The sequence below is a fragment of the Thermotoga maritima MSB8 genome (assembly GCF_000008545.1).
GTDB lineage: Bacteria > Thermotogota > Thermotogae > Thermotogales > Thermotogaceae > Thermotoga > Thermotoga maritima.
Window position 1 is genome coordinate 1,384,117 of sequence record NC_000853.1, and the last position, 56,153, is coordinate 1,440,269.

Annotated in this window: 61 protein-coding genes, 5 tRNA genes and 1 pseudogene (2 of these 67 only partly in view); 44 read left to right on the forward strand and 23 right to left on the reverse strand. The window is 45.8% G+C overall.

From position 1 onward, the window contains the following. The 4 genes in view from prfA to fliE are tightly spaced (at most 16 nt apart) and all read left to right on the forward strand, a layout consistent with a single transcriptional unit that may run on beyond the window. Positions 1-3, forward strand: partial view of a peptide chain release factor 1 gene (gene prfA / locus TM_RS06905; protein WP_004081559.1) — the final stretch only. It extends 1,026 nt beyond the left edge of the window; only the last 3 of its 1,029 coding nucleotides appear in the window; its start codon lies beyond the left edge, outside the window; the stop codon is at positions 1-3. 16 nt (positions 4-19) lie between these two features. Further along, positions 20-403, forward strand: coding sequence for a flagellar basal body rod protein FlgB (flgB, locus tag TM_RS06910; RefSeq protein WP_004081560.1), 384 nt, complete (start codon positions 20-22; stop codon positions 401-403). Continuing rightward, a complete protein-coding gene (gene flgC, locus TM_RS06915) occupies positions 400-822 on the forward strand; it encodes a flagellar basal body rod protein FlgC (protein WP_004081561.1) in 423 nt (140 codons plus the stop codon). Before flgB ends, flgC begins: the two co-directional genes overlap by 4 nt. A gap of 6 nt (positions 823-828) precedes the next feature. Next, positions 829-1,113, forward strand: a complete 285-nt coding sequence (gene fliE, locus TM_RS06920) for a flagellar hook-basal body complex protein FliE (protein ID WP_004081562.1) — start codon at positions 829-831, stop codon at positions 1,111-1,113. Here the strand turns inward: fliE and TM_RS06925 are convergent. Both TM_RS06925 and TM_RS06930 read right to left on the reverse strand, forming a co-directional pair. Then, positions 1,094-1,468, reverse strand: coding sequence for a cyclophilin-like fold protein (locus TM_RS06925; protein WP_004081563.1), 375 nt, complete (start codon positions 1,466-1,468; stop codon positions 1,094-1,096). The genes fliE and TM_RS06925 overlap by 20 nt on opposite strands. A 49-nt stretch (positions 1,469-1,517) precedes the next feature. After that, a tRNA-Leu gene (locus tag TM_RS06930) sits at positions 1,518-1,607 on the reverse strand. 122 nt (positions 1,608-1,729) lie between these two features. Here TM_RS06930 and sufC point away from each other — a divergent pair. From sufC to sufU, 5 genes are read left to right on the forward strand one after another with little or no spacing between them, the layout of a single operon-like run. Continuing rightward, positions 1,730-2,470, forward strand: coding sequence for a Fe-S cluster assembly ATPase SufC (gene sufC / locus TM_RS06935; RefSeq protein WP_004081564.1), 741 nt, complete (start codon positions 1,730-1,732; stop codon positions 2,468-2,470). Beyond that, the gene (gene sufB / locus TM_RS06940; RefSeq protein ID WP_004081565.1) at positions 2,467-3,861 is read left to right on the forward strand and encodes a Fe-S cluster assembly protein SufB; all 1,395 of its coding nucleotides are present in this window, start codon (positions 2,467-2,469) and stop codon (positions 3,859-3,861) included. The genes sufC and sufB overlap by 4 nt, the downstream gene beginning before the upstream one ends. A 10-nt stretch (positions 3,862-3,871) precedes the next feature. Next, entirely contained in the window at positions 3,872-4,978 is a 1,107-nt protein-coding gene (locus TM_RS06945) for a SufD family Fe-S cluster assembly protein (protein WP_004081566.1), read from the forward strand. After that, positions 4,956-6,197: a cysteine desulfurase gene (locus tag TM_RS06950; protein WP_004081567.1), complete on the forward strand. Its 1,242-nt coding sequence runs from the start codon at positions 4,956-4,958 to the stop codon at positions 6,195-6,197. Before TM_RS06945 ends, TM_RS06950 begins: the two co-directional genes overlap by 23 nt. Continuing rightward, a complete protein-coding gene (sufU, locus tag TM_RS06955; protein ID WP_004081568.1) occupies positions 6,194-6,610 on the forward strand; it encodes a Fe-S cluster assembly sulfur transfer protein SufU in 417 nt (138 codons plus the stop codon). The genes TM_RS06950 and sufU overlap by 4 nt, the downstream gene beginning before the upstream one ends. Here the strand turns inward: sufU and TM_RS06960 are convergent. Beyond that, complete coding sequence (locus TM_RS06960) at positions 6,588-7,574, reverse strand: hypothetical protein (RefSeq protein WP_004081570.1); 987 nt, start codon at positions 7,572-7,574, stop codon at positions 6,588-6,590. The genes sufU and TM_RS06960 overlap by 23 nt on opposite strands. A gap of 47 nt (positions 7,575-7,621) precedes the next feature. Here TM_RS06960 and TM_RS06965 point away from each other — a divergent pair, with 47 nt between their 5' ends. The 17 genes from TM_RS06965 (at position 7,622) to TM_RS07045 (ending at position 19,704) form a co-directional block, all read left to right on the forward strand. Beyond that, complete coding sequence (locus TM_RS06965) at positions 7,622-8,227, forward strand: histidine phosphatase family protein (RefSeq protein WP_004081572.1); 606 nt, start codon at positions 7,622-7,624, stop codon at positions 8,225-8,227. A gap of 37 nt (positions 8,228-8,264) precedes the next feature. Next, positions 8,265-8,341: transfer RNA gene (locus TM_RS06970), tRNA-Cys, on the forward strand. 52 nt (positions 8,342-8,393) lie between these two features. Then, positions 8,394-9,404 carry an extracellular solute-binding protein gene (locus TM_RS06975; RefSeq protein WP_004081573.1) on the forward strand — a complete coding sequence of 337 codons (1,011 nt, stop codon included), beginning with the start codon at positions 8,394-8,396 and terminating at the stop codon, positions 9,402-9,404. 14 nt (positions 9,405-9,418) lie between these two features. After that, positions 9,419-10,525, forward strand: coding sequence for an ABC transporter ATP-binding protein (locus TM_RS06980; protein WP_004081574.1), 1,107 nt, complete (start codon positions 9,419-9,421; stop codon positions 10,523-10,525). Beyond that, positions 10,522-11,310, forward strand: a complete 789-nt coding sequence (locus TM_RS06985) for an ABC transporter permease (protein ID WP_004081575.1) — start codon at positions 10,522-10,524, stop codon at positions 11,308-11,310. Before TM_RS06980 ends, TM_RS06985 begins: the two co-directional genes overlap by 4 nt. Continuing rightward, the gene (locus tag TM_RS06990) at positions 11,307-12,077 is read left to right on the forward strand and encodes an ABC transporter permease (protein WP_004081576.1); all 771 of its coding nucleotides are present in this window, start codon (positions 11,307-11,309) and stop codon (positions 12,075-12,077) included. The genes TM_RS06985 and TM_RS06990 overlap by 4 nt, the downstream gene beginning before the upstream one ends. 27 nt (positions 12,078-12,104) lie before the next feature. After that, entirely contained in the window at positions 12,105-13,382 is a 1,278-nt protein-coding gene (gene serS / locus TM_RS06995; protein WP_004081577.1) for a serine--tRNA ligase, read from the forward strand. Next, positions 13,382-14,050 carry a 16S rRNA (uracil(1498)-N(3))-methyltransferase gene (locus TM_RS07000; protein WP_004081578.1) on the forward strand — a complete coding sequence of 223 codons (669 nt, stop codon included), beginning with the start codon at positions 13,382-13,384 and terminating at the stop codon, positions 14,048-14,050. Before serS ends, TM_RS07000 begins: the two co-directional genes overlap by 1 nt. A 16-nt stretch (positions 14,051-14,066) precedes the next feature. After that, the gene (locus tag TM_RS07005) at positions 14,067-14,456 is read left to right on the forward strand and encodes a hypothetical protein (RefSeq protein ID WP_004081579.1); all 390 of its coding nucleotides are present in this window, start codon (positions 14,067-14,069) and stop codon (positions 14,454-14,456) included. Next, a complete protein-coding gene (locus tag TM_RS07010; RefSeq protein ID WP_004081580.1) occupies positions 14,457-15,056 on the forward strand; it encodes an NUDIX domain-containing protein in 600 nt (199 codons plus the stop codon). After that, complete coding sequence (gene ispE / locus TM_RS07015; protein WP_004081581.1) at positions 15,002-15,817, forward strand: 4-(cytidine 5'-diphospho)-2-C-methyl-D-erythritol kinase; 816 nt, start codon at positions 15,002-15,004, stop codon at positions 15,815-15,817. The genes TM_RS07010 and ispE overlap by 55 nt, the downstream gene beginning before the upstream one ends. A gap of 1 nt (position 15,818) precedes the next feature. Continuing rightward, positions 15,819-16,331 (forward strand): adenine phosphoribosyltransferase, encoded by a 513-nt coding sequence (gene apt / locus TM_RS07020; protein WP_004081583.1) that lies wholly within the window; start codon positions 15,819-15,821, stop codon positions 16,329-16,331. An 11-nt stretch (positions 16,332-16,342) separates the two neighbouring features. Continuing rightward, positions 16,343-17,689: a glucose-6-phosphate isomerase gene (locus TM_RS07025; protein ID WP_004081585.1), complete on the forward strand. Its 1,347-nt coding sequence runs from the start codon at positions 16,343-16,345 to the stop codon at positions 17,687-17,689. Then, the gene (locus TM_RS07030; RefSeq protein ID WP_004081587.1) at positions 17,686-17,916 is read left to right on the forward strand and encodes a hypothetical protein; all 231 of its coding nucleotides are present in this window, start codon (positions 17,686-17,688) and stop codon (positions 17,914-17,916) included. The genes TM_RS07025 and TM_RS07030 overlap by 4 nt, the downstream gene beginning before the upstream one ends. After that, complete coding sequence (gene coaE, locus TM_RS07035) at positions 17,910-18,452, forward strand: dephospho-CoA kinase (RefSeq protein ID WP_004081589.1); 543 nt, start codon at positions 17,910-17,912, stop codon at positions 18,450-18,452. Before TM_RS07030 ends, coaE begins: the two co-directional genes overlap by 7 nt. After that, positions 18,434-18,961, forward strand: a complete 528-nt coding sequence (rsmD, locus tag TM_RS07040) for a 16S rRNA (guanine(966)-N(2))-methyltransferase RsmD (protein WP_004081591.1) — start codon at positions 18,434-18,436, stop codon at positions 18,959-18,961. The genes coaE and rsmD overlap by 19 nt, the downstream gene beginning before the upstream one ends. Continuing rightward, positions 18,958-19,704 carry a class I SAM-dependent methyltransferase gene (locus tag TM_RS07045; RefSeq protein ID WP_004081594.1) on the forward strand — a complete coding sequence of 249 codons (747 nt, stop codon included), beginning with the start codon at positions 18,958-18,960 and terminating at the stop codon, positions 19,702-19,704. Before rsmD ends, TM_RS07045 begins: the two co-directional genes overlap by 4 nt. 11 nt (positions 19,705-19,715) lie before the next feature. Here TM_RS07045 and TM_RS07050 read toward each other — a convergent pair. Beyond that, a tRNA-Val gene (locus TM_RS07050) sits at positions 19,716-19,790 on the reverse strand. A gap of 138 nt (positions 19,791-19,928) precedes the next feature. On the opposite strand from TM_RS07050, the gene TM_RS07055 reads away from it, so the two are divergent. Next, positions 19,929-20,015 (forward strand) — tRNA-Leu (locus TM_RS07055). A gap of 5 nt (positions 20,016-20,020) precedes the next feature. On the opposite strand, the gene TM_RS07060 is transcribed toward TM_RS07055, so the two are convergent. After that, the gene (locus TM_RS07060) at positions 20,021-21,028 is read right to left on the reverse strand and encodes a lysylphosphatidylglycerol synthase transmembrane domain-containing protein (RefSeq protein WP_004081596.1); all 1,008 of its coding nucleotides are present in this window, start codon (positions 21,026-21,028) and stop codon (positions 20,021-20,023) included. Between the two features lie 76 nt (positions 21,029-21,104). Between TM_RS07060 and TM_RS07065 the strand changes: the two genes are divergently transcribed. The 4 genes from TM_RS07065 to hslO are packed head-to-tail and all read left to right on the forward strand — an operon-like array spanning position 21,105 to position 25,317. After that, the gene (locus tag TM_RS07065) at positions 21,105-23,480 is read left to right on the forward strand and encodes an ATP-dependent Clp protease ATP-binding subunit (RefSeq protein WP_004081598.1); all 2,376 of its coding nucleotides are present in this window, start codon (positions 21,105-21,107) and stop codon (positions 23,478-23,480) included. A gap of 6 nt (positions 23,481-23,486) precedes the next feature. Further along, positions 23,487-23,783 (forward strand): DUF1844 domain-containing protein, encoded by a 297-nt coding sequence (locus TM_RS07070; RefSeq protein ID WP_004081600.1) that lies wholly within the window; start codon positions 23,487-23,489, stop codon positions 23,781-23,783. Next, positions 23,780-24,448, forward strand: coding sequence for a 2-C-methyl-D-erythritol 4-phosphate cytidylyltransferase (gene ispD / locus TM_RS07075; protein ID WP_004081602.1), 669 nt, complete (start codon positions 23,780-23,782; stop codon positions 24,446-24,448). Before TM_RS07070 ends, ispD begins: the two co-directional genes overlap by 4 nt. Further along, positions 24,445-25,317 carry an Hsp33 family molecular chaperone HslO gene (hslO, locus tag TM_RS07080; protein ID WP_004081604.1) on the forward strand — a complete coding sequence of 291 codons (873 nt, stop codon included), beginning with the start codon at positions 24,445-24,447 and terminating at the stop codon, positions 25,315-25,317. The genes ispD and hslO overlap by 4 nt, the downstream gene beginning before the upstream one ends. On the opposite strand, the gene TM_RS07085 is transcribed toward hslO, so the two are convergent. Genes TM_RS07085 through frr form a run of 5 tightly spaced genes read right to left on the reverse strand, consistent with a single transcriptional unit; the run spans position 25,273 to position 30,980 of the window. Further along, a complete protein-coding gene (locus tag TM_RS07085; protein ID WP_004081606.1) occupies positions 25,273-26,325 on the reverse strand; it encodes a hypothetical protein in 1,053 nt (350 codons plus the stop codon). The two genes, hslO and TM_RS07085, sit on opposite strands and share 45 nt — an antisense overlap. 6 nt (positions 26,326-26,331) lie before the next feature. Beyond that, positions 26,332-28,923 (reverse strand): alanine--tRNA ligase, encoded by a 2,592-nt coding sequence (gene alaS, locus TM_RS07090; protein WP_004081612.1) that lies wholly within the window; start codon positions 28,921-28,923, stop codon positions 26,332-26,334. Continuing rightward, complete coding sequence (gene cdsA / locus TM_RS07095) at positions 28,920-29,732, reverse strand: phosphatidate cytidylyltransferase (RefSeq protein ID WP_004081613.1); 813 nt, start codon at positions 29,730-29,732, stop codon at positions 28,920-28,922. Before cdsA ends, alaS begins: the two co-directional genes overlap by 4 nt. Beyond that, positions 29,725-30,426 carry an isoprenyl transferase gene (locus TM_RS07100; RefSeq protein WP_004081614.1) on the reverse strand — a complete coding sequence of 234 codons (702 nt, stop codon included), beginning with the start codon at positions 30,424-30,426 and terminating at the stop codon, positions 29,725-29,727. The genes cdsA and TM_RS07100 overlap by 8 nt, the downstream gene beginning before the upstream one ends. Then, positions 30,423-30,980: a ribosome recycling factor gene (gene frr / locus TM_RS07105; protein WP_004081616.1), complete on the reverse strand. Its 558-nt coding sequence runs from the start codon at positions 30,978-30,980 to the stop codon at positions 30,423-30,425. The genes TM_RS07100 and frr overlap by 4 nt, the downstream gene beginning before the upstream one ends. Positions 30,981-31,184: 204 nt before the next feature. On the opposite strand from frr, the gene TM_RS07110 reads away from it, so the two are divergent. Together TM_RS07110 and TM_RS07115 are read left to right on the forward strand one after the other, a co-directional pair. Beyond that, positions 31,185-32,339, forward strand: a complete 1,155-nt coding sequence (locus tag TM_RS07110) for a serine-pyruvate aminotransferase (RefSeq protein WP_004081619.1) — start codon at positions 31,185-31,187, stop codon at positions 32,337-32,339. Positions 32,340-32,344: 5 nt separating this feature from the next. Beyond that, positions 32,345-33,265, forward strand: coding sequence for a hydroxypyruvate reductase (locus TM_RS07115; protein ID WP_004081620.1), 921 nt, complete (start codon positions 32,345-32,347; stop codon positions 33,263-33,265). On the opposite strand, the gene TM_RS09570 is transcribed toward TM_RS07115, so the two are convergent. Beyond that, entirely contained in the window at positions 33,246-33,398 is a 153-nt protein-coding gene (locus TM_RS09570) for a hypothetical protein (RefSeq protein WP_004081631.1), read from the reverse strand. The two genes, TM_RS07115 and TM_RS09570, sit on opposite strands and share 20 nt — an antisense overlap. A 135-nt stretch (positions 33,399-33,533) precedes the next feature. Here TM_RS09570 and TM_RS07120 point away from each other — a divergent pair, with 135 nt between their 5' ends. The 3 genes from TM_RS07120 to pelF all read left to right on the forward strand — a co-directional run bounded on the left by TM_RS07120 (position 33,534) and on the right by pelF (position 36,787). Further along, positions 33,534-34,517 (forward strand): ATP-binding cassette domain-containing protein, encoded by a 984-nt coding sequence (locus tag TM_RS07120; RefSeq protein WP_004081632.1) that lies wholly within the window; start codon positions 33,534-33,536, stop codon positions 34,515-34,517. A 4-nt stretch (positions 34,518-34,521) separates the two neighbouring features. Beyond that, positions 34,522-35,292, forward strand: a complete 771-nt coding sequence (locus TM_RS07125; RefSeq protein WP_004081633.1) for an ABC transporter permease — start codon at positions 34,522-34,524, stop codon at positions 35,290-35,292. Positions 35,293-35,380: 88 nt separating this feature from the next. Then, a complete protein-coding gene (gene pelF / locus TM_RS07130; RefSeq protein ID WP_004081634.1) occupies positions 35,381-36,787 on the forward strand; it encodes a GT4 family glycosyltransferase PelF in 1,407 nt (468 codons plus the stop codon). On the opposite strand, the gene TM_RS07135 is transcribed toward pelF, so the two are convergent. Genes TM_RS07135 through TM_RS07150 form a run of 4 tightly spaced genes read right to left on the reverse strand, consistent with a single transcriptional unit; the run spans position 36,720 to position 42,231 of the window. Then, positions 36,720-37,556 (reverse strand): hypothetical protein, encoded by an 837-nt coding sequence (locus TM_RS07135; protein WP_004081635.1) that lies wholly within the window; start codon positions 37,554-37,556, stop codon positions 36,720-36,722. The genes pelF and TM_RS07135 overlap by 68 nt on opposite strands. Further along, complete coding sequence (locus TM_RS07140; protein ID WP_004081637.1) at positions 37,522-38,718, reverse strand: histidine kinase; 1,197 nt, start codon at positions 38,716-38,718, stop codon at positions 37,522-37,524. Before TM_RS07140 ends, TM_RS07135 begins: the two co-directional genes overlap by 35 nt. Further along, positions 38,715-40,091 carry an exopolysaccharide Pel transporter PelG gene (gene pelG / locus TM_RS07145; RefSeq protein WP_004081639.1) on the reverse strand — a complete coding sequence of 459 codons (1,377 nt, stop codon included), beginning with the start codon at positions 40,089-40,091 and terminating at the stop codon, positions 38,715-38,717. The genes TM_RS07140 and pelG overlap by 4 nt, the downstream gene beginning before the upstream one ends. After that, complete coding sequence (locus tag TM_RS07150) at positions 40,081-42,231, reverse strand: DUF2194 domain-containing protein (RefSeq protein ID WP_004081642.1); 2,151 nt, start codon at positions 42,229-42,231, stop codon at positions 40,081-40,083. Before TM_RS07150 ends, pelG begins: the two co-directional genes overlap by 11 nt. Here TM_RS07150 and TM_RS07155 point away from each other — a divergent pair, their 5' ends adjacent. Both TM_RS07155 and TM_RS07160 read left to right on the forward strand, forming a co-directional pair. Then, positions 42,232-43,203 carry an MJ1477/TM1410 family putative glycoside hydrolase gene (locus tag TM_RS07155; protein WP_004081643.1) on the forward strand — a complete coding sequence of 324 codons (972 nt, stop codon included), beginning with the start codon at positions 42,232-42,234 and terminating at the stop codon, positions 43,201-43,203. After that, the gene (locus tag TM_RS07160) at positions 43,181-43,918 is read left to right on the forward strand and encodes an AAA domain-containing protein (RefSeq protein ID WP_004081644.1); all 738 of its coding nucleotides are present in this window, start codon (positions 43,181-43,183) and stop codon (positions 43,916-43,918) included. Before TM_RS07155 ends, TM_RS07160 begins: the two co-directional genes overlap by 23 nt. Positions 43,919-44,697: 779 nt before the next feature. Here the strand turns inward: TM_RS07160 and bfrA are convergent. From bfrA to TM_RS07200, 8 genes and pseudogenes are all read right to left on the reverse strand, one after another. After that, the gene (gene bfrA / locus TM_RS07165; protein ID WP_004081649.1) at positions 44,698-45,996 is read right to left on the reverse strand and encodes a beta-fructosidase; all 1,299 of its coding nucleotides are present in this window, start codon (positions 45,994-45,996) and stop codon (positions 44,698-44,700) included. 1 nt (position 45,997) lies between these two features. Then, positions 45,998-46,769, reverse strand: a pseudogene (gene suhB, locus TM_RS07170) (bifunctional fructose-1,6-bisphosphatase/inositol-1-monophosphatase). Between the two features lie 49 nt (positions 46,770-46,818). Further along, positions 46,819-46,893 (reverse strand) — tRNA-Val (locus TM_RS07175). A 32-nt stretch (positions 46,894-46,925) separates the two neighbouring features. Next, complete coding sequence (locus TM_RS07180; protein ID WP_004081655.1) at positions 46,926-47,882, reverse strand: SufB/SufD family protein; 957 nt, start codon at positions 47,880-47,882, stop codon at positions 46,926-46,928. After that, the gene (locus tag TM_RS07185) at positions 47,879-48,610 is read right to left on the reverse strand and encodes an ABC transporter ATP-binding protein (protein WP_004081657.1); all 732 of its coding nucleotides are present in this window, start codon (positions 48,608-48,610) and stop codon (positions 47,879-47,881) included. Before TM_RS07185 ends, TM_RS07180 begins: the two co-directional genes overlap by 4 nt. Positions 48,611-48,642: 32 nt before the next feature. After that, complete coding sequence (locus TM_RS07190) at positions 48,643-49,260, reverse strand: CDP-alcohol phosphatidyltransferase family protein (protein WP_004081659.1); 618 nt, start codon at positions 49,258-49,260, stop codon at positions 48,643-48,645. Beyond that, positions 49,254-49,979 (reverse strand): sugar phosphate nucleotidyltransferase, encoded by a 726-nt coding sequence (locus TM_RS07195; protein WP_004081661.1) that lies wholly within the window; start codon positions 49,977-49,979, stop codon positions 49,254-49,256. The genes TM_RS07190 and TM_RS07195 overlap by 7 nt, the downstream gene beginning before the upstream one ends. Before the next feature lie 40 nt (positions 49,980-50,019). Further along, complete coding sequence (locus TM_RS07200; protein WP_004081662.1) at positions 50,020-51,168, reverse strand: inositol-3-phosphate synthase; 1,149 nt, start codon at positions 51,166-51,168, stop codon at positions 50,020-50,022. 261 nt (positions 51,169-51,429) lie between these two features. Between TM_RS07200 and TM_RS07205 the strand changes: the two genes are divergently transcribed. The 6 genes in view from TM_RS07205 to TM_RS07225 are tightly spaced (at most 12 nt apart) and all read left to right on the forward strand, a layout consistent with a single transcriptional unit that may run on beyond the window. Further along, positions 51,430-51,657 carry an NAD(P)H-dependent oxidoreductase subunit E gene (locus TM_RS07205; protein ID WP_012311059.1) on the forward strand — a complete coding sequence of 76 codons (228 nt, stop codon included), beginning with the start codon at positions 51,430-51,432 and terminating at the stop codon, positions 51,655-51,657. Then, complete coding sequence (locus TM_RS09705; protein WP_010865337.1) at positions 51,650-52,555, forward strand: [Fe-Fe] hydrogenase large subunit C-terminal domain-containing protein; 906 nt, start codon at positions 51,650-51,652, stop codon at positions 52,553-52,555. Before TM_RS07205 ends, TM_RS09705 begins: the two co-directional genes overlap by 8 nt. Then, the gene (locus TM_RS09710) at positions 52,522-53,214 is read left to right on the forward strand and encodes a (Fe-S)-binding protein (protein ID WP_010865338.1); all 693 of its coding nucleotides are present in this window, start codon (positions 52,522-52,524) and stop codon (positions 53,212-53,214) included. The genes TM_RS09705 and TM_RS09710 overlap by 34 nt, the downstream gene beginning before the upstream one ends. Next, positions 53,201-54,340, forward strand: a complete 1,140-nt coding sequence (locus tag TM_RS07215; RefSeq protein ID WP_004081668.1) for a SpoIIE family protein phosphatase — start codon at positions 53,201-53,203, stop codon at positions 54,338-54,340. Before TM_RS09710 ends, TM_RS07215 begins: the two co-directional genes overlap by 14 nt. Positions 54,341-54,352: 12 nt before the next feature. Next, positions 54,353-54,838 (forward strand): NADH-quinone oxidoreductase subunit NuoE, encoded by a 486-nt coding sequence (gene nuoE / locus TM_RS07220; RefSeq protein ID WP_004081672.1) that lies wholly within the window; start codon positions 54,353-54,355, stop codon positions 54,836-54,838. Beyond that, positions 54,831-56,153 carry the 5' portion of an NADH-ubiquinone oxidoreductase-F iron-sulfur binding region domain-containing protein gene (locus tag TM_RS07225; RefSeq protein ID WP_004081675.1) on the forward strand. The gene runs 558 nt beyond the window's last position, so 1,323 of the gene's 1,881 nt are visible here — the first part of the coding sequence; it begins with the start codon at positions 54,831-54,833; the stop codon falls past the right edge of the window. Before nuoE ends, TM_RS07225 begins: the two co-directional genes overlap by 8 nt.

Genomic DNA, 56,153 nt, shown 5'->3' on the forward strand with positions numbered 1-56,153 from the left:
TAATAGTGGAGGTGTGAAGATGTTCAACACGAACTTCTACACGCTAAAACAGGCGATGGACGTTGCTCTTTTGAGACAGAACGTTCACTCACTGAACATAGCAAATGTGAGCACACCCGGTTACAAAAGAAAATACGTGGCATTCGAGGAACTTTTGAAGGAATCAGAAATGAAACTGAAGCTTTCGAAGACAAACGAAAAGCACCTCATCGGTTCAAAGAATGTCGTAGAACCACGTGTTCTTGTGGACAACACAACCACCATGAGAAACGATGGAAACAATGTTGATATCGATTACGAGATGGTCCAGCTTGTGAAGAATGGACTCAGGTATCAGGTGCTCACCAGACTCATGTCGCTGAACATAGATAGGTACAATGCCGTGCTGAGGGGTGTCAGATGATGAGCGAATTCGAGATCATGAACATCAGCGCAACTGGAATGTCCGCTCAGAGACTCAGAGTCGAGATCGTCTCAACAAACATAGCGAACGCTGAAACCACCAGAACTGAAACAGGAGAACCTTACAGGAGGAAGGTACCTGTGTTCGCCGAGTATCTGAGAAGAACACCAAATGGTAAAATAGAAAGCGCTGGGGTGAAAGTTGTAAAAATAGAGGAAGACCCTTCACCGTTCAGACTCGTATACGATCCTACACACCCTGACGCGGATGAGAACGGATACGTGAGGATGCCCAACGTGAATATCGTCAGAGAAATGGTGGATCTGATAAACGCGCAGAGAGCATACGATGCGAACGTGGCGGCTTTCAATGTGACAAAGGCTATGGTGAACAGCGCCCTTCAGATAGGAAGGGGGTAATGAGCGATGGTTGACAGGATAGAGGGACTCGGCCCTTTGAGCCAGAGTGGAAAGACTCAAAAGAAAAGTGAAAACAACTTTTCAGAAGCGCTGAAAGAAGCACTGGAAAAGGTAAACGACATACAGAAGAAAGCCGAGAAGGCAGCGGATGATTTCGCCCAGGGCAGGATAAGCAACATACACGAGGTTATAATAGAAGCCGAGAAGGCTTCCATAGCGTTGAGGCTCACCGTCGAAGTAAGAAACAGAATCGTGGAAGCTTACAGAGACATCATGAGGATGCAAATCTGACGGCGACCTTCTCGCCGTCTTTTATTTTTTTCAGATCTTCCAGCCCTTCCACGATCTTTCCTATCACGTTTACAGCACTCGCTGGTTGAATTTTGTCATCGCTCATGGGAGTTTTCCCAAAGAACAGACACAGCGCTTTTCCCGGAGGCCAGTATCCAACGTCTCCTATTTCAACTACTTCCCTTGGGTTTTCCATCTTCTGAACGTTCACAGGAGTTGAGAAGTATATCTCCTCGCCCCAAGTGTTCACGACACTTTCGAATGGAATTTTTTCCTTCAACAATTTGACGACCTCGTATTCCTCATTGAGATCTATCACACATTTTCCACTTTCAAAGAGGAGTTCAACTCTCATGTTCGCTCCCTCCTCAAAGAAGAAGGGCACCTTTTTGGAGGTGCCCGGGTGGTGCCGGGGATCGGACTCGAACCGACACGGGGTTGTGAACCCCAGCGGATTTTAAGTCCGCTGCGTCTGCCAATTCCGCCACCCCGGCTCCTTTTTTTATTATACCACATCGTCAGAAAGATTATTTCAACCTTACAAAAATCAAAACTTATTCATAACAACCGCACGTGTGTTATAATCAATTAGGAAAACATAAGAGGAGGGAACGAAATGCTCAGAATAGTGAATCTGCACGCGAAGCTGAGAGACGAAGACAAGGAAATATTGAAGGGCGTGAATCTGGAGATAGAAAAGGGAGAAGTCCACGTTCTCATGGGTCCAAACGGTAGCGGAAAATCGACCCTCGCGAACGTCATCATGGGAAATCCCAGATACATTGTGACGGAAGGAGACATCGTTTTTGAAGGAAATTCCATAAAGGATCTGCCCCCAAATGAGAGAGCAAAACTCGGTATAATGATGACTTTTCAGAATCCATACGAAGTTGAGGGAGTGAAGCTTTCTCAGTTTCTCATCACAGCTCATCGGAGGATTCATGGAGAGGATAAAAACTACCTGGAGTTGAGGAAAGAACTCGAGGAAACCGCTGAAAAACTCGGTTTAGACAAGGATTTCCTAGAAAGGTACCTGAACGTCGGATTTTCCGGTGGAGAAAAGAAAAGGTCTGAGATCCTTCAGAGTCTCTTCCTTCGACCGAAACTGCTCATCCTCGATGAGATAGACTCGGGTCTCGATGTCGATGCGTTGAGATTGATCGCAAATCTGATAGCTAGACTGAACGAAGAGGGAGTGACACTTCTCATCATCACGCACTACAAAAGACTCCTCGATCACTTGAAGAGAATAGATAAGGTTCACGTTTACGTAGATGGACGTATAGTCACAAGCGGCGGTCCGGAACTGGCAGACGAAATAGAAGAGAAGGGCTACTCCCTGGAGGGTGTGAGATGATGGAAAGACTGATAATTGACGATTCACGATTCAATTTCGTGCCGAAGGTGAAGACCGCCTACAAAGCACCTCCCGGTCTTGACGAGAAGCTGATAATGGAAATATCACGCGCAAAAGATGAACCGGAGTGGATGTTAAAGCACAGGTTAGAATCACTGAAAGTGTTCAACGAGTGGCACAATCCCAGATTCGGTGTGGACATATCCGGCCTCGACCTCGGAAAGATAGTCTCCTACATAAAACCCGACGCGAAGAAGAGCACCTCCTGGGAAGAAGTTCCAGAAGAGGTGAAAGAGGCTTTCGATAAACTCGGGATACCGGAAGCGGAAAGAAAGTACCTCGCGGGTGTGGGAGCTCAGCTCGACTCGGAGATTGTCTATCAGAACATGAAGAAAGAGCTTGAAAAGATGGGCGTTATCTTCCTCGATATGGAAAGCGCTGTGAGGGAGTACCCCGATCTTGTGAAGAAATACTTCATGAAACTCGTCCCCATCACCGATCACAAGTTCGCTGCTCTTCATGGAGCCATATGGAGCGGTGGAACCTTCTTGTACGTCCCGGCGGGTGTGAAAATTCCCATGCCGCTTCAGGCGTATTTTCTGATGAGCAATCCCGGTATGGGGCAGTTCGAGCACACCATCATAGTCGCTGAAGAAGGCAGTGAAGTTACCTTCATAGAGGGTTGTTCTGCTCCAAGGTACAACATCATCAATCTTCACGCTGGAATGGTCGAAATATACGTCAAAAAAGGCGCAAAGGTCAAGTACCTCACCATTCAGAACTGGAGCAAGAACACGTACAACCTCAACACAAAGAGATCGATAGTCGACGAAGAAGGGTCGATGACCTGGGTCTCGGGCTCACTGGGAAGTCAGAAGACAATGTTGTATCCAATGACCATACTCAAGGGAAAAGGAGCAAGGGCAGAGAGCATGTCCATCACTTACGCGGGACCGGGACAGCACATGGACACCGGTTCCAAGGTTGTTCACCTCGCTCCATACACGAGTTCGATCGTCAGCGCAAAGAGCATTTCTCTCGGTGGAGGCTGGGCTTTCTACAGAGGCCTTTTGAAAATCACAAAGGAAGCCGTGAAGAGCAAGGCCTCCGTTGAGTGCGCGGCTTTGATGCTCGACAACCGATCGAAGAGTGATACCGTTCCGATCATAGAAGTGGAAACAGACAGGGCAGACGTCGGGCACGAGGCGAGGATTGGAAGGATAGGGGAAGACCAGATTTTCTACCTCATGAGCAGGGGGCTCTCTGAACAGGAAGCAAAGGCGATGATAGTGAAAGGATTCGTTGAACCCGTGGTGAAAGAGCTTCCATTCGAGTACGCCGTTGAGCTGAACAAGTTACTCGAACTGGAAATAGAGAAGAGCATAGGGTGAGGTGTTCATTATGGAAAAGACTCTGGTGATAGAACATGACGGTGAAAAAGCGGTCGTTTGGGAAACTCCTCAGATTTTTTCCGAAAACGATTACGACTACGAAGTGCTTGAAAAGGCCCTGGAGAACACCGGTGGCCCTCTGAAAGAGTGGAGAAAGAAGAAGTACCAGGAGTACAAAGAATGGGGATTCCCGAGATGGAAAAGGTGTAATCTCGATGGCATGTCTCTTCCAGAATTGTCTTTCAAGCGGATAGACCTCGATGTTGATATTTCGCTCCTTGAAAAGCTGGACTTTGAAGGTGCTCACAGGAAATTCGTTCTTCTTGGAGATACGTTCTTTACGGATTTCAGAGTATACGGCGATGGAAAACACATGATGAGATTCGACGGAGACGGGATCGAAAACGTACTCGTGGTCGTCGAAAAAGAGGCGGAGATCTACAAACTCTCCAGCACGGATCGATTCAGAAATACGGTGATGAGGATCCTGGTGAAAAAGAACGCATCGCTGAAGTTCTTCAATCTGGACTTTTTTGGGAATTTTTCTTTCGACAACGTGTTCATCGTTCTCGAAGAAGGTGCAAGACTCGTGTTGAGGGATTTCAAAGCGTTCGGCTACAGAAAAACCGGGCATATCCTTGTGAAATTGAACAAATCGAGCAAAGCCGATATGAAATCGTTCTTCTACCAGAATGGATCAGGAATAACCGATTTGCTCTACCTCATGAGATTTGAGGGAGAAGACGCCGAAGGAAAGCTGAAGGGAAACGGTGTGGTGGATGGCGCTGGAAAGATCGTTTTCCGTGGAATCCTGGATGTGAAAAGAGGTTCTAAGAACATCGTCGCAGAAGAAACAGAACACACACTCGTTCTCTCTCCAGACGCCCGAATGGATGCCATTCCGAGTCTCTGGGTGGACGAGAACGATGTCACCGCTTCACACTCTGCGAGTTCTTCCTCTCTCGATGAAGACGAACTCTTCTATCTGATGACCAGAGGCGTTGATGAGATAGAATCCAAGAAATTGATCGTGCGAGGGGTGTTCAACGAGCTGCTCGACGAACTGGACGAGTCGGTGAAGGGAGAGGTAGAAAATGTTGTCAACAGGATTGTATGAGGACTTTCCCACCCTGAAGATGAAGATTAACGGAAAAAGGATCGTTTATCTGGACAGCGCAGCCACTACACTGAAGCCAAAACAGGTCGTGAAAAAGCTGGAAGAATTCTACTACAACAGCTACGCGAACGTTCACAGAGCGGTTCACACTCTCGCTGTGCGTGCCACCACCGAATTCGAGGAAACCAGGGAGGAGTTCGCAGAGTTTTTAGGTGCTTCTCCAGAGGAGATAATCTTCACCTCGGGCACCACCATGGCCATAAATCTCGCTGTGGTGTCCCTTCTGAGGAGTGGCATATTGAAAGAGGACGATCTGGTTCTGGTTTCCCTTCTGGAACACCACGCGAACTTTGTCCCCTGGCTCAGACTTTCGAAATTCCATGGGTACAGGATCGACTTCATCAGACCCTCGGGAAGATTCGGAACACTCGAGATGGATGACCTGTTGAAACACAGAGACAAAAACCCGAAAGTCGTTGCCATAACAGGCCTTTCCAACGTGACCGGCCAGAGAATACCCGTTGAAGAGCTGAGAAACGTCTTTCCTAATTCCATCATTCTCCTGGATGGTGCTCAACTGATACCTCATGAACCAGTGAAACCGAAGGAGATAGGAGTAGATTTTCTTGCCTTTTCACTCCATAAGATGCTCGGTCCCACCGGTGTAGGTGTGCTTTACGGAAAGAGAGAAGTGCTGGAACAGATGGAACCGTTTCTCTACGGCGGAGAGATGATCGACAGAGTGTCCCTCGAAGATGTCACATTCAACGAATTACCTTACAAGTTCGAAGCGGGAACTCCGAACATAGCGGATATAGTCGCATCCAGGGAAGCCCTGAGGTATCTGAAGGAAACAGGTTTCGATTCAGTTCATGAAAAGATAGAACAGCTCACTCAGATGGCCTTGAAAGAGATGATGAAAATCGGCGGAGTGGAAATCTACGGCCCACTCGACGAAAGACAGCATGGGATAGTCTCGTTCAATGTAAAGGGAATACACCCGCACGATGTGGCCCACATTCTCGATCAGGAGTTTGGAATAGCCGTAAGGAGTGGGCACCACTGCGCACAGCCTCTGATGAGTATTTTGAAAGAACAGTCGCAAATCGATTTTCCAAACTCCACCTGCAGAGCCAGTTTTTACATCTACAACACGGAAGAAGATGTTAAAATTCTCGTTGAAGGTGTGAAAAAAGTAAAGGAGTGGTTTTCAAGATGATGTACTCGGAAGCCATCCTGGACTACGCGAATTCCAAAAAATTCAGAGGAAAACTGGACGATGCCACCGTTATCGAAGAGGGAAAGAACATCTCTTGTGGCGACGAAATCACACTCTACTTGAAGGTGGAAGACGGTGTTGTGAAAGATGCTAAGTTCGAGGGAATGGGATGTGTCATCAGTCAGGCTTCGGCTTCTCTGATGCTGGAGAGGATCATCGGAGAAAGGGTAGAAGAAATATTCTCCCTCATCGAAGAGGCAGAAAAAATGAGCCGGGGTGAAAACTTCGATGAGGGAAAGTTGAAGAACGTAACACTCATGTCAGACATAAAGAACTACCCCGCGAGGGTGAAGTGTTTCATTCTTGCCTGGAAAACCCTGAAAGAGGCGCTCAAAAAGATTTCACGGCCTTGAGAAAATCTATGAGGTATCCCTTCAGATACGAAGATACTTTCCCTATGAGTTCAAGGGTGTAACGTTTCAAAAGAACGAGGTCTCCTCTCTGATCCGCCTCTCTGAATTCTTCAACAGAGATAACGGTGAAGCTTTCCAGATCACTCGTTCTTTCTTTCAGTTTTTCTCCAAAGACCTTCTTTATCTCTCTGTGGACCTTTGGAAAGTACGATAAAGCGAGTTTTCTCACTTCCTGAACGAGGTGCCACTCGGACTTCAAAAATACAGGTGTAGCTTCTTCGATCGTCTTTATCGTTTCTTCATCTCCGGAGTAGATGAGATACGCTAAATAATCATCGTACACGTAATGGGCGTTCATCAACATCTTCATGATGGATCTGTCGAAGAGTGCCTGAAAGATTTCTCCCACCTCACCAGGAGTGTTGTGATAGGGCTGCGATAGATCTTCGATGTAGTGAAGAGCCCTGGCGAGGAACCTGTATCCCCAATATCTGTCTCCTTTTCTGAAGGCTTCTTTTGCCATATCGTGGAAGTAGTAAAAACTCTTGTCCGCTTCGAAGAACTCGAGGCCAAGGATTCGATACTTCATGTGACGCACACCCTGACTGTTTCCTATGAGGAACTGATACGGTGACAGATCAAGACCCTGGTCCATTCCCCAATCCGGCTCCGAAGAGTACACGGTCAGGATCTGCCAGGCAGGAACCTTTCCGTCTTCAGGAGAGGGATTTGGAGGTAAAATCGCTCCTTCCCAGGCGGATATCGTGTCTTGACCACACACGTCTTCAAGAACGAGTTTTGAGAGATTGTAAACTCTGTTTTCCTGGTAGTTGTACGGTGTGATGGTGACCATCTCATCTGGTACAATATCTTTCACGATGTAGTAGGTCAAACCTTCGTGACCGCTCCAGGAGAAAACAAGGGCGGAAACGACTATCAGAAAGACGATTGAAAGTTTTCTCAACCCGATCACCTCCAATCAAAGTCTAACACAAAGAGGTGCATAGAAGTATGAAACTCTATCTCATAAGACACGGCGAAACCATCTGGAACGAAAAGGGTCTGTGGCAGGGAGTCACAGATGTTCCTCTCAACGAAAGAGGAAGAGAACAGGCAAGAAAGCTGGCAAACAGCCTGAAAAGAGTCGATGCCATTTACTCGAGTCCCCTCAAAAGAAGCCTCGAGACAGCAGAAGAGATCGCCAGGCGCTTTGAAAAAGAAATCATCGTCGAAGAAGATCTGAGAGAATGTGAAATATCACTCTGGAACGGTCTCACAGTGGAAGAGGCTATCAGGGAGTATCCTGTGGAGTTCAAGAAGTGGTCATCGGATCCAAATTTTGGAATGGAAGGTTTAGAATCCATGAGAAATGTACAGAATCGCGTAGTGAAGGCGATCATGAAGATCGTCTCACAGGAGAAGTTGAACGGTTCAGAGAACGTGGTCATCGTATCACACTCTCTGTCTTTGAGAGCTTTCATCTGCTGGATCCTCGGGCTTCCTCTTTACCTTCACAGAAATTTCAAGCTGGACAACGCGTCCCTCAGTGTGGTGGAAATAGAGAGCAAACCGAGGCTTGTTTTGTTGAACGATACGTGTCACCTTAAGGAATCTTGAACACCCTTGCATATGTGGTATTATATTCTATGTGGATGGCGGCGTAGCCAAGCGGTCAAAGGCGGGGGTCTGCAAAATCCCTATTCGTGGGTTCGAATCCCACCGCCGCCTCCAGAGAGCCAGGCTACACGGCCTGGCTTTTTATATTGGAAGAAGGGAGGTATTGATGATGAAAAAGGTGTTTCTTGTCCTGCTGGTAGTCCTGGCAATCCCGATCTTCGCGAAGGCCACCCTCTACATCTACAACTGGGCCGATTACATTCCTGAAGACGTGATCAGAGCATTCGAAGAGAAGTACGATTGCCGTGTGGTGTATGACACCTACGCTTCAAACGAAGAAATGTACGCCAAGTTCAAAGCCGGTGGTGGAAAAGGCTACGATCTGATATTCCCTTCCGGTGACTATGTCTCGATAATGAAAAAAGAAGGAATGCTCCAGAAACTCGATCTTTCTAAGATACCGAACTTCAAATATCTCGATAAAGACATCCTCGCGAAGACCACTTACGATCCCAACCATGAGTACAGCGTTCCTTACATGATGGGGTCTACTGTCGTCATCGTGAACAAAAAATACGTGAAAGAGTACGAGAAATCCTGGTCCATCTTCGATAGAGAAGACCTCAGGGGAAGAATGACTCTCCTCGACGACATGAGAGAAGTCCTCGGCGCTGCTTTGAAGTATCTCGGATACTCCGTTAACACGAAGAACCCGAAAGAACTGGAAGAAGCGAAACAGGTTGTTCTCAGATGGAAGAAGAACATAGCCAAATTCGACGCCTCCTCGTACGCCGATGGTATCGTTTCTGGTGAGTACTGGGTGGTGCACGGATACGCGGAAGACGTCTATCAGAGGATACCCGAAGGAGAGGAAAAATACTTCGACTTCTTCATACCAAAAGAAGGCGGTACGTTGTGGATCGACAACATGGTGATCCCCAAAGGGGCAAAGAACGTGGATCTCGCCTACAAGTTCATCAACTTCATTCTCGAGCCAGAAAACGCAGCGAAGATAGCGGATTATCTCGGTCTTCCCTCACCGAACGTAGAAGCCAGAAAGTACATGCAGACAGAACCCATTTACACCATAGAAGATCTCAAAAACTGTGAATTCATTGAAGACGTGGGAGAAGCCCTCGAACTTTACAACAAAATATGGCTCGAGATCATCATGTGACGGAGTGAGAGAAATTGATCGGAGGAGAAGTTTCAATAAAGAACGTCAGCAAATTTTTCGATGATTTCCAGGTTTTGAAGAACGTTTCCCTGGATATAAAGAAAGGAGAGTTTTTCTCCATACTCGGCCCATCGGGTTGTGGAAAAACAACGCTTCTTCGTGTGATAGCGGGCTTCGAGGGTGTGGAAAGTGGAGATGTTCTCCTGGATGGAAAGTCGATACTGAATTTGCCTCCGAACAAAAGGCCCGTGAACATCATATTTCAGAACTACGCTCTGTTCCCTCATCTCACAGTTTTTGAAAACATCGCGTTCCCCTTGAAACTCAAAAAACTATCCGAGAACGAAATAAATCAGAGAGTGAACGAACTGCTTTCGCTCATAAGAATGGAAGAACACGCTCAGAAAATGCCTTCCCAACTGTCTGGTGGTCAGAAGCAGAGAGTGGCGATAGCGAGGGCCCTCGCCAACGAGCCGAGGGTCCTCCTTCTCGATGAACCGCTGAGCGCTCTCGACGCAAAACTGAGACAGGAACTCCTTGTCGAGCTCGACAACCTTCATGACAGAGTCGGTATCACCTTCATTTACGTAACACACGATCAGGCTGAAGCAATCAGTGTTTCAGACAGAGTCGCCCTCATGAACGAAGGAGAAATCGTTCAGGTTGGAACTCCCTACGAGGTGTATGAGAGCCCGGTCAACGTCTTTGCAGCGACTTTCATCGGAGAAACGAACCTCATGAAAGCCGAGGTTGTTGAAGTGGAAGATGAATATTACGTCGTAGAAAGTCCGGGAATCGGCCAGTTCAGGTGTTACAGAGACAAGGAAGCAAAGAAGGGTGATAGATTGCTCATCACCCTTAGACCCGAAAAGATCAGAATCTCAAGGAAACAGTTTCGTTCCGAGGAAACCTTCAATGTATTTCACGGAGTTGTGGATGAGGAAATATACATGGGGCACCAGACGAAGTACTTCGTTCGACTCGACGAAGGCTACATAATGAAAGTTTACAAGCAACATGCAAGGTACATACTCGATGAGCCGATCATAAAATGGGAAGATGAAGTGTTCATCACATGGAATCCAGATGACAGCTTCATTGTAGAGGTGCTTGAAGAATGAAGTACGTGTACTTTCTGTGGTTGCTCTTTCTTTTCATTCTTCCCATCTCAATAGTTTTTGTTTATAGCTTTCTGGAGCCACAGATATATGGTGGGGTCAAGTGGAGCTTTTCCCTCGAAGCGTATAGCTATCTTCCCAGGTACCTGGCGCTCATCTGGAGATCCGTCTGGATCGCTGGCGTTGCGACGCTCATTACCCTCGTCGTGGCGGTTCCCGTTGCCTTCTACATAGCTAGAAGTAAGCTGAAAAACTTTCTTTTGCTTTTGACGGTTGTACCCTTCTGGACCAACTCTCTCATCAGAATTTACGCCTGGAAGATAGTTCTTGGCAACAACGGACTCGTAAACCAGTTTCTCGGTTTGTTTGGCATTGACCCCGTTCAGTTTCTCTACAACTCTTTCGCCGTCATACTGGTGATAGTCTATACCTACCTTCCTTTCGCTATACTTCCTCTTTACGCTGCCATGGAAAAGGTGGAAGACAGCATCCTTGAAGCATCCCTGGATCTTGGAGCCAGCAGGATGTACACGTTCATCAGAGTCCTTCTTCCCAACGTCAGAGCGGGTCTTCTCACAGCCTTCGTTTTCGTGTTCATTCCCGCCCTTGGATCCTACGCCATACCGGATCTTGTCGGTGGCGTGAACTCCAAGATGATAGGAAACGAGATCGTAAGGCAACTTCTGACCGTCAGAAACTGGCCCGTCGCGTCCGCGATGTCCAACATTCTAACCCTGATCGCTCTCCTGAGTATCATCTTTGTGATGAAAAGGGGAGAGAAACGTTGAAACCAGGAAGATTCATAAAAACCATCGTGATCCTGACAATGGTGTTCTTCTATTTGCCGCTTTTCATAGTGGTGTTGATGTCCTTCAATTCGGCGAAATCTCCTGTCTGGAGCGGCTTCACACTCAAATGGTACCTGGAGCTGTTCACCCGGGAATATTCGGTCTGGCATGCGTTCAGAAATTCGCTCATCGTGGCCATCGTTTCCAGCACGGTATCAACGGCGATTGGAACCTTAACAGCAATAGAACTCTTCTGGAAAAAGAGCAGGTTAGAAAACTCTATCTGGTTTCTCACGTATCTTCCATTCGTGGTACCCGACGTGATCATCGGTATATCCCTGCTTTTACTTTTCTCGATGTTCAAGGTTCAGCTGGGACTCTTCACCATAACACTCGCGCACATAACGTTTTCGATTCCGTACACTATGATGATCGTTCACTCCAGACTTCAGGATTTCGACAAGAGCATCATAGAGGCAGCTTACGACCTTGGAAGTACGGACTTCCAGGTGTTTTACAGGGTGATCATCCCAAATCTCGTTCCCGGTATAGTTGCTGCCTTCCTTCTTGCCTTCACACTTTCCATAGACGATTTTGTGATCACCTTCTTCGTGGCTGGGCCAGGGTCGACCACCCTTCCGATTCAAATCTACTCCATGATAAGGTTCGGTATCTCACCTACAGTCAACGCCATTTCCACCTTCATGATCGCCGGGACTATCCTGATCGGTTTTGTGCTCAGAAGGTTCGTGAGGTACATCTTCTGATAGAATTGTGATAAGGGGAGGGATAAGATGATAGATATAAAGCTCATCAGACAAAATCCCGATTTCGTGAAGGAAGCCCTCAGAAAGCGAGGAGAGGATCCCGCTATAATCGATGAGATTTTGAAGATCGACGCCGACTGGCGCGCTACCATCACGAAAACCAACGAGCTGAGATCCAGAAGAAACGAAATTTCCAAAAATGTGGCAAGGTTGAAAAAAGAAGGGAAAAACGCAGAGGCAGAGGCACTCATCGAGGAAGGGAAAAGATTAGGAGAAGAGATAAAAGCGTTAGAAGAAAAAGAAAAAGAACTTCAGAAGAAGTTAAACGATCTTCTTTTGATGATTCCGAACATCCCGCATGAGAGTGTCCCCGTTGGAGAAGACGAATCTCAGAACGTTGAAGTGAGAAGGTGGGGAGAGCCGAGAGAATTCGACTTCACCCCGCTCGCTCACTGGGACCTCGGACCTGCGTGGGGGCTCATGGATTTCAGCAGGGCGTCCAAGCTCAGCGGTTCCAGATTCACCGTTATGTATGGAAAACTCGCAAGACTCGAGAGGGCTCTGATAAACTTCATGCTTGACGTTCATACAAAGGAACACGGTTACACGGAAGTGTGGGTTCCACACCTGGTGAAAAGAGAAACCATCACCATAACCGGACAGCTCCCCAAATTCGAAGAAGAGCTTTATCTTGCTGAGAGGGATGACCTGTTCCTCATTCCGACGGCTGAGGTTCCCCTCGCAGCGCTTCACAGTGGAGAGATCCTCGAAGAGAAAGAACTACCAAAGAAATACGTCTCTTACACTCCCTGTTACCGCAGAGAAGCGGGAAGTTACGGGAAAGACGTGAGGGGGATGATCAGGCAGCATCAATTCGACAAGGTCGAGCTCGTCTGGGTGACCACACCGGAAAGATCCTTCGAAGATCTTGAAGAGCTTGTGAAAGACGCCGAAACCATTCTTAGAAAATTGGAGCTCCCTTACAGAGTCGTTTCGCTCTGTACGGGAGATCTCGGATTCACCTCCGCGAAAACCTACGATATAGAAGTGTGGCTTCCTTCCTACAACGCATACAAAGAGATATCTTCCTGCAGTAACGTGACGGACTTTCAGGCGAGAAGAGGAAACATGAGATACAGAAGGAGATCGGATGGAAAGCTCGAATACGTTCACACGTTGAACGGATCGGGTATCGCCGTTGGAAGGGCACTCGTTGCGATACTGGAAAACTACCAGCAACCAGACGGCAGTGTGAGAGTGCCGGAGGTGCTCGTTCCCTACACAGGGTTCGAGGTGATACCGTAGTGCCTCACCTCTTCTACGGAACGGCTCAAAACGGTGAGGTGATATTCGACGAAAGAGAAGCACACCACATGAGGGTCGTGCGTCTGAAAGAAGGAGATGTGATCGAAGCAACGGATGGGAACGGCTTTTCATACACGTGTATTCTCAAAAGCTTGAAGAAAAAAACGGCTGCAGCCAAGATCGTAAAGGTGGAAGAGAAAGAAAAAGAACCCACTGAGAAATTGAGCGTTGTTGTTCCGATCGGCAGGTGGGAAAGAACACGTTTTCTCATAGAAAAGTGTGTTGAACTCGGGGTGGACGAGATCTTTTTCCACAAATTTGAAAGATCCCAGCACGAGATCAGCCTGGATAAGGCAAAAATCGTTGTTAGAGAGGCAGCCAAGCAGTGTAAGAGATATCTTTTTCCAAAGGTGAGTTTTCTGGAAAAACTGGAGTTCAGTGGAAACGTGATAACACTAGATCTGGATGCCTCTCAAAACCTGCTCGACGCGAACTTAGAAGGCTCGATAACGGTGGTGGTCGGTCCTGAGGGAGGGTTCTCTGAGAAAGAAAGAGAATTACTGAGATCTTCTACAACCATTGTGAGTCTTGGAAAAAAGATCCTCAGATTCGAAACAGCTGCAATATTGACCGTTGGATACATCGCTTTAAAAAAACAAAAAATCTGAACGGAGGTGTTCACACATGAAGAAAGGCGAAAAGATACTCTCTTTTGTCAAACAGGAAAAAGAATTGATAGAAGACTACAGGAAAAGCCTTCACGATGTCAAAAGAAGTGACGAAGTGGGAGATGTTTTTATCGAGTTCGCTCTTAAGTTCCTTGAAAAGGTCCTGGAGGATTTCAAGCCTGAAGAATACACCGAAGATATCGCTTTCGAACCAGAGAAAGAGAGCTACACTCTGAGCGAGCGCCTGAAGGAAAGGATAGGGGAGGATCTTCTCAAGAAGAGCGATCTTCCTGCTATTCTTCAGCGATTCTGTGAGATGGCAGCGCATAGGTGGAAACAGCTCAAAGCCGACGAGGAAAAGACAGATTTCTTCAAGAGACCCGGCCACGAGATGAGGAGAGATTGAATGAAGAGTGAAAGAATACTGGTCGTGAAAACAGAAGACTTTTTAAAGGAGTTCGGTGAATTCGAAGGATTCATGAGAGTAAACTTCGAGGACTTTCTGAACTTTCTGGACCAGTACGGATTTTTCCGGGAAAGAGACGAAGCGGAATACGATGAAACGACGAAACAGGTGATACCTTACGTAGTTATAATGGATGGCGACAGAGTCCTCATCACCAAAAGAACAACGAAACAGTCCGAGAAGAGGCTCCACAATCTTTACTCTCTCGGAATAGGCGGTCATGTGAGAGAAGGGGACGGAGCAACACCACGGGAAGCGTTTTTGAAAGGACTCGAACGCGAAGTGAACGAGGAAGTGGATGTCTCGCTAAGAGAACTGGAATTTCTCGGACTCATAAATTCGTCAACAACCGAAGTGAGCAGAGTACACCTCGGTGCTTTATTTCTCGGAAGAGGAAAATTTTTCTCTGTAAAAGAAAAAGATCTGTTCGAATGGGAACTCATAAAGCTCGAAGAATTGGAGAAGTTCTCAGGAGTGATGGAAGGTTGGTCGAAAATATCGGCAGCGGTTCTGCTGAACTTGTTTCTTACGCAAAACTGAATCTCTACCTGGATGTGCTTGGAAAAAGATCCGACGGATATCACGAAATAGTGGGATTGTTTCAGACGATTTCTCTTCACGACACACTAACTGTGGAAATCTGTGATAGAGGTTTCTATCTGGAAAGCAGCGTAGCTCTGCCCTCGGACAACACGATCAAAAGAGCCTGGGAGATGTTCAGGAAAAACACAGGAAAAGAATTCGGTCTCAAAGTCACGTTGAAAAAGGAGATCCCAGTAGGCTCTGGCCTCGGTGGGGGAAGCTCTAACGCTGCAGCGGTTCTCAGATATCTTGGTGAAGTTTTCAAAATACCTCTTGAAGACCTTCTGAATATAGCAGCTCAGGTGGGAAGCGATGTACCCTTTTTTCTTTACGGAGGAACCGCTCTTGTGAGAGGAAGAGGAGAAATCGTGGAGAAACTCGAGGATATCGAAGGATACTCTGTTGATTTGTTCTTCCCGGGCATTCACTCTTCAACGAAAGAAATGTATCTGTCTCTCACACCAGAGATGTACAGGAAAGGACCCGGCAGGGTAGAGGAACTGCACAGGGCTTACCTTGAAAGAAATTACGAAAAGATAAAGGAACTCTCTTACAACGTGTTTGAGAAGGTGTTCTTAGAGAAACACCCGGAGGTAATGGATGGACTGAGAAACTTTGGCGATGGTTCCATAGTGAAAATGATGACGGGAAGCGGAAGTGTCTTTTTCGCTCTATATCCTCTGGACAAGGGAAATTACTCGTTTGTGGGAGGTGTTTAAGTTGGATCTCAAACGCTTCATAAGAGATATACCGGATTTCCCGCAGAAAGGCATCGTGTTTCGCGACATAACCCCTCTTTTGAGAAATCAGGAAGCCTTCAAAGAAGCGATCGACAGAATGTGTGAACTCGTTTTTGACAGGGAGTTCGATCTCGTGGTGGCTCCCGAAGCGAGGGGTTTCATCCTTGGAGCCGCTATGGCGTACAAACTGGGAAAGGGTTTCGTTCCGGTGAGAAAACCGGGAAAACTCCCGTATAAAACTGTGTACGAAGAGTATCAGCTGGAGTACGGCACTGAACAGCTCCATATACACGAGGATGCCATAGAGAAAGGCCAGAAAGTGCTCATAGTGGATGATGTACTCGCAACGGGGGGAACAGCGGAGGCACTCATAAGACTGGTTAAAAAACTCGGTGGGGAAGTGGTTTCTCTCGCTTTCCTCGTTGAGCTTTCATACTTGGAACCAAGAAAGAGACTGGAAGGTTACGATGTTAAAACTCTGATAGTCTACTGAGGGGTGAAAGTATGAGTTTAAAATTCGACTTTTCCAATTTGTTTGAACCGAACATCTCCGGTGGTTTGACAGATGAAGATGTAAAAAGTGTAGAGGAGAAAGTTACAAGTGCAGTTCGAAACTTTGTAGAAAACACTCCCGATTTTGCAAAGCTGGACAGAAGCTGGATCGATTCTGTTAAATCTCTCGAGGACTGGATAATAAACTTCGATACGGTCGTTGTGCTGGGAATTGGAGGTTCTGGACTTGGAAACCTGGCCCTTCACTACTCCCTCAGGCCTTTGAACTGGAACGAGATGACCAGAGAGGAGAGAAACGGATACGCCAGAGTGTTTGTGGTGGACAACGTAGATCCAGATCTCATGAGCTCTGTTCTGGACAGAATCGATCCCAAAACAACTCTTTTCAACGTGATATCGAAATCCGGTTCCACCGCTGAAGTAATGGCGACCTATTCGATAGCACGTGGGATCCTCGAAGCTTATGGACTAGATCCAAGAGAACACATGCTCATCACAACAGACCCGGAAAAGGGCTTTTTGAGAAAACTCGTGAAAGAAGAAGGTTTCAGAAGTCTCGAAGTGCCTCCTGGAGTGGGAGGAAGGTTCAGCGTTCTCACACCTGTTGGCCTCCTCTCAGCCATGGCGGAAGGCATAGACATAGACGAACTGCACGAAGGTGCAAAGGATGCCTTCGAGAAGAGCATGAAAGAGAACATCCTTGAAAATCCAGCGGCAATGATAGCACTCACACACTACCTCTACTTGAATAAAGGAAAGTCCATTTCTGTGATGATGGCGTATTCGAACAGAATGATCTATCTTGTGGACTGGTACAGACAGCTCTGGGCGGAAAGTCTTGGAAAAAGATACAATCTCAAGGGAGAAGAGGTTTTCACCGGTCAAACTCCTGTGAAAGCGCTGGGAGCGACCGATCAGCACTCACAGATACAGCTTTACAACGAAGGGCCGAACGACAAGGTAATAACCTTCCTGAGAGTTGAAAACTTCGACAGAGAAATAGTGATCCCGGAAACCGGAAGAGCTGAACTCAGCTATCTTGCAAGGAAGAAGCTCTCCGAACTCCTCCTCGCAGAGCAGACAGGAACAGAAGAAGCACTGCGAGAAAACAACAGACCGAACATGAGAGTGACATTTGACGGACTCACACCGTACAACGTGGGCCAATTCTTCGCTTACTACGAGGCTGCCACCGCTTTCATGGGTTATCTTCTTGAGATCAACCCGTTCGATCAGCCCGGTGTGGAGCTCGGAAAAAAGATCACGTTCGCTCTTATGGGAAGAGAAGGTTACACTTACGAAATAAAGGAAAGGTCGAAGAAGGTGATTATAGAATGAAAATTTTCGAGGAAGTGATGCGTGAAGGAGAAAAAGTTTTTTTCATAGAGGGTGGACCTCTCGGTGAAGAGGGAACGTACATCATCGTTTCGGACGATCCAACCGTTGAGGAGAGGATCGCAAAAGTCATCGAGGAACTGAACACAACGAGCGTCATCTTTCTTGCCGAAGATGAATATGAAAGGTTCAAGAACGAACTGGAGAAAAAGGCAAAGAGAATATGGTGATCGGTGTTACAGGAAAGATAGGAACGGGAAAGTCCACCGTCTGTGAGATTTTAAAGAACAAATATGGAGCCCACGTTGTGAACGTGGATAGAATAGGCCATGAAGTGCTCGAAGAAGTGAAGGAAAAGCTCGTCGAGCTTTTCGGAGGATCTGTTCTGGAAGACGGGAAAGTAAACCGAAAAAAACTCGCTGGCATCGTCTTCGAATCACGCGAAAACCTGAAGAAGCTCGAATTGCTCGTCCATCCCTTGATGAAGAAGAGGGTACAGGAAATAATAAACAAAACGAGCGGCCTCATAGTAATAGAGGCCGCTCTTTTGAAAAGGATGGGACTGGATCAGCTGTGCGATCACGTCATCACAGTAGTCGCAAGCAGAGAGACGATTCTGAAGAGAAACAGAGAAGCCGACAGACGTTTGAAGTTTCAGGAAGACATCGTTCCACAGGGAATAGTAGTAGCGAACAATTCCACTCTCGAAGATCTCGAAAAGAAGGTAGAGGAAGTGATGAAACTCGTATGGGAGAAACGAGAATAACAGGGGGAAAGTACAGGGGAAGGAAGTTAAAAACAGGAAATTTCTTCAGACCCACCATGTCTTCTGTGAGAAGCGCCCTGTTCAACATGATAGACATCGAGGGAAAAAGCTTTCTCGAACTCTTCTGCGGAAGCTGCGTGGTGAGCTGTGAGGCTCTGAGCAGAGGAGCGGAAAGAGTGGTCTGTGTCGACAGATCAAAGCGTGCCCTCAGCATATGCAGAAAGAATCTCGAATCACTCAACGAGACAGCCACGATCATTCACAGTAACGTAGTGGACTTTCTTCAAAACACCGGTGAAAAGTTCGACGTTGTCTTTCTCGATCCTCCGTACAACGATGTAGAGATCATAAACAAAACACTTTCCTTGCTTCCGAAAGTCATGAAAGAAGACAGTTTGGCCGTTCTGGAGAAGAGTAAGAGAATCGAACTGGATTTTTCAAACTTTGAAGTCGTCAAAAGAAAAGATTACGGTGAGACCGAGCTTGTTTTTCTGAAGGTGAAACGATGAAACTGAGGTCATGGGAATTCTACGACAGAATAGCAAGAGCGTACGACAGTATGTACGAAACACCGAAGTGGAAGCTCTATCACAGACTGATCGGATCTTTCTTAGAGGAGTATTTGAAAAACCCCTGCAGAGTTCTCGATCTCGGTGGAGGAACCGGAAAGTGGAGTCTGTTCTTGCAGGAAAGAGGTTTCGAAGTAGTTCTCGTCGATCCATCGAAAGAGATGCTGGAGGTGGCGAGGGAAAAGGGGGTTAAAAACGTCGTTGAAGCCAAAGCGGAAGATCTCCCCTTTCCTTCAGGTGCTTTCGAAGCAGTTCTCGCTCTCGGTGACGTTCTAAGCTACGTTGAAAACAAGGATAAAGCGTTTTCAGAGATAAGAAGAGTGCTTGTACCCGATGGATTGTTGATAGCAACCGTAGACAACTTTTACACTTTCCTTCAGCAGATGATCGAGAAAGACGCGTGGGATCAAATAACACGCTTTTTGAAAACACAAACCACGAGCGTGGGAACCACACTCTTTTCTTTCAATTCTTACGCCTTCAAACCAGAGGATCTGGACTCTCTGGAAGGATTCGAAACGGTAGATATCCGTGGAATCGGTGTGATGGAATACCCAGACGAACGAATCAGTGAAAGGGAAGAAACCATCTTTCGGCTGGAACAGGAACTTTCAAGGGACAGAAACATCATCTGGAAGGCCGATCATATATTCTTCGTTTTGAAAAAGAAAAGAGGAGCCTGAAGGCTCCTCTGTGGTGGGTGCGGCAGGGATTGAACCTGCGACCTCTTCCTCGTCAAGGAAGCGCTCTCCCACTGAGCTACGCACCCATTCCGTTTAATTATGATACTACAAGCATCTGACTATGTCAACCATCCAGTTCGATGCCGTTCAACATTTAACAGAAAAATTTCCGATGAGGGTACTTGAAAAGGGTGAAAACCTGTGCTATTATATATGTCGGAGTTGCCGAGGTGGTGGAACTGGCAGACACGCATGGTTGAGGGCCATGTGGGCTTCGGCCCGTGCGGGTTCAAGTCCCGCCCTCGGCACCACAAAATCAGCCGGAGGATCTTTCCTCCGGTTTTTTTGTTAACCTCCCCAGTCCAAGAAGAATCCCCAAAATTATGAACAGATAATAATTGAAGAATCTCCAGACGAGCATGGATACCATCGCGTCAGTCTTTTCGATTATGTTCGAGTAAACAACGTAGTAAGCCAGTTCCGTTGCGCCGCTGGCACCGGGTGTAGGAGCAAAATACACAATCAGGCTGAGAGCAAGCTGGATACTGACTACTTGGAACAGAGAAACATTCACATTAAGATTGACGGCTTTCATCGCAAAATAAGTACTTGAGTGTATCAGCACAACCATCAACCCCGACAGAATCACCACCGCTAAAAACTTCAGTTTGGAAGCTCTCCAGAACTCCCTGGTGGCCGAAACGTATCCAAGTATTCTTTCCTCCACGAGCCTTTTCATATCATATTCAGATTTTCTGGAGAAAAACATGAAGATCTTCAAAACAGGTCTCGACATGAAAAATCTTCGCAGAAAACCCTTACTGAAGGACAGGAGGATTATGAAAACATAGAAGAGAAAAGCCAGAACTATTCCTGCAAAGAAAAGGTCTCCGAGGATACCGAGTTCTTCGAAGGTATCAAGATAGACCATGAAGAAGGCAAAACCGGAGATGATGGAAAATGAAAAAGAAGAGAAAAACCTCACCGCTACCGCAGAGGCCGATTTTTCAAAGGGAATTCCAGCCTTCGTGAGATGGTAGATCTGGAAGGGTTGTCCTCCAGCAGCGAAAGGTGTTATTGCCCCCACATAGAATCCCCAAAGGGAGTTGGCCACACAGGTTCCGAAAGGAACATCTTTCAGAAGTATCTTGGTTCTGCTGGCGTCCACTAAAACGATGCCTAAAAAGTTCAGTGAAAGAACCATCAAAAAGATCGGTTCTACGTTCTTCAACTCCTTCCACGCATCACCGCTGCCCCAAAAGGAAACTATGAGAGCCGTGGCACCGAGGCCTATGATCAGAGCTAAAAGCAGATTCCTCTTCATAATCATCTCCTTCCAGTGTCTTTATTAGAAATATTAACACACCACGTGGTAAGATTTTTCTGGGAGGTGATACCACATGTTCAATCTGGAAGAGTACACGGAAAAGGCGCAGAAAGTAATGATGAGCATTCAGGATATAATGACCCGATACAGACAAAACCAGCTTTCCAGTGAGCACATACTGCTCGCGATTCTGGAAGAAGGAAACAACGTTGGTGTAGAACTTCTGAAGGAGCTGAACGTGGATATAAACAGGCTCAAAGATGAGGTGGAGGTGTTCATTGGGAAATACGGGGTTAGAGTCCCTGAAGGAGCATCTGTTTCTCAGATTTTCATAACTCCGGACGCGAGGCATGTCATTGAAAAAGCGAGAGAAGAAGCGAGAAGAATGGGAGATTCAAAAATAGGAACCGAGCACCTTATTTTGGGGATGGTCCTGTCACCTGATTCCACGGCCTTCCGAATCCTCTCGAGATACGGTGTAACACCTGAGAGAGTCTACGAAGCAATAAGGAAGATCAGATCAACGGGTAAAACAGATGAAGCAGAGAACGTGGAAGCGCTCGCTCGCTTCACAGTGGATCTCACACAGCTAGCCCGCGAAAAAAAGCTCATGCCTGTAGTGGATCGTGAAAAGGAAATCAGAAGGGTGATACAGATACTGTCCAGAAGAACGAAGAACAATCCGGTCCTCATAGGAGACCCGGGGGTGGGAAAGACTGCTGTTGTCGAGGGGCTCGCCCAGAGAATAGTTGAAGGGAAAGTCCCTCTGTTTTTGAGAAACGTCAGAGTCTTGAAACTCGACATGGGCAGATTGGTGGCAGGGACCCGTTTCAGAGGAGATTTTGAAGAAAGACTGAAACGTCTTCTTGATGAATTGAAGAGGAAAAAAGGAGAAGTAATACTCTTCATCGACGAGGTGCACACGGTGGTAGGAGCGGGAGCAGCCGAAGGTGCTCTCGACGCCGCGAACATAATGAAACCAGAACTCACAACGGGAGAGATTCAGATAATAGGAGCAACCACCGTTGAAGAGTACAGAAAATACATAGAGAAAGACAGGGCGCTTGAGAGAAGATTCCAGCCGGTCATGGTGGAAGAGCCGACGGTCGAGCAGACAATTGAAATACTGAAAGGATTAAGAAAGGTCTTTGAAGAACATCATCACGTGAAGATAACGGATGACGCTCTGGAAGCCGCGGCGAAACTCTCCGCACGATACATAACCAACAGATTCCTCCCGGACAAGGCCGTTGATCTGATAGACGAAGCGGCAGCGTACGTGCGTCTTGAATCCTCGTACCCTTCAGAAGAACTCCTGAAACTCGAAGAAGAGATCAAAAACCTTGAAGACAAAATAAACGACGCCGTTGTGAAGGGAGAGTACGAAGAAGCGGCAAAGCTGAAGGTCGAACTCCAGAAATTGAAAAACGAATACGAAGAAAAAAGGAAAAAACAAGAAAAGGTGGAACCGGTTGTCGATGAGAACGTTGTGGCAAAGATCGTGGAACAGTGGACCGGCATTCCCGTGTCTCGAATCATGGAATCCGAAAGAGAGAAACTCCTGAAACTCGAAGAATTCATCCACCAGCGCTTGGTGAATCAGGAGGAAGCCGTGAAGATAGTGGCACGGACCATAAGACGTGCAAGGGTCGGTATCAAGAATCCGAGAAGGCCCATCGGTGTCTTTCTGTTCCTCGGACCAACGGGCGTGGGAAAGACAGAACTCGCCAGAACTCTCGCAGACGTGCTCTTCGGCAGCGAAGACGCCATGATCAGGCTCGACATGAGTGAATACATGGAGAAACACTCCGTTGCCAGACTCATAGGAGCACCTCCGGGTTACGTGGGTTATGAAGAGGGAGGGCAGCTTACCGAGGCTGTGAGAAAAAGGCCTTACAGTGTGATTCTCCTCGACGAAATAGAAAAGGCGCATCCAGACGTATTCAACATCCTGCTTCAAGTGTTCGAAGACGGGCGATTGACTGATGGAAAGGGAAACACCGTGGACTTCAGAAACACCATCATCATCATGACGAGCAACATAGGAAGTGAGAAGATCCTCGAAATGTCGGAAAACGGTGTGAGAATTGAGATAGAAAAAGAACTGCGAAACACCTTCAAACCCGAGTTCCTGAACAGAATAGACGCCATAGTTTACTTCAAACCGCTCACGATGGAAGAAGTGAAGAAGATAGTGGAAATCATGGTGAGACAGCTCCAGGAAATACTGAAAGAGAAGAACATCTCCATCGAGCTTACAGAAAGAGCGAAGGAGTACCTGGCAGAAGCGGGTTACGTGCCATCTCTCGGTGCAAGACCGCTTCGAAGAATCATAGAACTCGAACTCGAGTCGATGATAGCGGATAAAATACTGGAAGGAGAGATAAAAGAAGGAGACAGGGTTCTGGTCGACGCGGACGAATACGGTCTGAAGATAGAGAGGAGGTGACGATCCGTGGAGGAAAAGAAAGAAAAACTCTCCATGAAGGATCTCATACTCCTCTTCTTCAGCACCATAAGTGCTCGATGCTGGGCACGACTCGGCCTCACAGAAGACGAATACGGAGATTTCTATCAGGACCTTGAAGAAGCACGGCTTGGAATAGACATGCTCGACGCGATATTCAACAAGATAAAGGGCCTCGTGGATGAGGAAGTTCGCCGAGAAATGGAGGGAGTTCTCTCCACCCTGAAGCTCAACTACTTTCATCAGTATCAAAAAAGCAAGAAGAAGGAGACAAAAAACGCATGAACGTAGCGATTCTCCTTGCAGCGGGAAAAGGTGAAAGAATGTCTGAAAACGTTCCAAAACAGTTCCTCGAGATAGAGGGAAGGATGCTTTTCGAGTATCCGCTTTCCACGTTTTTGAAAAGTGAAGCGATAGATGGTGTTGTGATAGTGACACGAAGAGAGTGGTTCGAAGTTGTAGAGAAAAGAGTGTTCCACGAAAAAGTACTCGGAATTGTCGAGGGTGGAGATACACGAAGCCAGAGTGTGAGAAGCGCCCTCGAATTTCTTGAAAAGTTCTCTCCCTCTTACGTTCTCGTACACGACTCAGCACGGCCGTTTCTGAGGAAGAAACACGTGTCGGAGGTTCTCAGAAGAGCCCGCGAAACGGGAGCGGCAACCCTCGCGTTGAAGAATTCCGACGCGCTCGTAAGAGTTGAGAACGACAGAATAGAATACATCCCAAGAAAAGGAGTGTACAGAATTCTTACACCGCAGGCTTTTTCTTACGAGATTTTGAAAAAGGCCCATGAAAATGGTGGCGAATGGGCAGACGACACGGAACCTGTTCAAAAGCTCGGAGTGAAAATAGCCTTGGTCGAGGGAGATCCTTTGTGTTTCAAAGTGACGTTTAAAGAAGACCTGGAACTGGCGAGAATCATCGCCAGAGAATGGGAGAGGATACCATGATTTACTATGGCACGATGTTCGATCACAAGGTGAGATTTTCGATCGTTCGAATGAGAGAAGTGGTGGAAGAGGCTCGAAACAGGCACGCCCTTTCATACCTCGCCACGGTGGTACTCGGAAGAGCCCTCATCGGTGCGGCTCTTGTAACACCATGGCTCGCCGAAAAAGAAAGGTGGACGCTGGACATAGAGGGAAACGGGCCAATAAGGAGAGTCGTTGCACAGTCGACCAGCGAATTCACTGTCAGGGGATATGTGGCAAATCCCAAGGTGGAACTGCCCCTAAATGAAAAGGGAAAGTTCGATGTCGCCGGTGCTATCGGTCAGGGTGTTCTCAGAGTGGTAAGAGATCTGGGATTGAAAACTCCCTTTGTCTCTCAGGTGCCTCTGGTGAGCGGTGAGATCGCCGAAGACCTGGCTTATTATTTCGCGGTTTCTGAACAGATACCATCCGCTTTTTCCATCGGTGTTCTTGTGGACTCAGACGGTGTGAAGATCGCGGGAGGATTCGCCGTCCAAATCATCGATCGCACTCTTGAACAGGAGAAGGTGGAGATGATAGAGAAAAACATCAAAAACCTTCCCAGTATATCAAAACTTTTCCAGGAAGCAGAACCTCTGGACGTTCTGGAAAGAATATTCGGTGAGAAGGTAGGGTTCGTCGAAACAGCGGAAATAAAGTACAAATGCGATTGCAACAGGGAAAAAGCCAAAAACGCCCTTCTAGTCCTGGACAAAAAAGAATTGGAAGATATGCGAAAAGAAGGGAAGGGAGAAGTCGTCTGTAAGTGGTGTAACACAAGATACGTTTTCTCAGAGGAGGAATTAGAAGAACTCCTCAAGTTCAAGGTAGATGACTCTGGTTCCTGAAAAATTGGAGATCTTCAGGAACCTTTCTGTGATCTCAAGAAATATCCTTTCGGTGTCCATCCGTGCGAGGGCACTTCTCAGTTTCTTCGAAGGAAACACCACAACAAAATCTCTTCCAGATTCCACGAAGAGTTCTGCAGTATAACTGAGATTCTTTCGCTTCACCTGAACCTTCAGGTTTTCTCCCCTTCTTGAGATCGTAGCGTAATCTCCTCTTGAAAGCACTGCGGCTTTTCTCACAAGCTTTGCGAGAACCTGTCTCCTTGCTTCTATTCGCTCTGCGGTCTTTTCTTCCAACAAAGACTTCAGTTTTTTGATCTCTTCTTCGCTCACTTCGTCACCACAGACTTCCATCACGAAGTGAGGGTACTTCACCACGAGTTTTCCAGATTTCTCATAGAAGTCCAGAGTCTGAACATCCAGCCTTTGAAAAGCCTTGAAGATGTGCCTCACCGTGACGTACGGAATTTTCGTAGAAAAAGGCTTCTTTGGAATAGTAGAAATCTGTGCAAGGGTCATAATGCCCGCTGACGCTCCAAACATCAAAACATCCTTTTCTTCAAAAAGAAGAATCAGGAATTCTCCTTCGTCAAGATTGGAGCTGGCAAAATTCAATGCTCCTTCGAATTCACGCTTCGTAAGGGTGCAAAGAAATTCCTCTTCGCCATCTCCTGGAGGAATTTCTCCCGTTTTGCACCGAACGTCCAGAACTTCATTTCCCGCTTTCAGAACGAGTCGTTCCTGAAGGACGGTGATTCGAACGTCACTGACCTTAACGTCACTCAAAAAATACTTCACCAGATCCAATGAAACGATCCTGCTGCCTTCGAATCGAGGTATCTCCCCCAGAAATATCTCCACTTTAGCACAGTTGTCACTCGCACTCACCCAGAGTCCGTCTCTGTAAAAGAAACTGAGGAATCTCGCAGTTGGTTCGGTCGTTCCAACCAGTTTATCGAGCAGATAAACCCACTCTTTGAGTTCATGAGCATCAACGACCAGTTCCACAGAGTTTCACCTCAGAAACTCTTCGAGACGTTCCAGAACGTCTTTTATCCTCTCCGGATGTCTTCCACCCGCTTGGGCAAAATTCTTTCGGCCTCCTCCGTTCCCACCGAGTTCCTTCGCTATGTTTCGTGCTATAGAGGAGGCATCGTACTTGCCAAGAAGATTCTCAGAAACCTTCACAACGAGGGAAACCTTGTTTTCGAACTTACTGAAGAGAATAACAATGCCTTCCCCTTCTTTTTTCAAAACGTTATCTGCTATTCCTCCGAGGTGTTTTGCCTCGACGCCTTCGAAGACACCGTGGAAGACCTTTACACCATCTTCCAGCTGTTTCATGGCTATCCTTTCTTCGGAAATCCTTCCCTGAGAGAGTTTCTTTTCGAGTTCCTTCACCTTTTCTCTCAAGCTCAGGACCCTGTCCGTGAGCTCGTCTTCCCTTGCCCCGAGGATTTCTTTCAGCTGATCGATCAGCTTTTTCTGGTTTCTCAGAAGTTCCAGAGCACTGAAGCCGGTGACCGCTTCGATTCTTCGCACACCTGACGAAACGGATTCCTCCGAGATGATCTTGAACAGACCTATCTGCCCTGTGTTTTTCACGTGCGTTCCGCCACAGAGTTCTTTACTCACACCGGGAACCTCGACGACCCTGACCACGTCTCCGTATTTTTCCGTGAAAAGCGCAACAACTCCGGACTTTACCGCTTCTTCGTAGCTCGTGTATCTCACCTCGACCGGAATCGCTTCCATGATCCATTCGTTCACCAGATCCTCCACCTGTTCTATTTCTGCACTCGAAAGACCTTTGAAATGTGTGAAATCGAATCTCAATCTGTCGGGTGCAACCAAGGACCCAGCCTGCCTCACGTGGTCTCCCAGAACTTTCTTCAAAGCCGCGTGAAGCAGATGGGTTGCCGTGTGATTTCTCATTGTGGCCTCTCTTCTCTTCTTATCCACTCTGAGAATCACTTTCTGTCCTCTTCTTAGAGTACCATCCAGTATCTTTATTCTGTGGACGATCACACCTTCTGAAGCTTCAAAGACGTATTCCACAAGTGCTTTTCCATCTCTCCATTCCACCATCCCCGTGTCGGATACCTGCCCACCCTTCTCCGCGTAGAACGGAGTTCTTGAAAAAACCACCTCAACTGTGCCTTCTGATGCTTCTTCCACCGTTTCGTCGTCCCTGGCTACGAGAACGACCTCGCCCTCATCTTCGAGTTTTTCGTACCCAGTGAATTCGGTTCGGAAATCTTTGGGGAGTTTTTCAAGGTACTCGTACCTCCTGGCAAATTCCACATCGCCCATAGCAGCTCTTGACTTTCGCTGTTGTTCTTCCATGTATTTGTTGAACTCTTGCACATCGACTTCCACACCTTTCTCCTTTGCGATTTCAAGGGTGAGCTCCAGTGGAAGTCCGTATGTATCGTAGAGTCTGAACGCGTCTTCGGAATCTATTTTTCCCTTCTTCTCGACGATCTCGTCAAAGACTTTCATTCCCTGCTCGAGAGTCTTTAGAAATCTGTTTTCTTCCGCTGAAAGAACTTCTTTCACCATACCTTCACCACGAACGATCTCCGGGTAAACTTTTCCCATCTTCTCCACCACGGCATCAACGATCCTGTAGAGGAACGGTTCACTCATACCGAGGAGTATTCCATGCCTCATCGCACGCCTTATGATTCTTCTGAGAACGTACCCTCTTCCCTCGTTGGAAGGGAAAACACCTTCACTGATCAAAAAGGTGATGGCCCTTATGTGATCGGCTATGACCCTGATGGAAACATCTTTTTCTTCATCTGTTTTGTAGCCAACACCTGTCAGTTCCTCTATGCGTTTTATTATCGGCTGGAACAGATCTGTGTCGAAATTGCTGTAAACTCCCTGCATCATCGCACAAAACCTTTCAAGACCAGCTCCCGTATCTATGTTCTTTCTCGGAAGAGGATGGAGCTTTCCTTCTTCGTCCTGGTAATACTCGGTGAAAACAAGGTTCCATATCTCCACGAATCGTCCTTCAGAATTGGCAGGAGTACACCCTTCGCCCTCAGGACAGCCCTTCGAATACCCTGTATCGTAAAAGATCTCCGTATCGGGACCACATGGCCCTGTTGGCCCAGCCGGCCCCCAGAAATTGTCCTCTTTTCCCATTCTCAAAATTCTCTTCTCGGGAAGACCTATCTTTTCGTTCCAGATTCTGAAGGCCTCTTCGTCTTCCTCGTAGACGGAGACCCACAGTTTTTCTTCGGGGACCCCAAGCACCTGGGTGAGGAACTCCCAGGCCCACTCTATGGCTTCTTCTTTGAAATAGTCTCCAAAGGAGAAATTACCGAGCATTTCAAAGAACGTATGATGCCTTGGAGTCTTTCCCACGTTCTCTATATCAACGGTTCTCAAACACTTCTGACAGGTAGCCACCCTCGTGTAAACAGGCTCGACTTTGCCCCAGAAAATAGGTTTGAAAGGAACCATACCGGCTACGGTGAAGAGAAGCTGAGGATCGTCCGGTATGAGAGAAGCGCTCGGTAGTATCTTGTGTCCCTTTTTCTCAAAGAATTTCAAAAAGGCTTCTCTGATCTCTTCAGAAGTCATGTATCTCATCGCACCACTCCTTCTAAGATTTTGAACACGATGTAGCTGACAGGAGCAACAAAGAGCAGTCCATCTATTCTGTCAAGCATCCCTCCGTGACCCGGAAGGGTTTTCCCAGAATCTTTGACACCGTAGTGTCTTTTCAAAGCCGATTCAAAAATATCACCAAAGGTGTCCATAATCGCGACCGTTGCGGCGAAAGGAAGGAACGTTCTGAAACTTATCACGTTCACAGAGAGCAGATCATTCACAACGAGTCGATACAAAAAGGTGTAGATGACAACACCCAGGAATCCTCCTATCACTCCCTCAAGGCTCTTTCTTGGACTGTATCGAGGAGAGATCCTCGTTCTTCCAAATTTCAAACCCGTGAAGTATGCGAAGGAATCAAACACCCAGGTGGAGGTGAGAACGAGAAGAGCGTTCGCGGCACCAAAATCCCGATAAATCGGAAGAAAGAAACTGAGGAAGAAGGTAACGTAGATGAGAGCGATCGAAAAGGCAGCGACTGTCTTGAACACCTGCGAAGGATCTTTGTCTGTTATCAGAGAGAAAACCACTCCAGTTATGAAGAGGATCGACAGCGGCTGCGTGGGTTCCTCAAAAACAAGACCGTAGAGGACGGGATACAGAGCAAGGAGTATCACATAGAAAAATCGTGCATCACGCTCTTTCATTTCAAGTGTGATGAGTTCGTAGCCGGCCAGAATGAGGATAGCAGAGACGAGTCCTATTAGACTTTCGTAACTCACGAAACACAGAACAACGAAAGGTGCTACGACACTCGCGGTTATGACTCTGGTTTTCAAATCATCCATTGATCAGACCCCCGAATCGTCTTTCCCTTTTTGAATAACTCTCAATAGCCCTCAGAAAATCCCTCTTCGTGAAATCTGGCCACAGTTTTTTGAAGAAATAAAGCTCGGAATACGCGGACTGCCAGAGAAGGAAATTACTGAGTCTCATCTCACCTGAGGTTCTTATTATCAGATCTGGATCCGGAACATCTGGTAGATACAGATATTGACGAAAGGTCTCCTCAGTGAGTTCTATTTTCTTCCCATGAGATACATCCTTTAAGATAAATTCTACCGCGTCGAGGATCTCCCTTCTACCTCCGTAGTTGAACGCGATAATGAGTGTCATTCGGTCGAACTCTTTCGTTTTTTCCTCCACTTCCTGCCACTTCTTAAGCACCTTCTCTGGAAGACCTTCTTTTCTTCCAAGAATTCTCACTCTGACTCTTTCTCTTCTGAGGAGCTCCATCTCACGATCTATCATCTGAACGAAAAGATCCATGAGAAACTCCACTTCTTCCTTCGGTCTTTTCCAGTTCTCTGTGGAGAAGGAAAAAGCTGTGAGATACTTTATCCCCAGTTCCAAAGACCATTTCACGGTGTTGTGGAGCACCTCTGCACCTCGCTGGTGCCCTTTTATTCTGGGAAGACCTCGCTTTTTCGCCCATCTGCCGTTTCCATCCATTATGATCGCAACGTGCTGTGGTATCCTCAAAATTCCATGATCTCCTCTTTTTTGATTTCGAACACCTCGTCCAGCTTTTCGATGAACTCGTCTGTTAGCTTCTGTATTTCGTTTTCCAGCCTTTTAGCATCATCTTCTGGAATGAGACCCTCTTTCTGATCTTCTTTTATCTTCTTCAAAATCTCTCTTCTGATGTTTCTGATGGCGATCTTCCCCTCTTCGACGATCTCCTTCGCCTTTTTAACCCACTTTTCCCTCTGCTCAGTGGTTGGAGAAGGAAAGACAAGCCTGATCACGTTTCCATCGTTTATGGGGTTCAAACCAAGATCGGACGCGTTTATCGCTTTTTCTATGAGGGAGAGAACACTTTTATCCCAGGGTTTTATGACAAGGGTTCTTTCTTCAGAAATGGAGATCGTGGCGAGCTGATTCACAGGAGTTGGAACACCATAGTAATCTACCTTGATCTCCTCAAGAATGGCTGGAGAGGGCTTCCCTGTTCTCATTTTTCTCAGTTCATCCTCGATTTTCTCCAGCGTTCTCTTCATCTTTTCCTTCGCTTCTTTTATGAACGGATTAACCATGCCTATCCCCTCCCTGTTGAAATTTGTGTTTACACCATCAATGGTCGTTGTATAATATTCCCAACACCTCTCAAGATTATAGCAAACAGATTTTTTGCTTTCTCGTTCCTTTTGATAAATATGCTTCATCCGTCTGTAAAAATTCTGGTAGTATAATTAGTTAAAAAAATAACAAGCACCACCATCCTGGAAAGGGGGAGTTCCATGGGAAAGTTTCTTAAGAAACACTACATAATGGCACCTGGACCAACACCAGTCCCAAACGATATTTTAACAGAAGGAGCGAAGGAAACAATACACCACAGAACACCTCAGTTTGTTTCCATAATGGAAGAGACCCTCGAAAGTGCAAAGTACATCTTTCAGACAAAACACAACGTGTACGCCTTTGCTTCCACAGGAACTGGCGCTATGGAAGCGGCGGTGGCGAATCTTGTGAGCCCTGGAGACAAAGTGATCGTGGTTGTGGCTGGAAAGTTCGGTGAAAGATGGAGAGAGCTCTGTCAGGCTTACGGTGCTGATATCGTAGAAATCGCCCTCGAATGGGGAGACGCGGTCACACCTGAACAGATCGAAGAGGCTCTCAACAAAAACCCCGATGCGAAGGTCGTCTTCACCACCTACAGTGAAACATCGACGGGTACAGTCATAGACCTCGAAGGAATTGCCAGAGTCACGAAGGAAAAAGACGTTGTTCTTGTGACAGACGCTGTCAGCGCTCTTGGAGCAGAACCACTGAAGATGGATGAATGGGGTGTGGATCTCGTTGTCACAGGTTCACAGAAGGGTTTGATGTTACCTCCAGGACTGGCGCTCATCTCTCTCAACGACAAAGCGTGGGGGCTCGTGGAAAAATCCAGATCTCCAAGGTACTACTTCGATCTGAGGGCCTACAGGAAATCTTACCCCGACAATCCTTACACCCCCGCAGTAAACATGATATACATGTTGAGAAAGGCTCTTCAGATGATAAAAGAGGAAGGCATAGAAAACGTATGGGAAAGGCACAGAATACTGGGAGACGCAACAAGAGCAGCGGTGAAAGCACTTGGACTGGAACTCCTCTCGAAAAGACCGGGAAACGTTGTAACAGCCGTGAAAGTGCCTGAGGGCATCGATGGAAAACAGATTCCCAAGATCATGAGAGACAAGTACGGTGTGACCATCGCCGGTGGACAGGCTAAACTCAAGGGAAAAATATTCAGGATAGCACACCTCGGATACATGTCACCTTTCGACACCATAACTGCCATTTCCGCTCTTGAATTAACCTTGAAGGAACTCGGTTATGAGTTCGAACTCGGAGTCGGTGTTAAGGCAGCCGAAGCTGTCTTCGCTAAAGAATTCATTGGGGAGTGATGGAGATGGCGAGATACAGAGTGCACGTGAACGATCCTCTCGATAAAGAGGCAACACAGCTTCTTATGAACAAAGAGGAACTCGAAGTCACATCGGAACACCTAGAAAAAGACGAATTGATGAAGATCATACCGGAAGTCGATGTTCTTGTCGTCAGAAGCGCCACTAAAGTCACAGCCGACATCATAGAGGCCGGGAAAAATCTGAAGATCATCGCCAGGGCAGGCATCGGGCTGGACAACATAGACGTTCAAAAAGCCAAGGAAAAAGGAATAAAAGTGCTCAACACACCAGGTGCCAGCGCTCCATCCGTGGCAGAACTCGCGATGGGTTTGATGCTTGCTTGTGCTCGCCACATAGCAAGAGCTACTGTATCTCTCAAAGAAGGAAAATGGGAAAAAAAAGCACTCAAGGGCAAAGAACTTCTTGGAAAAACACTGGGACTCATCGGATTTGGAAACATCGGACAGGAAGTGGCAAAAAGAGCCCTTGCCTTTGGAATGAAAATCATCGCTTACGATCCCGCGAAACCTGAAACAGATCTACCTGTTGAATACGTGGATCTGGACACTCTTTTCAAAGAAAGCGACTTCATTTCCCTGCATGTGCCTCTCACAGAATCAACCAGGCATATCATAAACAGAGAGAGTATCGCGAAGATGAAAGACGGTGTCATCATAGTAAACACGGCCCGTGGAGGAACAATCGACGAAGAAGCCCTGTACGAAGAAGTTGTGAGTGGAAAAGTCTACGCTGCAGGGCTCGACGTCTTCGAAGTGGAACCACCAACAGATGAAATCAGAAGGAAACTTTTGAGCTTGGACAACGTTGTCGCCACTCCCCACATAGGTGCTTCCACAGCAGAAGCTCAAAGAAGAGTTGGAATAGAACTCGTGGAGAAGATTTTCAAAGAACTGGGAATTTGAAGCCGGGGGTTGTCTCCCGGCTTCTTTTCTTCTTTATCGATCTGAACATTATTCTCACGTTCAAAGCAAGGAATTCGTAAATAAAAAGTAAAACGCAAAAGAGAAGAACGAAAAAATCCCGTACTCTCTCCATGTTTTCCCCTCCAAATTAATAGATCCTTTTCTCTGTCTTCAAGTTCAAACTGATTGACACATCCATGCATATTATTTTATAATCCCAGAGGATATATCTATCGATATATCTTTTGACTCTATGGAGGTGTCAGAGATGGAAGACATTATCGTCGTGGAAAATCTGGTGAAAAAGTTCGGAGATTTCGAAGCGGTCAAAGGAGTCAGCTTCTCAGTGAAGAAAGGAGAAATCTTCGCTTTTCTTGGTCCAAACGGTGCGGGAAAAACCACCACCATTCACATGCTCACCACGCTTCTAAAACCGACGAGTGGAAAGGCATGGGTTGCCGGTCATGACGTGCTGAAAGAACCTCGAGAGGTTAGAAGAAAAATCGGTATAGTCTTTCAGGATCAATCACTGGACAGAGAGCTCACCGCGTATGAAAACATGTACATACACGGAAAAATATACGGCTACGGTGGAGAAAAACTCAAAAAGAGAATCCTTGAACTTCTCGAGTTCGTGGAACTTCTGGAGTTCAAAGACAAACCGGTCAAAACGTTCAGTGGTGGCATGGCAAGAAGACTCGAAATAGCTCGCTCCTTGATACATGAACCAGAAGTTCTCTTTCTCGACGAACCCACTATTGGTCTCGATCCACACACAAGAGCGCATATGTGGGAATACATCTCGAAAATGAAAAAAGAACACAACATGACAATCTTTCTCACCACCCATTACATGGACGAGGCAGAACAGCTTGCTGACAGAGTGGCGATCATAGATCACGGGAAAATCATAGCACTCGGAACTCCAACCGAGTTGAAGAGAATGGTCGGAAAAGAGATTATCTACGTGAGATTCTCTGAAGCCGTTGAATGTCTCGAAGGCGACTTCATAGAGTCGTGTAGAAAACTCCCCGATGGAAGGCTGGAGCTGAATGTGGAAGATTCTGGAAGGGCGATACCAAAGATTTTCGAACTGGCACAGCAGAAGGGTTTGAAAATAGAAGAAATCACCTATCATAAACCCACGCTCAACGATGTTTTCCTCCATCTCACAGGAAGGGAGCTCAGAGAGGAAGGACCGGAGAACTCTTTCAAAACCATGGCAAGAATGAGAATGAGGATGAGGAGGTAATAGCATGGCAGCCTTTGTGACGATGATCTACAGGCAGTTCATGAGATTCTTGAGATCACGCTCGAGAGTCATTGGAATGATAATAAACCCTCTGATATGGATCATCTTCTTCGGGCTGGGATGGAGCAAAGTTTTCGATAATCCCTGGGCGAAAATGATGTTTGGTGGAGTGGATTACCTGACTTACCTTGCACCTGGTATCTTCGCCATGACAGTTTTCAACATGAGTTTTATCAGCGGTGTGAGTTTGATCTGGGACAAACAGTTTGGCTTCTTCAAAGAGGTTCTGGTGGCTCCCTCTTCACGAAGACTCAGCATCACAGGTAGAATCGTTGGAGACGCGATCGTTACCGTTTTACAGGGCCTTATAATCCTCGTCTTCAACTACTTCCTCGCAGAAAGTCTGAAAATATCCGGACTACTTCCCGCTCTCGCCGTTGGATTTCTCATGTCAGTTACCATTGCAAGCTTTGGTATTGCACTTGCTTTGAAGATGGAAAGCACTGAGGGATTCCAGATGATCATGATGACTCTGATGATGCCTCTGGTCTTTCTGAGCGGTGCAATGTATCCTATCGATTCCATGCCAAACTGGATGAAGGCTCTTGCCTATATAAATCCTCTCACCTACGCGGTGGACGCCTCGAGAGGGTACCTGGTGGGAGAAAAAGTGATGAAGTTCTCTTTCGGCCTCGACTGGGGAATTCTCTCAATCTTGATGCTGGTGGGGCTCATCCTCGCGATGGAAAGCTTCGAAAGAGCAAGGATAAGTTGAAATATCAACAGCAAAAACGAAGGCAGGGGATTTCCCTGCCTTTTTGCAGGTATAATGAAATCGATGAGTTCATCAAGGGGTGGCACCTATGAAGATTGGACTTATTCTGGAAGGAACGTATCCTTACGTAACAGGCGGGGTTTCAAACTGGGTTCACACGCTGTTGACAAATCTTCCAGAATTTGAGTTTGAAATATACCATCTGAAAGCTGTCACAGAACCACAGACAATCAAGTACAAGATCCCAGAAAATGTGACAGCTGTACACGAGCTGAATATATTTGGTGATTTTGAATCTGACAGTTCACAAAAAGCAAATTTAGAGTCTCTTGAAAGAATAGTTTCACAACTTTCTATTGAAAGAGATATACGTTCAATCGTCTCTTTCGCAATAGACTTCATCAGGGAAAACGCGGGGAAAAACGTTCGAAAAATGCTGAAAACGAAGGGATTCTGGAACATTTTGTTGAAAATATACGAAGAATTCTTCTCGGAAAGAGGTCTTACCGAATTCTATTGGATGATAATGAACCTTTTCCTTCCTGTGGTTAATGTTCTCCAGTTTGTACCAAACAGATGTGATTTGTTCCACGTTCCAAGCACAGGATACGCTTCCTTGGTAGGTATGAACGGAAAATTTGTTCATGACGTTCCTCTTGTGATAACAGAGCACGGTATTTATCACAAAGAGCGAGAAAGAGAGATAATCCTCTCCACCTGGGTACCAGATGCTTATAAACCCATGTGGATCGAACTTTTTCGAATTATAAGCATGATCGCCTATAGAGTTTCTGACGCTCTCACCACTCTTTACAGAAAAAACCAGATTTATCAACTCGAGCTCGGTGCTGATCCGGAAAAAATGTTCATCATACCAAACGGAATAAACGTGGAAGAATACGATCTTCCTCCAGAGAAACACGAAGGATTCGTGGTGGGATTTGTGGGACGCGTTGCCAGAATAAAAGATCTTAAAACCGCCATAAGAGCTATCAGTATTGTCAAGGAAGTGGTTGGAGAAAAACTGACATTTTTGATAATAGGACCGGTCGACGCGGAAGATTATCTTGCCGAATGTAAAAGACTTGTCAGGGTTCTTCGACTAGAAGATACCGTTGAATTTCTAGGTCCTCAAAACGTGAAGGAGTACTACCCCAAGTTTGATCTTCTTCTTTTAAGCAGTGTTTCGGAAGGACAACCACTTGTGATACTCGAGGCGATGGCAGCAGGCGTTCCCATCGTTGCCACTGATGTGGGAGCATGCAGAGACATAATCTACGACAAAGACGGACAGTGCGGTATAGTCGTCCCTCCAAAAGATCATCTTTCAATGTCAAAGGCTATCATAAAACTATATGAGGATAAAGAATTGAGAGATACTTTCTCGAAAAACGCAAAAAAGGTGGTCCAGAAGTACAGAGTGGAAACTATGATTGAGAAGTACCGGAATCTTTATCTTTCTCTGACTTCGAAAAAAACAGTTTCAACTGTCTGAGCTCAGGGTAATTTCTTCGTTTTAGAAGTTCGAATAGAAGTGTTCTGTAAATCAGTGGAGATCTCGTTTGTTTCAATCCTTCCCAAAGCACTTCCAGGTTCCGTTCTACTCTATATTTCATGATGAAGTATCTTTCGTCCTTGCCCAGCAACTTCAAGCGGTCCAGCAGCAGAAATCTGTAGTATTCTTTCAATTTGCCCGACACAAAATCCGCTTCCAGATAATCCCATACTCTCTCGTAGAGTTCCTCACTTTTATCATCGAGATTTTCGATATTTAAAAGAATCTCTTCCTCTTTTTCGAAAGATTTTTCCACTCTCTCAATACTTTCAGTCGTATAGAGTCCAACATCGACACCTGAGTTTTTCATCAATCTTTTCGAGGCAGAAATCAACCTTTCTGGAGGCACTTTTCCTTTTTCAACATCTTCAGATAGTCTCAAAATCGATCTCTTCTTGTCTTCATCCTGACCGAAGAAAATAGCTTCTTTGAACGATCTTTTCATCAAGTTTATTCTTTCGACTTTTTGGGGTTTTCCCACCCCCTCGAAGCGGAGCTTTTTCTTTTTGAGAGGTACCACGAGGCCGAGAGGATACGTCATGATGGCGATCACTATCTGCGACACATCTCTATTCACGAGGAAACTTATCACGAGATTCAAACAGAGGATCATTATGAAAAAGGGATTCTCCCCTTGAAGCAAAAGTCCTATGTTTAAAACTCCTAGTGCGAAATTAATGAGATTCACAATCCACAATTTCGACTTCACTTATCTCACTCTCCAAGCGCTTTTTTATGATGTTGAATCCTATCTCATCGCATAGGGGGAAGAGAAGCTTCAAAAGCAGATACTCTCCGTCTTCAGACATCTTCGTTGCCAGGTCGTTTCTCCTCAAGATTTTCAGAAGTTTTCCCAACTCCTCCCTTTTTATACGAACGCAAACTTCAATGAATGGTATCCCATGTTGAGCTTCTAAAACTTTCAAGCGATTTTTCTCTGTTTCGTAAAAGTCTGCAGGAAACGTTCCATCTTTCAATCTGTATTTCTCGTACTTTTCGAACTCGAGTTTTCTCATGACGATGTGGATCCATGTGGCAAGCGCCGTGAGATATTCTTCCACGAGCTCCAGGTTATCTGTTGCGGTCTCCTCCACAGTTATTACCCCGAGGATGTTTTCTCCGTCACCTATCCTAACCGCCAGCCAAGGTTCATTCGATGACTTCACCTGATCTACAACATCCAGTATTCTGCCTACTCCCTCCTGTAGCGCTTTATCCACTACCAGAGAGACACCTTTTTTGAGAGAAAAACCCAGTTCAGGTCTTCCAATTCCCGCCGCCAACCGTAAAAAACCGTCCTTGTATCTGTACACATACATTCTCTTTACATCGAAGTATTCCGAGACTATTTCCACAAACCTCTGTGCGAACTTCTCGAAGTCCTCGGTAAAAATTTCCCTGAGTTCTATCAACAAGGAACTGATTCCCGTCGATTCGTAGAAGAGTTTTTGTTCCAACGAATTGATCTGCTTCTTAAGTTTTCGAACTTCTTCTTCCAGTCTTGAGACATCCTCATTTCTGTAAGCAAGTTCAAGGGATAATCGTTCCATGTTCTTTACCCTAACTTCGTTTATCAGTGAGAGCACTGTGGAAATAACGAGCATAATGGAATTTGCGAGTGCAAAATCACTGGAGAAGTTCAAACCTTCCTCACTCAAAAATTTTGAAACCACTATGAAAGTGAAGAAAAGAATTGAACTGAACACATGAACGACTAGATCGTACCTGACACAGAAAATGAGAAGAGGAATCCAGTAAAAATTCAAAAAAGACTCTTTGAAAACGTCGGTTTTGTATAAATAATCGAACAGAAAAACAATACCATAGGAAATTAGAACTTCAACGAACCAGCTCTTCTTTCTCGGTTTCATCGAATCATCTCCTTTGGTTTCCAGGAAGTTTTCTTTACTTTTTCCAGGCCGAGTGGTTGCTTTGTGTAAACCTCGTAGAGAAAATCTTTCGACTTGAACCTCAAAAGAAGGTAGAGAAAACCTCCAGAAAAAGCCACAGCGAAACTAAGACCCGGTATATTTTCTATGAAAAAAACAGACAGGATCATGTTAGAAGTCAAAACAAGAGCAGTTCCCTCCAGGGCAATACCGTAATACTCAAAATGAAGCGACGCAACAAGCAGGGACATAAAGGCTATGTTCATACTAACTCCAACAACATCCCAGACGAAAATTCTGTTGAAACTTTCAGAAAGGTTGAACCATAATCTGAGAGAATCTCTGAGAAGGAAACAGGAAATCATCGCTACCATGTTCAGCGCAAACATATTGGAAAAAGCGTGTCGCAATGAAAGTGAAAGCTTTTTCAGATTCTCACTTATAACGCGCATCGGTTTATCGCTCACTATTGATTGCATGAGACCTTTGTAATTTCTTTGAAAGACAGTTTCCATACTTAGATTGAACACCACCAGACTCGGTATGAAAAACAGACTCGCCATGAACTTCGGTATGTCGTATTCTGGAGACATGAAAAATCCAGGTGCGATTTCAATCCCTTTTACTTTCCAAGCAATAAAGTTGTCGATCCAGATCGAAAGATAATAAAAGTATCCGATAAACAGGAGCTGAGGATGCTTTCTTGTTAGCAGAAGAAAATCAAATCCTATTCGGATCGAGCTTCTCAAATAGCTAAGAATGAGAAAATTCAGCATGAAGATTATCAGACCTATTCCAATGTCCAGTGTCAAAAGAAGCTTCTCTTCCATTGAAATGTCCCAGAAACGCGCAAGGAGAACAGAAACCACGATGCCACCTGCAAAAGCCAAAACTGCAAGCGATTCTTTCTCCGTTACAGAAGCAAACTGCATCAAAATCCAGACAAGCGAAAAGCCAACAAAAGTGTAACAGGCAAGGATCTTTTGAACCAGAGAATATTGATTGTTCACGGCAAAAAATATCAATCCGATCACAAGCGAAACAGAAAAAACCAGTAATACAGCACCTATATAGCTCTCATAGATCTTTCTCTGATCCCTTGAATAGATACAATTTGCTAGAAATCTGGAAATGAGAAAAGACATACCACCAGCGATTATCATTGAAAAGATGAGAGAATAACTCAACACACTGAGAAAGAAGGGAGAAGGTGAGAACCACCTGGACGACCATATGATGTAAAATAAAACCACCAACCACGGTGCAAAGTATACAAACGTCGAATAGAAAAATGCGAGCACATCCGAAAAAAGGTTGTTTCTTGAAAACAGAAGGTCAAAGCTCTTACCTGCCATCCTCTATTACCTCCGAGATCTCCATTTTGTATTCCCTCATCTCCACCACGCAAAGATCTTTATCTCTGAACAGGATCACCCCACCATGTACGTTCACATCGCCTTTAGCTTTCAAAAAGAAATACCGGGGAAGTTCAGCTGTTCTCGGAAGAACAATCACTATTTTTTTGTCATGATACAAAATTCTTGGCTTGTTTTCAAAATAATCTTTGAAAGTGTTGTATAGTTCCTTTGAATCCATATTTCTAAGCCAGGGATAATTTTCCTTCATGATTCGGAAGAAAGACCTGAGTTGATCAAACATCTCATTCCAACTGTACCTTTCTGGATTTCTGTCAAGACTTATGACATCGTCTGGATGAGAAAAGTGATGATAGGTTCCAAGATTCAAAAGGGTAGACACCGTTTCCATGAGAAGTCTCTGAAGAGGGTAGCAACCGCTCGTTGTTCTTGGGAGTATCAACGCATCATCCAGCAAGGTGAACTCTCCTGTACTGTCTTTTAGTGAATACGCCGTACCTATCACCTTTATCGTTGGAAATACACTTTTGAGAACTTCTATCCCCGCCTGATCTATTTCGTTGTTTGGAGCCACAAAAGCTACAGGTTCATAACTTGATGACAACTGACTAAGAAAAATTCTCAAAGACTTATATGCTTTTCCAAGTTCTTCTAAATCCCAATTCTCTGATTTCGGTGGCACATGATTGTAACCATGAATCCCTGTATCCACCCTTTCGTCTTCGATGAGGTTCTTCAAAACCTTAAGGGAACTATCCTTTTCAAGGAACTCAAAAAAGCCGTTGTAATCTGTCTTCTGCTCGTAACTCGTTACAAGAGCGGTGATGGGTTTTATAGAAAAATCCTCACAAAGTTCTTTCATATCACGCCACCAGATTTTATAATAGAAGATTTCATCGGTTGTACCTAAAATATCGTATTCGATACCATATGCAGGAAGTGGAAAATCGTCAAGAAAGACGGAAAAAGCGTTTACCATAGGAGATATCACAAAATCGGACGCTTCGAGAAACTCGTTGAATAGAATGCCTCTCGACCACTTTTCCAAAAGATCCTCAGGGAAAAAGACGAAAGCACCCTTTTCCCTCTTCTCCATCCAAGAAACAGGTGTCCCGCTAATTGTTATGAATGCTTTCGCGTTCTCGGGTGCTGGGATGTAGCCCACTTTTCTCTCACCAACGGTGATATCTTGAGGAATGTACAGATTCTCTTTTTCCAGAACAACTTCTCCCTGAATGTAATGCGTTCCACTTCCCACCAGTATTACAACACCGCCGTTCTCTAAGTAGGATTTTATTTCCTTTTCTTCCAAAAAGGATACGTCCGGAATCACGATTGCTCTGTATTTTTGAAGAACACCAGATCGAGAACTATCAACTTCAAAGAGGGCATACTCAAACATCTTCCTTATGTGATGATTTTCATCGAGCATCAGCACTTTGTTTTCACGATAACCGCCGACAATATCCATGACAATTTTTCTTAAATCAACAACAGGTTCACCGTTCTCATTGAAAGCGTGATCGAAAAGCGCCATGCCGCCAAAAGGTCCGTAGAAGATTACCGGATGCTTTCCTTTCTTCGTAACAGCGTACGACACTATTTTGACATTCGAAGAAAACACTTCGAAACCATCGAATGCTTTTTTAACGGGAAATGAGGGAAGTTTTATGAGATATCCATCTTCGATCTCGTAGCTAAAAACCGTCTCCTGTCGCCAACCGTATCTGAAAGACACACCCAAAAGGTTCAGAAGAGTGTTTATATCGCTCAGAGAGGGATTGTCCCCAGAAGAATCTTCGAACGCCCCCAGATTGTTTATGATGAACAGCTTGCCTCCATTCAAAAGAAAATCAACCAGTTTTTTCAAATATTTCTTCGCACCGGGCATCGAGGAAGAATAGTAACAGGTAATGACGAAATCGTAGTCCTCAAAATCGGGCAGTGATTTTTCCACGTCTACAAACTCGTAATCCTCCCCCAGAACTTCCGGCTCCGGAGCTAACCATGAAAGGATATTGTAACCATAGCCTCCTTCAGAACCTTTGTAGAGGAGGAGAGTCTTAGAAAAGAAGGGGAACGCAAGCAGAACAAGAATCAAAAGGAGGAATTTTCTCATATGTCTCACCTCAAAAACATTCTGTTCATTATTATAGTATCATTGTTTTTCATTTCCTCCTGCTCAACGGTTATGTCAACAGAGGGATGGTTCATGCCTTTTGACAATTGGCTTTATCAACTCCAGAACGCTGATCCCGTGGAGATATCTTCATCCGGCTTTGAAATTGCCGTTATAGATTACTCAAAAGACGGAAGTGAAAGTGGAGAATATTCACCTGAAGAGATTAAAATCATGGTAGATGCGGGAGTTGTTCCTGTTGCTTACGTCAACATTGGTCAGGCGGAGGACTATCGCTTTTACTGGAAAGAAAGTTGGTACACGAACACTCCTGAGTGGTTAGGTGAAGAAGATCCTGCTTGGCCAGGGAACTATTTTGTCAAATACTGGTACAATGAATGGAAAGAAATCGTGTTTTCATACCTCGATAGAGTCATCGATCAGGGATTCAAGGGAATCTACTTAGATAGGATCGATTCTTTTGAATACTGGGCTCAAGAAGGTGTTATTTCAAGACGAAGTGCTGCCAGAAAAATGATAAATTTCGTGCTGGAAATTGCTGAATACGTCAGAGAGAGAAAACCAGACATGCTGATAATACCTCAAAACGGTGAGAACATTCTCGATTTCGATGATGGCCAGCTTGCCTCGACTGTTTCGGGATGGGCTGTTGAGAACCTGTTTTATTTGAAAACAATCCCTCTTGAAGAAAACGAGACAAAGAGTAGATTGGAATACCTCATTAGATTGAATCGAAAGGGAAAATTCATTCTCTCTGTTGATTACGTCGATGACGGTTCTGATTCTTTTGAAAACATAAGCCGGATTCTGGATTACTACGAGAAGGCCAAAAGAAATGGATGTATACCGTACGCTGCTCGATCCGACTTGGAACTCGACGAAATGAATGTGATAGAGGGAATACAACCGCCAGAGGCATTGAAAGATTATGAGAGTAGGACTTATCGCTGAGGGTACCTATCCTTATATTACAGGGGGAGTATCGAGCTGGATTCAAACTCTTATTTCTAATCTTCCTGAGTTTGAATTTGAAATTTATCACCTCCGCCCCGATTCGAAGAAACGAGAGGTTAGATACAAAATACCAAAAAACGTTGTTCGTATACATGAAGTGAATATCTTTGGAGATTTTGACCCTGAAATACCTGAAGAAGCTAACCTTTCGGCACTTACCGAAATAACAAAGGCTATTGTTCTCTCCCCAAAAAACGTTCTGGTCTTCATAGACACAAAGAACAGATCTGACAGATTTGAAAGGCAAAGGAAAGACTCTCCCTCGAGAGAGAATCCATTAGAAGCACAAATCGTAAAAGAGGTTGTGGAAAAGCTTCTCTCTATGGGGGTGAAGGAGGATTGGATCGGGATCATCACTCCCTACGATGATCAGGTGAATCTCATAAGGGAGTTGATCGAAGCGAAAGTAGAAGTACACAGTGTGGATGGTTTTCAGGGAAGGGAAAAAGAGGTCATCATCATCTCATTTGTGCGTTCAAACAAAAACGGTGAAATAGGGTTCCTCGAAGATCTGAGAAGACTCAACGTCTCACTCACACGGGCGAAAAGAAAACTGATAGCAACGGGAGATTCGAGCACGCTCTCTGTCCATCCAACTTACAGAAGATTTGTAGAGTTTGTGAAAAAGAAGGGAACTTACGTGATCTTTTGATCTGAGAGTCTATAACAAAAACATTCCCCCACTCATGTGGGGGTTATTTTTTTCGTACATCTAAGGAAGTATTGAAACATCTTGTGATGCCGGCGATGGGAAAGCCGAAAAACAGTTTCCATACCTCTAAGGAATTATTGAAACCGAGCTTGTAGCAGACTACACTATTAAGAAGATGGGTTTCCATACCTCTAAGGAATTATTGAAACCCCATTGAGTTCAGGAGAATTTATACCACAAACACACTCTGAAAGCAAGATGTTTTTTGAACTTCCATATTCTCTCTTTCCATAAACCATTCTAACACACAAGAGAGCACCTTCAAGTACTGTTTGGAAAAATGGAATAATTGCATAGTTCAACAACGAAAGAACACAAGCAAAAAACAGAAGATAAATTATATCAACCTACGTCGGGGCATTTTGGGGTGTTTCTGGTAAAAATCGATTAGTTCTATGTTTCACAAATAGATGAAAGAAGGTATTCCTCAATGTGTTAGAAATTAACTGTTAACTTCCTGAATTCAAAGCACTTACATGTCATCGATTACCACAAATTCTCTTCATATTGTCTCTTCATATCATCCATTATTCCCTTTTTAACGCATAGCTTCCGGTACCACAAACCCGCATGAAATTTTTCGTTACCGGTAATTGCATACTCTGTATCGTCCTTCCACTGCCAGTCACACGCATCACCCACTTTGTGAATGATTGGAACTAATCTGGTTTTGATGCATAAAACAAAGATAGGCTTTGCTTTCAAAGTGTTGTCTAACGTCACAACCATATGTTCTCGAGTTCAAAGACTTCGAGTTTCACTTGGTTCGATTTGACAGAAAGAATGTTGTAAACGTTCTCTGGATGGATCCTAAAGGAAAAAGCTATGGAGTCGTTGAAGAAAAATTCTACAGAACACGAATCCAAGAAAGCTCGTATTCTATTTGTAGCTTCATCTTCGACTGTCGACTTTCTAACTTCTCCACCTGAAACACCAGATCTCGTTGTATCCACGATTAATTCGTCTCGACTCTTCGTTATCACCACTTCTTCAGATTCATTTCCCATTCGAAGTTCGATTTCTCCGCTGAATTCACACACAATTTCATAACTGTTTTCCTTGACATCCAGCAGAAATGTTCCGGACTTTGCAGTTTCGAAAACCTTTCTCTTTCTGAGAGCCAAGAGTTCATCCACCGGTTTCACCTTCAACTCGTTGTTTTCTACATACAGCTCCCTAGGAAGACTCATGACACCGTTCCATCCTTCTCGTTTTGTCGGGTAAAGCCCTGTTCTCAACCAGCTTTGAAGCCATCCGATAACTACAACTCTGTCTGTTCCAAAGAAAGTTTGAGCAGCGTAGAAATCCGTTCCGTGATCGAGAAGCCCCCGCTTTTCGACATTCAGTTTTCCTTCCTTTAACTCTCCCATGGAAAACAGAACGCTGTTTGTACTCGTTATCGAGTATATGAGGATATCTTTCTCTCCAATTCTCACAAGATCGGGACACTCTATTTCTTTTGTGGTTTCATCTTCGAAGATCACACCCTCGTACTTCCAGTGAAAAAGGTCATCTGAGGTATAGAGAAGCACTCTTCCAATCTTCTCATCTTTACCAGATCCCAGTACCATTCGCCACTCACCGTTGCTTCTGTTCACCTTCGGGTCTCTGAAGGCGTGCGTCCCTTCCTCTGGGGGTTTAGATATGACCGGGTTTCCATCGTACTTTACGAAATCCAATCCGTTTTCACTCATAGCCACACACTGGGTTTCTTTTTCTCCTTTGTTGTGTGTCGGATCGCGGTAGTAGGTGTACACGAGAAACATTTTCCCATCTTTCTCGACAGCGCTTCCAGAGAACACTCCGTGTGTTTCATCGTCGGGATATAGAGCAACGGGAAGGTGTCTCCAGTGAACGAGATCGTCGCTCACCGCGTGGCCCCAGCAGATGTTTCCCCACTCAGGTTTTCTGGGATTATACTGATAGAACATATGATATTTTCCCTTCCAGAAGATCAAACCGTTCGGATCGTTCATCCAGCCTGTTATCGGGAAAAAGTGATAATTCGGCTTGAACATATCACTTTCCTCCTATTTCTTCTACCACCTCGTTAACAACTTTCACCACTTCATCGTGGATCAACCCGTTCGAGAAGATGAAATTCTTCGAGAAAGCGTTTGCTTCCTTTCCGGAGAAATCCGTGACCATTCCTCCCGCTTCCTTCACGATTATCAGACCGGCTGCTATATCCCAGGGATTTATCCTCCAGGTGACGAAAAAGTCAACCCTTCCTGCACCAACGTAAGCGGCGTTCAGCGCGGCACTTCCAAGAATCCGAATCCTTCTGGTCCTCTTTTCCATCCTCTCGATGAATTTCCCGGTGAAATCCACGTAGCTACCAGTGGAACCAACACACTCTTCGAGGCTGGCGTTCTCAGACACTCTGATTCTCTCACCGTTGAAGAAGGCACCGCTTCCTTCCTCAGCGTAGAGTGTTTCGTTGAGAGCAGGGGCGTGGACGACCCCTAGCTTGACTTCTCCGTTTTCAACGTAGGCCAAAGAGATGGAAAAGTTCGGAAGGCCGTGAACGAAGTTTATCGTTCCATCTATCGGGTCTATTATCCAGAGCCTGTCTCCTTTTTCGAATATTCCTTCTTCGGCCATGATGTTTTCGTCAGGGAAGAATTTTCTTATCTCATCGACTATCATTCTCTGGGCTTCTCTGTCTATCTCTGTGACTATGTCCTTGAAACCGGTTTTTTTCTCGACGTTGTCCACCCTTCCCCCAGTGTATCATGAGGAGGTGTCCCACCTTTCTCAAAAGCTTTATAGAAAAGTCCAGTCTGTCCAATTCGATCCCTCCCTCTAAAAAAATTAACGGCTCCCCTGAGGGAGCCTGCTGGTGGGTGCGGCAGGATTCGAACCTGCGACCTCTTCCTCGTGAGGGAAGCGCTCTCCCCCTGAGCTACGCACCCATCCGTTTATGGATTTTACAACAAAATCTCCATCATGTCAAAATACCCTTTATGATCATTTCGGTCGCTTCCTCTTCTGTAAGGCCTTTGGCCATGAGTGTTTCAAGCTGTTTCGCGTTCACCCTTCCTATGGAAGCCTCGTGGGTTAGCTCAGAAGAATCGTTCTTCACAACCAGCACAGGAAGAGCTCTCACGTCCACTCCATCTCCCTTTGCGATCTCAAGACATTCCACGTGGCCTCTCGTGTGCGGCGCGTTCCCGTAAACCTCGTTCACCACAGAAACTTTCGCTCTGTCGATTGCAACTGCGTTCGTTTTGGCGAGTCCCCTCGCTCCCATTCCGTTCAGTCTCAGGATCTCCTTCACTTCCACATCGTCGTCTTCAACGGCCTTTACTTTCGTGTAGAGTTCTCCAACGGCATCTTTCTCAAGTGAAGCATCCATGAAGACCCTCAGCGTTCCTATTCTTGTTTTCACGAGAGTGAAGGTGTTTCGGTAAACCGCTCTTTCTCCAACTCTTGCTATCGATCTGGTGATCAGATTTATAGAACCCGTTTCACTGTGCGTGTGCTCGTCGTGGTACTCCATCCACGCTCCTTCTTCCAGTTCCACGTTCATCAAGGCGTCGTGTGTGAAATCTTCGGTCCACGGAAAAACACAGTGTGCCACAAAGATCGCTTTCGCGTTTTTCTCGAGCCTTATATTGAACACAACACGTTGCAGTCCTTTCTTTTCTAAGTACCCCGTACACACGTGGACGGGATACTCCACCACCACACCTTCTTTTATCCTCATGTCCACCTGAACACCGTTCTCTATCCTGTAGGGAGTGAGTTCTACTCCCTCCACACCGTTGAGTCCTATGACCTTGTCACCGCTTATTATGATGGAGGCTATCCTCCTGTCGAGGAACTTCGAAACGTCTCCCCCTGCCTTTTCGTAGGCCTTTGCCAGTGCTTCGAATTCTCTTCTGTAGTCTTTTACGATCATACGATCATCTCCCCTGATGGTTCATTCGGATGATCACATCTGTCACAGCTGTTTTTGTAGAACTGCACGATTTCAGACGGGTTTCCTTCTTTCAAGATGGAGCCGTGACAGATGAGAAAGGCGTAGTCGCTCTCCAGTGCGATTTCTTCCCTGTGAGTGACTAAGATCACAGAGCCACCCGCACTCACGAGTTCCGAGAGAACCTTCTCTATCATCTCAAGACTCATAATATCTATCCCGGAGTCTGGCTCATCGAGGATGGTGTATCTAGGTTTCATAAGAAGAATACTCGCCAGTTCTACCCTCTTTCTCTCTCCACCGCTCAGCTTTTCATCGACGTTTCTTTCCAAGTAGAGTGCCGGATTCAAACCAACGAGTTCTAAGACCCTTTCGAGCTCCTCTTTCGATACTTTTCTTCTTCCGCCGAGAGTCAAATAGTCTCTGATCTTGATTCCTGTGAATCGAGCGGGCTCCTGCCACATGAGGGTGATCCCTCTTTTGGCTCTCTCTGTTACGGAAAGATCGGTGATGTCCTCACCGTCGAGGAGTATCTTTCCCCTGGTGGGTCTGTAGCCCTCAAGCCCCATGATCAAATAGGCGAGAGTGCTTTTCCCTGCACCGTTGGTTCCCAGTATGGAGTAAACCCTTTGTTTTTCGAAGCGAGCGTTTATTCCCTTCAAAATAGCCTTTCCCTCTACCTCATACCACACATCGATGAGCTCCAGCACATTCATCACCTCAAATTGAGTCTAACACGAAATCACCTGTTGAGCACCAGAAGTTCCACGAATTTCCCAGTAGTGTAAACATACGACAGGATCGAGATAACTACAAGAGCAGGAAGATGCATTCCAAAGAGAGAAAAAACGAATACAACGAACAACCTAACATCCCTGGAGGCAAAACCGGATAGCTTTCCGACGAGAGCCGGGTGGGTACCAAACACCTTCCCAACACTGTGAAGGTAACTCACCATGAGAGAACCGCTGACGGCAAGAACTGACCAGAGGAGTAAGGAAAGAGAGGGACCATCTTTCAAGCAACCGTAAAGAGACAGCCCAAGAACGGCCAGTATATCCACGAACCTGTCCAACATCGTATCGAAAAAAGCCCCCCAGTTTGAAGACATGTTTCTTGCGCGTGCGAGCTCTCCATCCACTCCGTCCAGAACAGAAGAGACCTGAACAAGAATTCCTGCGATCCACGGAAGCTTGAGAAGATAAAACGGAAACGCGAGAACACCAACAAGAAAGCTGATGAAAGACATCTGGTTGGGTGTTATCTGCCAGTTTTTTTCGAGAATGAGATTTGTGATCCTTGAGGAAAATCTCCTGTTTATCAGAGAAGAAATCCACCCATCGGTGGATTTTCTCAGCATGCCACTCCCTCCTTTATCTTTTTCATCAACTCATAAACCTTTTCATTCAAATCCTCGGGAGAGTCTATTTCTGTCCACAGAGCATTTCCAAAATCGAACACCTTAACGATCATGCCCGTGTCAACCGCCTTCTGCAGCACATGGTACAGAGAAATTTCCTCAGTCCACGAAAAACTCTCCTTGAGGCTGTAAACCTTTTTCGTCATCACAAAAACACCCGTGTCGAAATAGTTGTACTCATCGATTCTCTTTCCGATCTTAACGATCCGATCTTCATTTACTAATACTTTACTCGCCTCTTCAGGATCTATCAGGTCACTTCTCTTACTCACACCGAGTTTTATATGGAATTCATCCTCACTGAAAGCACTTTTCAGTGCCTCAGGTGGAAAGAGAGAATCGCCACACGAGAGAAAGAATTTCTCGCTCTCCACGTAAGGTTCACTCAGGAAGAAAGAATACGCGTTGCCGAGTTCCACCTTTTTGTTCTCAACGACAATCCCCTCGACACCCAGATCATTCAGAACCTTCTCTCCGAGATCTCTATAGCCCTCTGAGACGACAAGAACGAATCTTTCAACACCGTTTTTCATCAGGGAGATCATCGGATATTTTACGAGCTCACAACCGTCGAACCTGTAAAAGACCTTCGGAACGTCTCCGGTAACCGATCTGAGTCTTTTTCCAGCTCCGGAAGCCAGCACAATGGCCTCTCTCACAGAACCACCCCCACGAAAAGAAATGAGGGGCTCAAGCCCCTCACAGCCACTTCGGTTTCAATCCCGCCCAGATTCTCATCTTCTCGTAAGCAATGATTCTTGGGATGTTCTTTTCTTCCGCCGGTCCCGGGTTCTTCATGTAGAAGGCGTTCACTGGGTAGACCGTTCCGAACTCCTTCCTGTCGAGTGCGATCTTTCCGAGTCTCACAAGGTCAACAAGGAGACCTCCAAGAGCCGGGCTGTCGTTTATTCTTCCGTTTATCATGAGCTCATCTGTAGCACCGTTGAAACTCACGTACTCGATGTGAATGGCTATGAACTTTTTATCTCCAAGTGGTTCAAGATACCCTGTAGGTTTTATGTAATGCGGTGCATCGTAACCGAGAATGTCCTTCACTATACTGGATTTGGTGAATTCTTTACTCTTGTTCTTTCCATCGTCTGTGAGTGCCAGAAAGTCCATGTTCCCTCCTATGTTGAACTGCGCAACATCTTTGACGTACCTGTTTCTCTGGGCAAGATGGCTGAGAACGTCCGCTGTGAACGGTGTGGCACCGGTAGCACCGTCGTCTCCGAAAACGACGAGGTTGTTCTCCTTCGCGAGTTCAACGAAAGCCGGGTCGTTCGCTATGAAGGTCGGAATAACGTTCACAAAAGCCGCTCCTCCACGCTTGTTCGCGTACAGTGCCGCTGCGTAAGCGTACACCTGAGTTGCAGTGAGTCTCTCTTTGTCGTTGTTTTCGATAGCTTTCAGAAGATCTTCTTTGTTCCCGAAGGGCACGAAAGCTTCTGTAGTACAGGTGTTCACGATCACATCGGGATCGAGTTCTGTCCATTCCTTGACGAGAGTATCAACTGCTTCCTTCAGAGTCATGCTGTCTTCGAGACCTTCAGCTTCGATGGGGAGGTTCCTCACGCTTCCAAGGTGTACTCCTTTGCGAATCTCAGGATCACTCGTCAGCGAGTCAACATCGTTCCAGTACTGCTTCACCACTTCGCTCAGTTTCTTTCCAATCTTCGCTCTGTCCACGTCGTAGCTTCCAACAATCTTGATGTCTTCGAAGCCGATGGGAAGTTCCCTTGCAAGGGGCACTCCGTAAGGTTCTATTTCCCCTTTCCTGAGCTTTTCAAGTCCGGCAACGAATGTACTGGCAACGTAGCCCTGACCGAGGATCAGGACCTTGACCATATGTTTCACCTCCTTAGCTTTTGTTTTTGATATGGAAGGAAAGTAACATGGTAAGAGTGTAATGTAAGAGCCGTTTCTATTATATCACGTTTTTACAGTCATATATTTCAAGTGCTTTACCAATAGTTTTCTTTTTAGTGAATCAGTTTGTTTACAAAACTTGTGAAGTAGGTAACAACATAGAGCATTCCCTTGACTTCTCCTGAAAAATAGTGAAAAATATAACGTGAAAAGGTTCACGATTTGAAAGGAACGATGGACATGATTGTGAGAGTGTGTATGGGGAGTTCTTGTCATTTGAAGGGATCTTACGAGGTTGTCAGGAGATTTCAAGAGCTTCAAAAGAAATACAACTTCAAGCTGTACGGCTCATTGTGTTTTGGAAACTGTTCTCAGGGAGTCTGCGTTGAAATAGATGGCCGATTGTTCAGCAGAGTAACTCCCGAAAATGCTGAGGAAATTCTAAAGAAGGTGCTTCAAAATGGCTGAACTCATATTCTCAAGAGAAACGGACTGCAGATACTGCTACAAGTGCTTGAGAAACTGTCCCGTTAAAGCCATATCTTTCAAATCTGGAAAATCGACAGTCTTAGAAGAAGAATGTGTTTTTTGCGGATCTTGCCTGGATATCTGTCCTCAGAATGCGAGAAGTTATCGGAAAGACGTCGAAAGATTTCTGAGTTTGTCCGAACCGTTTCTTGTTTCAATAGCACCGTCTTTCTTCGCTTACTTTGAAAATCCTCTGAAAGTTATCGGTGTTCTGAAAGAGATGGGTGCTGTGGTAGTTCAGGAAACAGCCGTGGGTGCGGAGATCGTTTCCAGAAGGTACGAAGAGGTCTTTGAAAAACACTCCGGTCCCTTCATAACAACGGCCTGCCCTGTGGTTGTGAATCTCGCTGAGAAACATTTTCCTAATGTTTTGAAGTACTTTGCACCCGTTGATTCTCCTCTGATGACGCACGCGAAGTTTTTGAAGACACGATACGGTGACTTCCCAATTGTGTTTGTTGGACCATGCATAGCAAAGAAATCCGAAAGCGACCTCGTTGACGTTGCACTCACCTTCGAAGAACTCGAGGAGATCCTCGAAGAAAGAGAAGGAAAAGAAGCTCTTCCGGACGGTCCGTATCCAGACAGGGCTCGGTTTTATCCGACAACAGATGGTATAGGCTACACCGTTTCTGTTCCATGGGAAAAAAAGCTCGTGGTTGAAGGCGTCGAGAACCTGATGAGAGTCTTTTCCAGGATAGATGAATACAAAAGTGTTTTCATAGAGGCTTCTGCATGCTACGGCAGCTGTTTGAACGGACCTGTGATGAAGAAAAAAAGCAACGGAAAAGAAAGACTTCTTGAATGGCAGAAGAAACTCCCAAAAGAACCGAAGTGAATCACCTCAAGATCGATACCTTCAGGAGCTACAGAAACAAGTCCAGGAACGTGGAAGTTCCAGAAGAGGAAATAAAAAAGGTTCTCGTGTCCATAGGTAAAGACGATCCATCCAAAGAATTGAACTGCGGTGCGTGTGGATACGATTCGTGCCGTGAAAAAGCCAGGGCCGTGGTCCTTGGAAAAGCGGAAAAGGAGATGTGCTTTGTGTACCTGCTTGATCTGGTCAAATCTTCCAGTTACAGGGTCGTTGAAGAGTCTCCGAACGCTGTATTCGTTTTGAAAGACGAAAAAGTGATCTACAGAAACAGGGTAGCCGGGGAACTGATCCAGAATTATCCAGAGATCCTGGAACGTGCGAAGGGCTCTGTGGGAGAAACTCTCACCATCGAAGGAAAGAGATTCTTCTTCGTGAAGGAATTTTCTCTCGAGGATGGAGAAGAAGTCATCATGCTAGTGGATATCACACAGGAAAAACTGAAAGACGAAGAACTCGACAAGGTAAAAAGGGAAACACTCAGAAAAGTCGAAGAAATGCTGAACAAACAAATGAGAATCGCTCAAGAAATTGCTGGAATACTCGGTGAATCTATCGCGGAAACCAAGAGCAGTTTCATGGAACTGAAGATGTTCATGGAGGGAGAAAATGCTGACCTGTGATGTCTTCTTTGCCTCGAAAAACAAAAAAGGCGAAGAGGTGTGTGGAGACTCGATAAAGGTCAAGAGAGAGAGTGAAAAAATAGTGGTCAGCGTTTCCGACGGACTGGGAAGCGGAATAAAAGCGAGTATTCTCTCGACTCTCACAGCGACCATAGCCTCCACGATGTTGATGAACGGTCTTCCTGTAACAGATGTGTTCAGAACGATCCTCGCGACACTTCCCATTTGCAGAGTGAGAAAAATCAGCTACTCCAATTTGTGTTCTGTGGTGTGTGACTTCAAAAACAATACCTGCACCGTCGTCGAATACGAGTTTCCGGTTGTGATGCTGTTCAAAGGAGAAAGAAGGGTCTTTCCTGAGAAACAGGGACTCGAGATAGAGGGAAAAAAGGTCTTCGTGTGGCAGTTTCGATCTGAAGCTGGAACTCTACTCCTTCTGGCAACGGATGGGCTCTCTCAGGCGGGAATGGGAACGGATCTTTTTCCACTGGGTTTCGGTGTGGAAAACATAGAAAAAGAGATGAAGCATCTTCTGAAAAACCACGTTTCTCCCGAAAACATCGTCAGGCACTTTGTAAAGCTCGCAGAAAAACTGGATCAGGAAGTGAGAGGTGACGATACGCTCGTTGCCTGTTTGAATTTCCGTGAAAAGCGCATTCTGAATCTGTTCGTCGGACCACCTGAGGACAGAAAAAAAGACGAAGAGTACGTGAGGACGTTTCTCAGCCTTCCTGGAAAAAAGATCGTTTGTGGAGGAACAACAGGTCAGATCTTTGAAAGGGTTACGGGAAAGAAAGTTGAGATCGATCTGTACACCCTCTCGGAAAACTCTCCGCCTGTTGGATACATGGAAGGAATCGATCTCATGACGGAAGGAATCGTCACCCTGACTCAGGTGTTCAGGTACCTCGAAGGGCAATCAGAAGAATTGGGATACGGTGCGAAGTTCATCGTCAAAAGTCTTCTGGAAGCCGATGAAATCAACTTTTTCGTTGGAAGGGCAATAAACCCAGCTCATCAGAATCCTCTGTTCAGCCACGATATCTCTTTGAAGTTCAGACTAGTCAAGGATATCGCTCAGATCCTTCGGGAAAAGGGAAAAATAGTGAACGTTCAATACTGTTAGGAGGTGTTGGCGTTGGAAAGACACTTCGAAAAGGTCGAAGAAATTTTGAAGAAATACGGTTACAAGAGAGAGAATCTGATAAAGATCCTCCTCGAGATCCAGGAGATCTACAGGTACCTTCCAGAGGATGTGATCAACTACGTGAGCACCGCTATGGGAATTCCTCCCGCAAAGATCTACGGAGTGGCGACCTTCTACGCTCAGTTCTCTCTGAAACCAAAAGGAAAGTACACAATCATGGTGTGCGATGGGACTGCCTGTCACATGGCAGGATCTCCAGAAGTACTCAAAGCAATCGAAGAAGAAACGGGTCTCACTCCTGGAAACGTCACGGAAGATCTAATGTTCAGTCTCGATCAGGTTGGATGCCTCGGAGCCTGCGCGCTCGCACCGGTCATGGTGATAAACGGTGAGGTCTATGGAAACCTCACGGCCGATAAGGTGAAAGAAATCCTGAGAAAAATAAAAGAGAAAGAGAGGGAGAGCGCCAATGTTTAAGAACGCGAAAGAGTTCGTCCAGTACGCAAACAAACTGAAAACCCTGAGAGAGAAAAAACTGAACGGTGTCTCTATATACGTCTGCGTCGGAACTGGCTGTACCGCGAAAGGTGCTCTCAAAGTTTACAGCGCTTTCGAAGAAGAGCTCAAAAAGAGAAACCTCCTCGGACAGGTCACGCTGGAAAAGATCGATGATGACAAAGTCACGTTGAACAGAACAGGGTGCTGTGGAAGGTGTTCTTCCGGTCCCCTCGTGAAGATCATGCCCTACAGGTTCTTCTATTCAAACGTTGCACCTGAAGACGTCCCGGAGATCGTGGACAGAACCGTCCTCAAGGGTGAACCCATAGAAAGACTCTTTCTGACGGATCCCCTCACGGGGGAAAAGGTTCCCAGAATAGAGGACACCACGCTTTTCAAAAATCAGGATTTCTACATCATGGAGGCCATAGGTGAGTCCGAGTGTGACAGCATAGAAGACTACATCGCACGGAGTGGATACGAATCTCTCGTCAAAGCCCTCACTTCAATGACACCGGAAGAAATCATAGAAACGGTGAAGGCATCCGGTCTCAGAGGAAGAGGTGGAGGAGGATTTCCAACAGGTCTCAAATGGGAATTCACCAGAAAAGCGCAGGGTGATATAAAGTTCGTCGTCTGCAACGGTGACGAAGGAGATCCCGGAGCGTTCATGAACAGAACCCTTCTCGAGAGAGACCCCCATCTCGTTCTCGAGGGAATGATAATAGCGGGTTACGCGGTTGGTGCACAGAAAGGCTACGCTTACATAAGGGCTGAGTATCCGTTCGCAGTCAAAATGTTCAAAAAAGCCATAGAAGATGCCAGAAAACTCGGTCTTCTTGGGGAAAACATACTCGGTACTGGATTCTCTTTCGACCTCGAGGTGAAGGAAGGTGCCGGCGCGTTCGTCTGCGGTGAAGAAACAGCACTGCTCGCTTCCATAGAAGGGAAAAGAGGTATGCCCAGACCAAAGCCACCGTTCCCGGCTCAGTCTGGTCTCTGGGGTAAACCCACCCTCATAAACAACGTGGAAACATACGCGAACATACCAAGAATACTCAGAGACGGTGTAGAAAACTACAGAAAACGCGGAACGGAAAATTCACCGGGAACCAAGATGTTCTCCGTTGCCGGTCCCCTCAAAGCCACCGGTATCATCGAAGTTGAATTCGGCACCACCCTGAGAGATATCATCTACAACATATGTGGAGGATTCGTTGAAGGAGAAGAGTTCAAAGCGGTTCAGATTGGAGGACCGTCCGGAGCGTGTCTTTCCGAAGATTTCATCGACATG

Excerpts from the sequence above, each read along its gene's own strand:
- flgB (WP_004081560.1), top strand. The coding sequence starts at position 20 with ATGTTCAACACGAACTTCTACACGCTAAAACAGGCGATGGACGTTGCT.
- flgC (WP_004081561.1), top strand. The coding sequence starts at position 400 with ATGATGAGCGAATTCGAGATCATGAACATCAGCGCAACTGGAATGTCC.
- fliE (WP_004081562.1), top strand. The coding sequence starts at position 829 with ATGGTTGACAGGATAGAGGGACTCGGCCCTTTGAGCCAGAGTGGAAAG.
- TM_RS06925 (WP_004081563.1), bottom strand. The coding sequence starts at position 1,468 with ATGAGAGTTGAACTCCTCTTTGAAAGTGGAAAATGTGTGATAGATCTC.
- sufC (WP_004081564.1), top strand. The coding sequence starts at position 1,730 with ATGCTCAGAATAGTGAATCTGCACGCGAAGCTGAGAGACGAAGACAAG.
- sufB (WP_004081565.1), top strand. The coding sequence starts at position 2,467 with ATGATGGAAAGACTGATAATTGACGATTCACGATTCAATTTCGTGCCG.
- TM_RS06945 (WP_004081566.1), top strand. The coding sequence starts at position 3,872 with ATGGAAAAGACTCTGGTGATAGAACATGACGGTGAAAAAGCGGTCGTT.
- TM_RS06950 (WP_004081567.1), top strand. The coding sequence starts at position 4,956 with ATGTTGTCAACAGGATTGTATGAGGACTTTCCCACCCTGAAGATGAAG.
- sufU (WP_004081568.1), top strand. The coding sequence starts at position 6,194 with ATGATGTACTCGGAAGCCATCCTGGACTACGCGAATTCCAAAAAATTC.
- TM_RS06965 (WP_004081572.1), top strand. The coding sequence starts at position 7,622 with ATGAAACTCTATCTCATAAGACACGGCGAAACCATCTGGAACGAAAAG.
- TM_RS06975 (WP_004081573.1), top strand. The coding sequence starts at position 8,394 with ATGATGAAAAAGGTGTTTCTTGTCCTGCTGGTAGTCCTGGCAATCCCG.
- TM_RS06985 (WP_004081575.1), top strand. The coding sequence starts at position 10,522 with ATGAAGTACGTGTACTTTCTGTGGTTGCTCTTTCTTTTCATTCTTCCC.
- serS (WP_004081577.1), top strand. The coding sequence starts at position 12,105 with ATGATAGATATAAAGCTCATCAGACAAAATCCCGATTTCGTGAAGGAA.
- TM_RS07005 (WP_004081579.1), top strand. The coding sequence starts at position 14,067 with ATGAAGAAAGGCGAAAAGATACTCTCTTTTGTCAAACAGGAAAAAGAA.
- TM_RS07010 (WP_004081580.1), top strand. The coding sequence starts at position 14,457 with ATGAAGAGTGAAAGAATACTGGTCGTGAAAACAGAAGACTTTTTAAAG.
- TM_RS07025 (WP_004081585.1), top strand. The coding sequence starts at position 16,343 with ATGAGTTTAAAATTCGACTTTTCCAATTTGTTTGAACCGAACATCTCC.
- TM_RS07030 (WP_004081587.1), top strand. The coding sequence starts at position 17,686 with ATGAAAATTTTCGAGGAAGTGATGCGTGAAGGAGAAAAAGTTTTTTTC.
- coaE (WP_004081589.1), top strand. The coding sequence starts at position 17,910 with ATGGTGATCGGTGTTACAGGAAAGATAGGAACGGGAAAGTCCACCGTC.
- rsmD (WP_004081591.1), top strand. The coding sequence starts at position 18,434 with ATGGGAGAAACGAGAATAACAGGGGGAAAGTACAGGGGAAGGAAGTTA.
- TM_RS07045 (WP_004081594.1), top strand. The coding sequence starts at position 18,958 with ATGAAACTGAGGTCATGGGAATTCTACGACAGAATAGCAAGAGCGTAC.
- TM_RS07060 (WP_004081596.1), bottom strand. The coding sequence starts at position 21,028 with ATGAAGAGGAATCTGCTTTTAGCTCTGATCATAGGCCTCGGTGCCACG.
- TM_RS07065 (WP_004081598.1), top strand. The coding sequence starts at position 21,105 with ATGTTCAATCTGGAAGAGTACACGGAAAAGGCGCAGAAAGTAATGATG.
- ispD (WP_004081602.1), top strand. The coding sequence starts at position 23,780 with ATGAACGTAGCGATTCTCCTTGCAGCGGGAAAAGGTGAAAGAATGTCT.
- hslO (WP_004081604.1), top strand. The coding sequence starts at position 24,445 with ATGATTTACTATGGCACGATGTTCGATCACAAGGTGAGATTTTCGATC.
- alaS (WP_004081612.1), bottom strand. The coding sequence starts at position 28,923 with ATGAGATACATGACTTCTGAAGAGATCAGAGAAGCCTTTTTGAAATTC.
- cdsA (WP_004081613.1), bottom strand. The coding sequence starts at position 29,732 with ATGGATGATTTGAAAACCAGAGTCATAACCGCGAGTGTCGTAGCACCT.
- frr (WP_004081616.1), bottom strand. The coding sequence starts at position 30,980 with ATGGTTAATCCGTTCATAAAAGAAGCGAAGGAAAAGATGAAGAGAACG.
- TM_RS07110 (WP_004081619.1), top strand. The coding sequence starts at position 31,185 with ATGGGAAAGTTTCTTAAGAAACACTACATAATGGCACCTGGACCAACA.
- TM_RS07115 (WP_004081620.1), top strand. The coding sequence starts at position 32,345 with ATGGCGAGATACAGAGTGCACGTGAACGATCCTCTCGATAAAGAGGCA.
- TM_RS09570 (WP_004081631.1), bottom strand. The coding sequence starts at position 33,398 with ATGGAGAGAGTACGGGATTTTTTCGTTCTTCTCTTTTGCGTTTTACTT.
- TM_RS07120 (WP_004081632.1), top strand. The coding sequence starts at position 33,534 with ATGGAAGACATTATCGTCGTGGAAAATCTGGTGAAAAAGTTCGGAGAT.
- TM_RS07125 (WP_004081633.1), top strand. The coding sequence starts at position 34,522 with ATGGCAGCCTTTGTGACGATGATCTACAGGCAGTTCATGAGATTCTTG.
- pelF (WP_004081634.1), top strand. The coding sequence starts at position 35,381 with ATGAAGATTGGACTTATTCTGGAAGGAACGTATCCTTACGTAACAGGC.
- TM_RS07140 (WP_004081637.1), bottom strand. The coding sequence starts at position 38,718 with ATGAAACCGAGAAAGAAGAGCTGGTTCGTTGAAGTTCTAATTTCCTAT.
- pelG (WP_004081639.1), bottom strand. The coding sequence starts at position 40,091 with ATGGCAGGTAAGAGCTTTGACCTTCTGTTTTCAAGAAACAACCTTTTT.
- TM_RS07150 (WP_004081642.1), bottom strand. The coding sequence starts at position 42,231 with ATGAGAAAATTCCTCCTTTTGATTCTTGTTCTGCTTGCGTTCCCCTTC.
- TM_RS07155 (WP_004081643.1), top strand. The coding sequence starts at position 42,232 with ATGTCTCACCTCAAAAACATTCTGTTCATTATTATAGTATCATTGTTT.
- TM_RS07160 (WP_004081644.1), top strand. The coding sequence starts at position 43,181 with ATGAGAGTAGGACTTATCGCTGAGGGTACCTATCCTTATATTACAGGG.
- bfrA (WP_004081649.1), bottom strand. The coding sequence starts at position 45,996 with ATGTTCAAGCCGAATTATCACTTTTTCCCGATAACAGGCTGGATGAAC.
- TM_RS07180 (WP_004081655.1), bottom strand. The coding sequence starts at position 47,882 with ATGATCGTAAAAGACTACAGAAGAGAATTCGAAGCACTGGCAAAGGCC.
- TM_RS07190 (WP_004081659.1), bottom strand. The coding sequence starts at position 49,260 with ATGCTGAGAAAATCCACCGATGGGTGGATTTCTTCTCTGATAAACAGG.
- TM_RS07200 (WP_004081662.1), bottom strand. The coding sequence starts at position 51,168 with ATGGTCAAGGTCCTGATCCTCGGTCAGGGCTACGTTGCCAGTACATTC.
- TM_RS07205 (WP_012311059.1), top strand. The coding sequence starts at position 51,430 with ATGATTGTGAGAGTGTGTATGGGGAGTTCTTGTCATTTGAAGGGATCT.
- TM_RS09705 (WP_010865337.1), top strand. The coding sequence starts at position 51,650 with ATGGCTGAACTCATATTCTCAAGAGAAACGGACTGCAGATACTGCTAC.
- TM_RS09710 (WP_010865338.1), top strand. The coding sequence starts at position 52,522 with ATGGCAGAAGAAACTCCCAAAAGAACCGAAGTGAATCACCTCAAGATC.
- TM_RS07215 (WP_004081668.1), top strand. The coding sequence starts at position 53,201 with ATGCTGACCTGTGATGTCTTCTTTGCCTCGAAAAACAAAAAAGGCGAA.